This window comes from Candidatus Poriferisocius sp., from assembly GCF_965204145.1.
Classification (GTDB): Bacteria; Actinomycetota; Acidimicrobiia; order Acidimicrobiales; family Bin134; genus Poriferisocius.
In genome coordinates, this window is record NZ_OZ241977.1 from 2,109,847 (window position 1) to 2,166,087 (window position 56,241).

Genomic DNA, 56,241 nt, shown 5'->3' on the forward strand with positions numbered 1-56,241 from the left:
CAATGACTGGCCACCGGGCGAAGTTGCATCAGCCCTTGGAACTACAGCGAAGGCGCGCAAACTGCGTGATGTGACGGCAGCATCGCAGCACTACGGCTTCACGACAGGCACGAGCGATGCATCATCAATCTCTCTCACGGAACTTGGACGTGAGCTTGTTTATCCCGCAAGTGCTGATGCGGAACTTGCTGCATTCCACACAGCATTCCGAAATATAGAGTCCTTTGCGGGAGTCGTCGATCACTTCGCTGGCAGCGAATTACCCGAAGAACGCTATGTTGCCAACACGCTTGAAAGTCAGTTCAATATTGACCCTGATTGGCACGAAGAGTTCATTGAGATATTTGGTGCCAATTGCAAGCTCATTGGTATTGGAAGCAACTACAACCCAGGCACATACTCGCCAACTGCTCGTGGTCTTGGATCCCCGGACGATTCCCTACTCTCACCCACTCGTACCATCGTACAAGCCGAAGGCGCTCCAATATGTTTCGTGATTATGCCGTTCGTCGAAAGGGACGACCACCATGAATCTGGCTTCTTCGATGAAGTTCTGAAGAGCGTCCTTACGCCAGCCCTTGAGGCTGCTGGTTTCGAGGTTCGCACCTCGAAACGAACTGGATCAGATGTGATTCAAGCCACAATCCTCAAGGAACTCCTTGGTGCTGACCTCGTATTAGCCGACCTCACAGAACATAACCCCAATGTACTCTTCGAATTAGGCCTTCGCATCGCTGGGGAGAAGCCAATTGCTCTAGTGAAAGCGAAGGGAACAGGCCGAGTCTTTGACATCGACAACATGTTGCGGTGTGTAGAGTACAGTCCGAACCTCTGGCCCTCCACTATCGACAAGGATGTTCCTGCAATACAAGCGCACGTCATGGGTGCCTGGGAGAACCGGGATACTGACCCTAGCTTCTTCTCAATTCTGAGTTCGCAGTCCATCTAGCATTCTTAGCCACAAAGTAAGGCTCGGAGAGAATCAGCAATCCGACACATCGTAATCCTCTCTGCAACGGAACCGACTACACAGTATGCAGGTAGTCGCATTCATAGAAGCGATCGCAAAACCGTGAGGTGGGTGGCGGGGAATCACTCGGGGGCGGTCATGCGGGTAAGAACAGGACGGGCACGATCGGCAGCGTGGTTGAGGGAGGCGATTTTGTTGCAGACTTCGATTAGGTCACTTGTGAAGTCCCAGGTTATTGGCTGGATGTCGTCGAGGGGGGATGACTTGCGGCCGCCGGGGGTGGAGGATCGGGTTTTGATCCAGCGTGGGAGGGTTCGGTAACCGGATACCTGGTGTTTCCAGATATCGGAGGTCACGCCGGTAAACTCGCCGCCACCGAACCTGAGAGCGTTGTCATCTGAGTGATGGCAGCTGTCGGTGAAGTCGGGGAGCTTGGAGGGGTCCACAGCCACGGTGCATTGCACGCCCGATTTGTCCAGGTTGATGCCCTTGGCAATCTCCACTAAGCGCAGGCCGATGGCCACCAGAGCCTTGAAATCTTCGTGGGGGTCGGGAAAGGGGATGTGGGGCTTGAGAGTGTCGCCCATCGGGTCGGCCCACCGTTCTGGGTAGGCCTCGGTACCGAGCAGTCCCGCGCAGTAGTGCCAGACCTCTTCGCCCGAGACCCGCTGCCCGTGCTTCTCGGAAAGCCAGTTGACGGTGGCCTCGTCTGCATTGGCATCGGTAGCGTCTTTGTCTCGCCAGAGGGGAAAGACAGTGCCCGCACGCCCGTGGTGGCAATCCTTGTCTGGTATCTGCACGTAGAGAACCGCCGTTGGGCCATCGCCAGCGGCTTCAGTGAGCTTGGCCGTGACCAGGTACACCTGCCGTGAGCTGTGCCGTGCCCACAAGTCAGGACGCATCATGTCGTCTACACGATTGTCGGGTATCGCCCACCGGATGCTGAGGGGTCGGTGGGCGTACTCCACAGGTTGAGGACAAGGTGCGGTAGCCGACAGTTCCCTTATCGTGCGAGGACTGGGTCGAGGCGCCCATCCAAGTGTGGGCCGGAACCACCACACACGGCCGCTCCCCGGCCTCCAAGTCGTCGCCCAACACCGGACGCTCCACCAACCCGTCCGGCCCCAGCAGCAGCATCTGAACAGCCGCCCCCGCGTAGTGATGCCGCAGCTCCGGTCCGTCCAGGCGATGCATCGCCGAAAAGTCCCCCGGCCGAATCAAGAAATAGATCGCAGTGCTCTGCTCATCCCGCCAAACCTCCCGCCACATCCCCCCTTCCTCAGGCAACGGCACCAACCCCAACATCGCCACCACCTCAGCCCCAGACAACCCCGCCAAGTCCTCCCGCTGCCCCATCGCCACCGAACCCTAGCTTTCCCAAAACTCGAACAGGCCGCAGTTCTCCATGGGCGATAATGAGACTGTCCACTGGTGCTGTTCCAGTGGGAAGACGCAAGCCCCGGAGTGCCAGGCCGAGGATCTCGTCAGAGATCGACTAGGACGGGAGCCGGGGCTTCCGCATTCTTGGGAACGGTTGTTCAACCGCAGTCTGGATTCCTCAAAATTGTCACTGCCTAGAAGTAGGGTCGTGTCGTGGGTTCTAGACGCGACACAGAGGGCACTGAAGGTCGCCGGATGCCTCTTCCTGGGCATGAACCCGCTGCTACTTCGTCAATTCGACAACCAATTCCGCATACCCGACTAGATGTGGGGATTGATGCCCCGCTGAACGAACTGAATGGCCCCGTATTGGCGTGTGGCCCAGCGATCGAGGCCTTGGGATTACTCTCTGATGGGTGTGTGCAGACAGTGATCACGTCACCGCCGTATTGGTCGCTTCGGGATTACTCGGCCGAAGGTCAGATTGGCCGCGACGACGCACTGGGCGAATACGTCAAGAGCATTGTGATGGCGCTCGACCAAGTGCGACGGGTGCTGACTGATGACGGCACGGTGTGGCTGAACGTAGGTGACTCGTACACCTCTGGAAATCGTCGGTACCGGGCACCCGACCGCAAGAACCGAGATCGGGCTATGTCGGTGCGGCCTCCCACTCCCGAGGGTTTGAAGCCGAAGGACCTGATCGGCGTTCCGTGGCGGTTGGCGTTCGCTCTCCAGGATGCGGGGTGGTGGCTGCGTTCCGAAGTCATTTGGTACAAACCGAATGCCCACCCCGAGTCTGTCTCTGATCGCCCGACCAAGTCTCACGAGACGGTGTTCCTGCTGTCCAAAAACCAGGATTACTACTACGACACAGCCGCGGTGAAGGGCCCCAACGGCTGCCGGTTGCGAACCATGTGGGACATCATCAGGGACCACCCTCATCGCCGCCCAAGAACTCGGCCGCAACTGGGCAGGAATCGATCTCAACCCCATGTATGTCGACCCCATGGAGCGACGAGTCGCCTGAGAAGCCGGATGGCGGCCCAACCGGGTCTCACCCGCCCGACCCCTGCACAGGTATTAGAGCTAGGGCTCTAGGACGACTTTGATGGCGCCGGAGGCGCGGTTGGCGGCGGTGGCGAAGGCTTCGGCGGGGGCGTCTAGGGGGAAGCGGTGGGTGATTATGGCGTCGGGGAGCTTGGGGAGTTGGGCCAGCGCGGCGGCGGCGACATCCATGTCGCGGGTGGGGCCGTGGCGGCCGTACATGGAGGAGGGCACCAGGGTGATCTCCTTCATGCTGATTTCTATGCCGGGCAACTCCACAGGGTCCCAGTAGCTGCCCAGGATGACGATCTTGCCGCCGGGGCGGCACTTCTTGACCGCATCGGCCAGGGCTGAGGAGGTGCCGGCGGCCTCCACCACGATGTCGTAGGGCTGCTCGGTCAGCGGGGCGGCCCCCAAGCGCTCAGCGGCTTCCTTCTGGGCATCGTGGCGGGCCGAGATAGCGACCTCGCACCCGGCCAGGCCGGCCACGGCCAATGCGGTCTGGCCCACGGCCCCGCCGCCGATCACCGCCACCCGCATGTCGCCCCGCAGTCCGGCCAGGCGGAAGCCGTGTACCGCGATGCCCAGGGGCTCCACCAGGCAGGCGTCCCGGGGGTCGGCCCCGGAGGGTAGAGGCACAATGGCCTCGGGCCACATGAGCACCTCGTCGGCCATTCCTCCGTCGCGGGAGATGCCGGCAATGTCACCCAGGGTGGCCGGACAGCGGTTGTAGTCGCCGGCCAGGCACAGCTCGCAGGTGCCGCAGCCGTGGATAGGCTCGATGGCCACCGGTCGCCCGTCGTCCAGCCAGCCAGCAAATTCGTGGCCGATGGTGAACGTGTTGAGCATTCCCAAAGGGAGCATGTGCAGATCGGACCCGCACACCCCCGCCGATGCCATCTTGATGCGCACGCCCTCGCCCTCGGGAGGGGCCACCTCCACCGTGGCGGGCTGGCCATCGACGCATCGAACTGCTCTCATGGCTTCATTCTTTCACCGGACGGGCTCGCGCTTGGGCTCACAAGCCCTTCGGACGGGTGCCGATAACGCCGTCGGCTTCCAGTTGGGCAATCTCATTGGCTGACACGCCTAGCTCGGCCAATATCTCGTGGTTGTGCTGGCCCAGGGTGGGCGACGGTGAGGTGATCCAGCGGTCCACCGAGGCGAACCGATAGGGCATTCCCGGCATGGGGTTGGTGCCCACTGCCGGATGCTCCACCATCTCGAACAGCCCCCGATGGGCAAGCTGGGGGTTCTCGTGCTGGATCCGAGGATCCCAGGCTGGGGCGGCAGGCACGCCAGCGGCCACTAGCCGGGCCACAATGTCGTCGAGGTCTTGCTCAGCAGCCCAGGCATACAGCCCCTCGTCGATGGCGTCGTGGCCCGCCCGGCGACCGGCGTCGGTGGCATATTCGGGTCGGTCGGCCCACTCGGGAGACCCGAGCACCTCCACCAGCGCCCGCCATTGCTGATCTGTAGCCACGGCCAGCGCCAGCCATTGCTCGTAGCCCTGGCAGGGATACAGGCCCTGAGGTGCGGCGTAGGGACTCCGGTTGCCAGCCCGCTCCATCACGTTGCCGTAGGCGGTGTACTCCACGATCTGCTCGGCCGAGCAGTTGAGCGCGGCCTCCACCATGGTGGACTCCACGAACACCCCCCGCCCGGTGCGCTCCCGTACGGCCAAGCCCAAGATCGCGGCATAGGCGCCGTGCATCCCGGCGATGGGGTCGCACGGGCCTCGCATGATGCGGGGCTGGTCGTAGGGGTGGCCGGTGACCCAGGCCATGCCGGTGAGCTGCTCCATGGTCTGGGCGAACCCCACCCGCTCCCGCCACGGCCCGCTCAAACCGAACGCGGGCATCCGGGTGAACACCGCCTGGGGGTTGCGGGCCGAGACGGCCTCCCAGCTCAGGCCCCACTTCTCCACCACCCGGGGGGAGAAGTTCTCGATCACCACGTCGGCGCTCTCGATGAGCCGCCACAGGAGATCCATGCCCGCCTCGGTGTCCAAGTCGAGGGTCAAGTCCCGCTTGTTGTGGTTGATGGCCACGAACATCGAGCTCCACTCCCACCAGTCCTCGGTGCCGAACATGAACCCGGTCATCCGCATGCCGTCGGGATGGCCGGTGGACTCGATGTGGAGCACATCGGCCCCCAGCATGGCCAGCGTGCCAGTGGCCGACGGCCCGGCCCACCAGCTGGTGAGGTCCAACACCCTGACGCCAGCTAGCGGTAGATCAGGAGAGCTGTCGGAATCGGCCTCGAGAGACGACACCACGGGCCGCGGGCGGGCTTCCACCGTGCCGGTGTGCTCGCCCAGCGCGGGAGCGGGCGTCGCCGGCCGTCGCTCGCCGCCGTCGTCCATCAGGTAGGGCGGCCGGGGCTGAAGGAACCCGCCGGGGTTGCGCACGAACACCCCCCGGGCAGCGAACTGCTCGTTGTCGAGCACGCTGCGACCGTCGTTGACCTCGGCCACCGGCACCCGCAGATCAGACGCCGCCTTGATGATCTCGGCCACGGTGTGGCGAGAGGTCCACGGGTGGACCATGGCATTCCACTCGTCCAGGCGGCCGGCCCGCTCCCCGATCTGGCTCCACTCGGTGTCAATCAGGTCGGGGCGCTCGATCATCAGCACGAAGCCCTGGTATTGCAGAGCCGTGTTGGTGTTGAACCCCACCCAGCCGTCGAGGGCAGGCTCGATGGAGGGCGCCTCCACCGACCGCGCCACCCGGTCGAAGTCGTGGCCGCCGCCCCGCATGGAGTGGGCCAGGTCGCTGAACGTGGTGGCGGCGATGCCCATCACGTCGGCCACCGCCAAGTCGATGTGCTCGCCGCGCCCGGTTCGCCGGGCCCGCAGGAGCGCGGAGAGCACCGCAGGTCCGGCGTAGGCCCCGGCGGTCCACTCGGCAATGCCCCCTCCCGCGTGGATCGGGGGCTGGTCGGGTCGCCCCCGGCAGGCGATGGCCCCGCACTGGGCCTGCACGGTGTACTCGGTGGAAGGGTGGGACACCAGCGGACCGTCCTGTCCGTAGGGCGTCACCGACAGCACCACCAAGTGAGAGTGCTGGTCGGCCCAGGCCCGGCCCAATCCCGATCCAGCCGGGAATGACTCCACCACCACATCGGCCGTGGCCACCAGCTCCTCGATCTCGGAATCGCCCGGCTGGCCGACAACACCCCGCTTGGAGGCGTTGAGCAACTGGAACAGCGCGCTGTCGCCCTCGAACTCGGCCCGGGTGGCCGACCAGCGGCGCATCGGGTCGCCGTCGGGCCCCTCCACCTTGATCACGTCTGCCCCAGCGTCAGCCAACAGCTTGGTGACATAGGGGCCGGGCACCCCGGTGGAGAAGTCCAACACCCGGATGCCGGCCAGTATCGAGGCCTGCATGTGGACGCCTTCGCCCACGCTGGCCCCGTCGGCCCGCTGAGCGTCCTGGTTGGGCCCTGCCGTCATTGCAGTCTCACTGTTTCCCAGTCGGTTCGCACCCCGGTATCTTGTCGCATTGGGAAGTCCCGTACACTGGCCGACACTCGGCAAACGATCGCAGCAAAGGAAAGCACTGTGAAGCTCACCGAAGTCAACCTGCTCGACCCCGACCGATTTGTGCGCCTAGAGCACCACGAGATGTTCAAGGTGCTGCGGGAGCAGTGCCCCGTCTTCTTGCACCAAGACCCCAACGGACCGGCGTTCTGGAACATTGTCAAACACGATGATCTGGTGGAGGTGAACCGCGACACCGAGCGCTTCTCCTCTGAGATCGGCGGCACCTCCATCCCCGATCCCGGCACCCGGGACAACGGCGGACCGGACTCCCGGGGGGTGATGATGCTCACCACCGATCCTCCCAAGCACACCCGCTACCGGCGGCTGGTGAACAAGGGCTTCACCCCCCGCATGATCGGGTTGATCGAGCAATACCTGCGCCACCGGGCCATCTTGATCGTCGACAACGTGATCGAGAAGGGCGAGGCCGACTTCGTGGTCGACCTCGCCTCGGAGCTACCGCTCCAGGCCATTGCCGAGATCATGGGCGTGCCCCAAGAAGACCGCATGATGCTGTTCGACTGGTCCAACCGCTTGATCGGCGTCGACGACCCCGAGTATGCCGACGGTGCCGAAGACGGCGTCGTGGCCGGCGCGGAGCTGTACGCCTACACCAACCAGCTGGCCAAAGACCGGGCGGAAAACCCCCGCGACGACATCGTCACCAAGCTCATCAACGCCGAGATCGACGGTGACCGGCTGACCGAGCTGGAGTTCGACATGTTCATGCTGCTGCTCACTGTGGCCGGCAACGAGACCACCCGCAACGCCACCGCCCAAGGGATGCTGGCGCTGATGGACCACCCCGAGCAGTTCGAAATCATGAAGGGCTCCCCCGACGGGGTGACCGACACCCATATCGACGAGCTCCTGCGGTGGTCAACCCCGGTGCTGCACTTCCGCCGCACCGCCACCGAGGATACCGAGATCAGGGGCCAGCACATTGACGAGGGCGACAAGATCGTCATCTGGCACATCTCGGCCAACCGGGACGAAGATGTGTTCGAAGACCCGTTTACCTTCGATGTGAACCGCACCCCCAACGAGCAGATCGCCTTCGGCGGCGGCGGGGCCCACTACTGCCTGGGCGCCAACCTGGCCAAAATGGAGCTGCGCCTCATCTTCCAGGAGATCATCGAGCGCATGCCCGACATGCACCGAGTGGGCGAGCCCGAGTGGCTCCGCTCCAACTTCATCGGCGGCATCAAGCATCTCCCCGTCGCCTGGACCCCCGGCAAAAAAGTCAACCCCGGCCCCGCCCCCGACCAAAACCTCTCAACCCTGGTGTAGCTTGGTCGACTTCGCAGTCGCCTGTCACCAATCAGACAGCCTCGAAGGAACCGCTTCGTGAGGGTGTAGGTACCAGTCAGGTGGTTGTTGCGAGTGGCGTTGGCCGTTAAGGTTTAGCCAACCACTCGAGGACGTGGATCAGTCCTCCTCCAATTTCAATGGAAAGCTGAGGAGGCGAGCTATGCCCGCTAGTGGACCGATCAAAGAGGGCCAGCGCTTGGCGCTTTTGAACCGCCTGTGCGAGGTACTGGGAGAGGAGGAGGCAAACACCTTGATGGACAGCCTGCCTCCCATCTACTGGGAACAACTCGCCACCAAAGGCGACCTTGCGGCCAGCGAACAGCGGCTCGGCAACGAGATGCGCTCCGAGTTCGCCAAGGTCTACGGCGAGTTGCACAGGCTTCGCACGGAGACCGCAGCCGAGTTCAAGAGCCTTCGCACCGAGACCGCAGCGGAATTCAAGAGCGTGCGGAGTGAAATGGCCCTCCAGTTCGCGAGGCAGACCCGCACCATGGTGTTCACCATGTTGGGGTTGGCCGTACCGATCTTGGGCGCCATCCTGGCCGTGGGCCTATCGTGAATCCGCAGTTGCCCTAAGGCCGCACTGCCGAACCCTGACGGCCTCTAGGCGATTGTTCGCCAACGTGGACTCTGTCTCATGCAGCTCCTACAAGTGCAGCCTCAAGCACCATTTGCCGCCGGTCAATCCCCCGGCAGTCGACTCCACATCACGACATCGGGTTGGTCGTCTTTGACCGGCTCCCAAGCCCGCAGCACTCCCTCACGCTGAAAGCCGCAACGCTCGGCTACCCGTTGGGACGCGGGATTGTCGACATGGGTCACCAGATGAACCCGGGCCAGGCCGTGCTCGGAGAATGCCCAGTCGGTGATCAGATTGAGGGCTTCGGAGGCGATTCCTTGGCCCCGATGCTGCCTGTCGAGCCAATAGAACGCCTCCCCACGCCGGAATTGGGGCTCTAGCAGGATGCCCATCTGACCGATGCACCGATCCGACGGAGGCAAAGTGATCGCGAATGCGAAGAGACCCTGTTCCCTCCGTGCCAGCCGCTGCTCAATCCACTCTCGAGCCTGCGCTTCAGACATCGCCTCCGGCATCATCGTGAATCGGGGAATCTCCGGGTCCTGGCACGACTCAGCGATGTCGACCGCGTCCTCGACTCGAAACGATCGCAACAACACGCGCTCCCCGGCAATCGTCGTGAACGGAACAGCCACAACCCCCAGTCTCTCAGAGCCCCGAGCCTGCGAATCCCTCAATTTGCAAGGCGGTTTTGCCCACATCGGGACAGCCTTGGGGCGGTATCGGTTAGTTCGGGCGGTAGACGTGTCGGCGGTGCTGGACTCGGTGGATCACAACTGCCATTTCGTCCTCCAGGATCTCGTAGACGATGCGGTAGTCGCCGCGGCGAGCGGATCGCAGGCCCTCAAGTTCGTCCATCAGCGGTTTGCCGACCCTCTGTGGATTCTCAGCCATCGGGCCAAAGATGGTGGCGAGGGCGGCATCTCGAACTTTGCTGGGCAAGCGGTTGAGGTGCCGCAGGCCCGAGGGCGTGATCTTGACCTCGTACACGGGGCCGCTTCAGATGTGATCGCGCAATCGCAGTAGTTTTTCCTCAGCGGCTTCTTGAAGCGACTCGCGGAGTGACTCGACCAGTTCGGAGTCGCTCAAGATATCCAGAGTCTCCTCTATGGACTCAAGTTCGTCGGGACTCATAAGGACAAAAGAGGGCCGGCCGTTGCGGGTTACCAAGATGCGGTCGCGTTGAGTTTCCACCCGGTCGGCCAGTTCGGAGAGATGGGCTTTGACCTCTGAGAAAGGGATCGTGTCTGCCATTGGTGCGAGCATAGGTCAATATTTTGACCTGTCAACGCCACTTGCCCGCGGATTTCAGTGTGGAGATAGACATCCCACGAACTACCAACACCACAAGGCCAAATGGACATTTGAGTATCTGTCGCAACTATCGGGAGGCGTCGATGCAAGTCGCCGGGCCCTCCCACGACAGCATGTGCTGGTCCAAGGTGAGCAGGGGGCACTCCTGGACTAGCGCGGTGGCCAAAATGAATCGGTCTGCGGTATCCCCGGTGGACAGGCCCATCTCCCCCAATCGGGCGGCCTGTTCTGCTTCCATCGACCCGATGGGCAGATCCCTGACCCCGGCGGCAACCATTCGCATCCGAAGAAGGGCCACGTTGAGCTCCACCACCAAGCGCCGCTTGGCCTGCAACAGGGCCAGCTCCCAGTAGGTGATCGCGCTGACCGCCGCCTCACCCCGCCGGGTGGCTTGGTCTACCCGCCCGATGGCTTCGTTCCCGAGCTTGCCGTCAGCCACTCCCCAGCAGAACCGGAGCACGACATTGGTGTCCAGCAGCAGCATCAGCCGTCTTGGTCGGAAGAGCCGATGACGAGATGGGGTTCTTGCCTGTCCCAGCTCAAGAGAACCTCCTCGGCAATCTCCTCATGGCCTGCCCACACGGATTCCTTGTCGAAGTCGAATCCCTCGGGCAGTTCGATGATGTCCCGGCAAAAGCCAAAGAGCGACCCGGTGAACTCCTCGCGAGGAGAACGAGGAGGCCGGACCTCAGCTACTGGCCGACCGTTCTTGGTTATGACGATCTCCTGCCCATCGCACACCGCATCCAAAAGCGGCCCGCAATTGGCTCGGAACTCGCTCACCGAGACAGTCGCAGAAGGCGGGTGACCGCCGGGAAGTGCCATCCCGCCCAGGCTAACGGCCAGAGCTGGTTTTGTACAAGCATGTACAATATCTCGCCGACCCCACAAAACCCTCAGTTTCCTGGACTGTCGGGCTATACCATCCTCCTGCCTGAAGGAGAGCCTGTATGACCGCCAAGCCCGACCCACTCACTGTTCCGTTCGGGACGGTTTTCTGCGACTGGATGACGACGGCGCGGGCCGAGGGCGGGCCCCTTGCCTATGGCGGGGCTCCGGAGCCATTCGGCGATCTGCGCTTGAGCCCGGCGGCTCACGTGCTGCACTACGGGAGCTCGGTGTTCGAGGGATTGAAGGCGCATCGCCAGGTTGACGGGTCGGTGGCCATCTTCCGGCTGGACAGCCACGTGACCCGCATGGTCACCAGCGCCGCCTGCCTGCGGCTGCCCGAGATCGATCCCAGCCTGCTGCGGCAAATGACCATCGATGCAGTTGCGGCCAATGCCCACGAGGTCCCCCACCCGCCGGGATCGCTCTATATCCGCCCGACGCTGGTGGGCACCGGGGCCGACATCGGAGCCGCCGCCCATCCGGCCCCCTCCGCCCTGTTGTTCGTGGTCAACTCCCCGGTGGGCGACTACTTCAAAGGGGGCATCCGGCCCCTCACGCTTCAAGTGGAATCATCGACGCCGCGCACCGTTCCCCAGTTCGGCATGGTGAAGTGCGCCGCCAACTACGCCATGGCCCTGGGCGCCACGCTGGACGCGATGGCCGCCAACGAGGCGGTCGACCAAGTGCTGTTCGCCAGCGACGGCGACATCACCGAAACCGGCGCCTCCAACTTCTTCCTGGCCGACGACGAGCGCATCGTCACCCGGCACCTCGACGAATCGTTTCTGCACGGCGTGACCCGGGACTCGGTGATCCAGCTCGCCCGCCACCTCGGCTACGACGTGGAAGAACGCGCCATCGACCCCGAAGAACTCAGCGACTGGGTCGAGCGGGGCGAGGCCTTTTTGTCCGGCACAGCCGCCGGCGTCGCCCCCGTTGGCACCATCCTCTACTCGGGCAAGACCCTCACCATCGGCGACGGCCAGCCCGGCCCCAGCACCCTGCGCCTGCGCCAAGCGCTCACCGACATCCAAACCGGCGCCGCCCCCGACCCCTTCAACTGGCGCACCCCGGTGGCAGGCACCTAGAAGGCAACCGCCATCGTGAATACGACACCCGGCTAGCCACTACAGTCATTGTCGCATCACGCTATAGAGAGATGGCCGACCAGGGATTGCTGCTATGACCGCCGTGCCAACCGAATCGGAAGCCACAACCGGCGCCTTCACCAAGCCGCCCCCTGCCACTGAGGCGGACCCTCACAATCCGCTTCACAACGCCTTTTGGCGGCGGGATCGCCGGGTGTTGGACGAGGAACTGAAGCAGGTGTGCTCCCGGCCGCTCACGTTCTATCCCGGGTTCGAGTTCACGGGTGATCTGGAGAGCGTGGAGACGCCGGGGGCATGGTTTATCACCCGGCATTCGACCATCTTAGAGGTGTCGCGCAACCCCCAGATCTACTCCTCGTCGTCGGGCGTCACCATCAACGACTTCCCACCGGAGTTCAACGAGTACTTCAACTCGATCATCGCCATGGACGACCCCCGCCACGCCCGGCTGCGAAAGATCGTGTCGGCGGGCTTCACCCCGCGGATGCTGGCCCGGCTGGAAGACTCGGTGCAAGACCAGGCCCGGCTGATCGTGGACGAGGTGTGCGAGCGGGGCGAATGCGATTTCGTCACCGACGTCGCCGCCCGGCTGCCGCTTCGCATCGTGTGCGACCTGATGGGGATTCCCGCATCCGAACACGATTTCGTGTTCGACCAGACCAACGTGATCTTGGGGGCGGCCGACGACGAGTACGTCCCCGAGTTCGGCGATTTCCTCACCGCCATTCTCATGGCCGGCGAGGCCCTGTCGAAGCTGATGGACGAGGTGGCGGAATCGAAGGTTGGCGTGGACACCGGCGATCTGACCAGCGTGTTGGTCAACGCCGAGGTGGACGGCGAGCGGCTCACCCGCACCGAACTGGCCAGCTTCTTCATCTTGTTGGTGGTGGCCGGCAATGAGACCACCCGCAACGCCATCAGCTGGGGCCTGGTGTATCTCACCGACCACCCCGACCAGCGCAAGATCTGGACCGACGACTTCGAAGGCGTGGCCCACGGCGCGGTGGAGGAGATCGTTCGCCTGGCCAGCCCGGTCACCTACATGCGCCGAACGGCGCTGAGCGACACCGAACTGGAGGGCCAGAAGATCGACGAGGGCGACATGGTGGTCATGAACTACCTGTGCGCCAACCGGGACGAGTCGGTGTTCGACGACCCGCTGACCTTCAACGTGCTACGCGACCCGAACCCCCACATCGGTTACGGCGGACCCGGACCCCACTTCTGCTTGGGCGCGCATCTGGCCCGCCGGGAGATCAAAGTCATGTTCCGCGAGCTGTTCGACCGCATCGGCGACATCCGGGCCACCGGCGAGCCCGACCCGCTCTCGTCGGCGTTCATCCACGGCATCAAGCACCTGCCCGCTGAGTTCACCCCCGCTGGGCGAGCTGATTGAGGGTCTCGCGGTCGAGGTGGCGGAAGACGCCCTCGGCCACTGCGGTCACTTGGCCGTCTTGGAGCGCGTGGCCCTTGACCTCGGTGATGGTGCCGTCGAAGGTCTCCACCCACCCCTCGAAAATCGTCTCCACATCGAGCAGGGTGGGGCGCCGGTAGCGCACCGACAGCATCATGGTGGGGCCGCTGGCATTGCGAGTGGAGCAGGCGCTGGTGAACACCATGTCGAAGGCCGCGGCGATGGCCGCCCCGTGGACACAGCCGGGCGGACCCTCGTACACGGTGGTGAACACCGCCCGGCCCCGGGTCTTGGGCGGGTCGGAGTCCATGTGTACCACCATCTCCACCGGCACGGCGGCGGGATTGCATATGCCGGTCACGTAGTCGAACGGCGCTCGCAGGTGGGTGATGGGCGGGCCTTCCATCTCATGTCCCCCCGGGCCGAACCGGGGCGGGGGCTCGGCGGGCACATGGGCCTCGATGCGGTCGGCCAGGGCGTTGGCCTCGTCGGCCAGCGCAGCGGTATCGGCGGGCGAGGCGGTGTTGGTGACGGTGGCGGCCACCAGCCGGCGCACCGCGTCGGCCAGCGCCCGCAGCTCCCGCTCCCGGCCGGCCACCGCCGGATGATCGATGGCCTGGAACGGGCCGTCTGGCTGATTGATATGGGCCACGACGGCAACGGTATGTTTTGGGCACCATCACAGCGCAACCAGGCGCCAAAGAACCCCTATCCCACGAGGAGCCCCCATGCCCATCGACCCAACCGCTGTCGGCGCCGAGAGCGACCCGAGCACCTCGAGCTGGAAGTCGAAGGACGCCCTTTTGTATGCCCTGGGCGTGGGCGCAGGAATGAGCGATCCCACCGGGTTCGAGCTGGAGTTCACCACCGAGAACACCAAGGACGTGGAGCAGAAGGCCCTGCCCACCATGTGCGTGGTGCTGGGCGGCGGGGTGGGCGGCGCCAACAGCCCGATGGCCAAGATCGGCACCTACAACCCGGCCCTTCTGGTCCACGGCGAGCAGGGGTTCACCCTCCACAAGCCGCTTCCGGTGGCGGCCACGGTCAGCTCGGTCAGCCGAATCGCCGGTATCTACGACAAGGGCAAAGCCGCCCTGGTGGTGCTGGAGAGCGACGTCACCGACACCGCCGACGGCCAACCCCTGTTCACCAACGTCACCTCGCTATTTATCCGGGGCGAAGGCGGCTGGGACGGCGACCGGGGCCCGGCCAGCCCGCCCAAGGTGCCCGAGCGCGCCGCCGACCACGTGGTGACCTACCAGACCCGCACCGACCAGGCCCTGCTGTATCGGCTCAACGGCGACCGCAACCCGTTGCACTCCGACCCGTCGTTCGCCGCCGCCGGTGGGTTCGACACCCCCATCCTGCACGGCTTGTGTACCTACGGCTTCACCGGGCGAGCGCTGCTGCACTCGCTGTGCGCCAGCGATCCGGCCCGCTTCAAGAGCATGCACGGGCGGTTTTCCTCGCCGGTGCTGCCGGGAGAGACCCTCGACGTCCACATCTGGGATGAGGGCGGCGGATCGGCCCGCTTCCAGACCCGGGTGGGCGACCGGGTGGTGCTTGACGCCGGGACCGTTACCTTCGCCTAGGCGCTTGGGCTTGGCCCAGGCTCCGAAGCCGCGGCTCGGCTACTTGCCGAAGGCGGCGTCGATGTTCTGGTCGACCAGCGCGGTGATGGGCAAGTCGACGCCGAGCTCCTCGGCTAGCGCGAGCGCGCCCCCCAAGTCTTTGTGGGCGATTCGAGTGAAGCTGCCCCCCAAAGCCGGGGGCGGATAGGTGGGCGGCCGGTTGAACACTCCCACGTGCGCGCCGATGTTGCGGTCGGAGTAGCTCACGATCTCGGCAAATGCCTTCAGGTCCACATCGGCGGCCGCGGCTAGGGCAATGGCCTCGTAGGCCACGGCAAACTCGACATAGGTGATGAGATTGCGGGCCACCTTGGCCTTCTGCGCCGCGCCCAGCGGACCGACGTTCACCACCATCCCGCCGTAGCGCTCGAAGTGAGGCCGCCCCTGCTCAGTGTGGGCCGCGTCGCCTCCGCATAGAACCACCAAGTCGCGATTCCGAGCCGACGGGGTGCCACCGGTGACCGGGGCATCGATCAGCGCCACCCCGACCGCGGCGGCCTCTGCCGCCAGATCGATCACCGTGGCGGGCAGCACAGTGGAGTGGATGGCCACCAACGCCCCCGACTCGGCGGCTCCGGCGATGGCCCCGTCGTCGCCCTGACACACTTGGCGCACCTGGACGTCGTCGATCACCACCACTGCCACCAGATCTGCTTGTCGGGCCAGCTCCCCCACCGAGGCGGCCGGGGTGCCGCCCAGCTCGGTGAACCGCTCCATGGCCTCGGCGGAGACGTCGTAGCCGAACACGGTCACCTCGTCGTTCCACTGGCCGGTGAGCACGCCCTCGGCGATGGCACCGCCCATGTCGCCCAGTCCGATGATTCCCAGTCGGGTCATGGCATCCTTCTCTTTCTGCTCAGGGGCTTTCAGCGAAGCGGTCGGAAGAAGGCCCGCACCTCTTCCACCAGCTTGTTTGGATTCTCCAGGGCCGGGAAGTGGCCGCCGTCGTCCACCTCGGTCCACCGGGTGATGTTGTAGTAGGGCTCGGCCAGCTCGCGGGGCGGACGGTTCTTCTCGTTGAACACCGCCACCCCGGTGGGCACGGTAATTCTCGGCGGCTGGTTTAACGCCGAGCCGGCCCCGAAGCTCTCGTAGTACATGCGCATCGACGGGCCGATGGTGGCCGTGGCCCAGTAGATGGTGAGCAGGGTGCAGAGCTCGTCGAGGGTGTAGCGCCGGGTGAGATCCCGCCCGCCGGGGCCGTCGATGTCGCTCCACCGCCACCACTTCTCGATGATCCAGGCGGCCAGGCCGGCGGGCGAGTCGGTGAGTCCCACCGCCGCGGTCTGCGGCTTGGTGCGCTGGAGGTGTACGTAGCCCCACTCCCGGTCGCGGTACTGCTTCACGCCCTCCCACCACTGGCGCTGCTCTTCAGTGAGCGCGGCCTCATCGATGGGCGGGGCCACCATGTTGAGGTGGATGCCGATCATGCGGTCGGGGTGCATGGCGCCCAGCGCGGCGCTCACCGCGGAGCCCCAGTCGCCGCCTTGGGCGCCGAAGCGCCCATAGCCGAGGGCGGCCATCAACTCGGCCCATATATCGGCCACCTTGGCCGACGACGCCCCCGGTTGCGACGGCGGGGACGAGAACCCGTAGCCGGGCAGCGACGGGGCCACCACATGGAATGCATCGGCAGGGTCGCCGCCGTGGGCCCCGGGATCGCTCAGCGGGCCGACCACCTTGTGCATCTCCCAGAAGCAGCTGGGCCAGCCGTGGGTGATGACCAGCGGCAGCGGATCGGGGCCCCGGCCCTCGGCATGGACGAAGTGGATGTCGATGCCGTCGATGCGCTGGGTGAACTGGGGCAATTCGTTGAGCGCGGCCTCGTGGGCCCGCCAGTCATAGTCGTGGCGCCAATGGCGGCAGAGGTCGGCAATGAAGGCGGTGTCGGATCCGTAGTCCCACCCCACCCCGTCCAGAGTCTGGGGCCACCGGGTGGCGTCCAGGCGCCGATGAAGGTCATCGATCACCTCATCGGGCACAGCAATCCGAAACGGCTCAGCCACGGCGTCAGGGTAGTTGGCCGGTCAGCGGTCGCCGATGGCGTAGAAGCCGCCGCCTCGGGAGGCGACGTATACGACTCCCTCCCACACCGCGGGGGTGGCCTCCACACAGCCGTCCAGCTCAATCCGCCACAGCTCGGGCGGCTCGACCCAGGGCAGGGAGATGTCGAGCCCGTAGAGGACTCCGGCGCAGTCGCCTTGGATCAACACGTCGTCGATCACCACCGGCGATGACCACACCGGACCGGTCATCCGCTTCCTCCACACGATTTCGCCGGTGCCGCGGTCCAACCCGTACAAGAAACCGGCGTGGGTGGGCACGTAGACCATCTCTTCGGTGAGCGCCGGGGTGGCCCACACCCCGTCGGTGGCGGTGTTGCGGAGGTCCGTGCCCCATACCAGGGGATCCTCAGCAGAGGGGTCCAACTTGAGCATCTGGCCCAGCTCCTGGCTGCGGGCATTGCCCCGCTCGTACTCCACCCCGACGTACAAGAAGCCCTCGGCGTCGGCCACCACGGTGGCGTCCACGTCGTCGCCCGCCCAGTAGCGGAACACCCGCACGGGGTTGATGCCATGCTCCAGCCCGGCGATGTCCCAACCCTGCACCAGCCCCCCGGAGTTGGCGAAGTACAGGGTGTTGCCGATCATGGTCATCCCCCCCTCGATGGACACGTTGCCGTCGCCCACCGCATTGAGCAGTTCGTCGTCCCAGCCGGGGCTGGTGAACACGATCTCGGGATCGATGGCCACCAGGCCGTCGGGATCGAACGCGCGGTTCAGCTTGATGATGAAGAAATGGCTGTTCTCCCCGCCTTGGAACAGGTAGTCGTCCAGCACCAGGGCAGCGCCGTCCCAGTCGTCGTTCCACAGCACCGGGGACACCTCGGTGGCGTGCATCGACCACAACTCGACCGGTTCTTCCCGGTCGAAGGCGATGATCCTGAGGTAATCGTCCCGCGAGCCGAAGTACACCAGGGGATAGCCGTCGGGATCGACGGTCACCGACCCCTTGACGAGGTCGCCCACCACGAACTCGGGCAGGATCTGCTCGCCGGTGGCGGCGTCTAGGAAATGGACCCCGGGGGTATAGGTGCCCGCCACCACCCAGGTGCGCTCGTCCCACTCGATCACCGCCGGCTGGCCGGTCCAACCAGCCCCGCACCAAAGGGTGACACCGGCCTCCCAGCTGGTGAGCGAGCACAGATCCCGCTCGGCGGAGCCGGTGAACCGCCACAGCACCTCCGGCGAACGGGGGGCCGGACCGGTGCCGTAGAAGGTGCGCGTGGGGTTGCCTCGGAACGTGAGCAGCCCGGGCATTCCGCTGACCGGCTCAAAGGCGGTGGCCGGGTCCACCCAACCCGGATACGGCGTGGGAGTGGGGACAGGGGTGGGGGTGGCAGTCGAAGTCGGAGGAGCAGTGGGAGGCGGGGTGATAGGCGGCGGGAGGGTAGGTGTCGGCGCAGAGGTTGGCGGGTCGGCCGGGGGCAGCGGCCTGGAGGTCGCAATGGTGGTCAACTCGGGATCGTCGACGCCGAAGAACTGCCGATCCACCACCACCGCCACAACTCCGATGGCGGCGGCGATCACCGCAATCACAGCCCATGTCTTCCACATCCGCACTTGCACTACCGTAGAGGCATGGAGACCGAATATCTGGACCCCCAGGCTGATCCAGGCGAACCCGTGACCCCTTATGAACTGTCTGCGGGGGGCGGATCCCTCACCATCGGGCTGTTGGCCAACGGATTCCCCGATTCAGTCCCGTTCTTGGATGCAGTGGGCGAAAGCCTGCGCCGAGTGCGTCCCGACGTGGAGGTTCGGGCCTGGAACAAGGGCAACGCCTCGATGGTGGCCGACGACCAGCTCATGGGCGAGATCACCGACGCCTGCGACGCGGTAGTGGCGGCCTACGGGCATTGAGGAAGCTGCACAAGCGGCACCGTGCGTGACGCCATCAAAGCCGCCCGCCGCGACACCCCGGCCGTGGCCCTGGTGACCACCAAGTTCTCCCCCCAAGGTGACTTCGTGTCCCGGTCGGCGGGAATGCCCGACATTCCCCGGGTGATCCTCCCCCATCCCGTGGCCGGAACTGGGGAGAAGGCCATCAAGATGGTGGCCGACGACATCGCCGACGAGGTGCTCGAGGCGCTGGGCGCCGCCGGATGAGCCGTCGGCTCACTGCGGCCTCCGAGGAGGCCGCTCTCGAGCAGCTCCACGACTCGGGCTGCACTGACGGGCTGCCGGTGGTGATTCCCACCCCCGACCGGGTGGAGCGGATGGTGCTGGCCTCGGGCCTCGACAGCGATGTGTCGCTGGGCCAACTCGGTCCCAACCTGGGCGAGGCCACCGTGGAGAAGGCCGCCATCGCCGCGGTGATGGCCGGCTGTCTGCCCGACCACTTCCCGGTGGTGGTGGCCGCCGTGCGGGCAGTGAGCGACCCCCGCTTGGACATGACCGAGGTGCAGGCCACCACCCACAATCTGGGACCGCTGCTCATCGTGAACGGTCCTGCGGTGAGCGCCTGTGGCATCGCGTCGGGGTTCGGCGCGCTGGGCCCGGGCCACCGGGGCAACGCCAGCATCGGCCGGGCCGTGCGATTGGCCATGATCAACATCGGCGGCGGGCGCCCGGGCACCTCCGACATGGCCCTGCTGGGCCACCCCGGCAAGTTCACCTTCTGTCTGGGCGAAGACGAGGTGGCCAGCCCCTGGCCGCCACTGCACACTTCGCTGGGCTATGACATCGACCAGAGCACCGTCACCGTGGCCTGCACCGAAGGGCCTCACTCGGTGCTGTGCTTCCCCGACGACGACCCCGAGGTGTATGCCGACCACCTGCTCAACGTGCTGGCCGCCTCGCTGTCGGGGCTGGGCGCCAACAACACCCACTTCGGCCGGGGCACCCAGGTGTTGGTGCTCAACCCCGACCACGCTGTGGCCTTGGCCGACGTGGGCCACGACCGGGCCTCCATCGCCGAAGCACTCCACCAGCGGGCCAAGCGCACCTGGTCGGAGCTGTCCGCCGTGCGCTCTCGGGGTTCGGGCATCAATCGCCACCAGCGCAACCAGGGCGACGACCCCGACCTGGTGGTCCACGCTCTGAGCAGCCCCGAAGCCCTGCTCATCCTGGTAGCCGGAGGCACCGGCCTGTACTCCACCGTCATGCCCTCCTGGGGCGCCGGCCCCCACGGCAACACCCACCTCACCGTAGAGATCGACCTCGACCAAGCCTGTGACGTTCCGTTGCTAGGGTCCGAGTAATGGGCATCTTCAGCCAGCGGAGAGAGACCTGGAGGCAGACAAGAGCCTTAGCCTCTGTGCGAGCGGGGCAGCACCCAACCGTTCGGTCCGTGGGAGACACCTGGAGGCGGACAAGAATCCTGGCATCAGCCTCATATGAGGTGTTGAAGCGCGACAGGTTCCTCATGGCTTTTCCAGCCCTGAGCTTGACCGCAGCAGTAGTCATCAACGTTGTCATCTGGGTGGTGGTCTGGGTCACCACAACAGGCCTCAGTTCCGGCACGGTTGACGACCCCGACCAGTGGGTTGCTGAACCAATCGTATGGATCGGGCTCGTGGCGTCCGTACTGCTATGCACCTTTGCCTCGATCTATTTCACCGCCGCGCTGACCTATGGGGCTTGGGAGCGGTTCCAAGGCAGAACTCCGACCTTCGAAAGCTGCATATCGGCAGCCAATGCCCGTCTCCACATCATCGTGCCCTGGGCCATCCTCGCCGGCATCGTGGGAGTGATCATCGAACTCTTGTACCGGCTCCCCAGAATCTTCCGCTACATGGAACAGGCTGGTCGCAACATCCCCGTGGTCGGCCATTTCGCTGCCATCGGAACAATGATCGTGGCCGTTCTGCTTGAGTCCATTTGGTACTTCGTCACCTACCTCGTCGTGCCAATTCTGGTAGTGGAAGAGACCGGCCCGATTGCTTCGTGCAAACGCTCCTTCCAACTCTTCCGCAAGACCTGGGGAAAGAGCCTCATCGCCCAAGTGGCCTTCGACCTCATCGGCCTTCTCATCGCTTTGCCCGGACTGGCGCTGGCCGCTCTCATAGTGCTCGCCGGATTGGGGAATCCAGCGGCGCTTGTTATCGGAATCGGAATCGGCGTGGCCTGGCTGCTTGTGGTGATTGTGGCCATGTCGGCAATTGTTGGCATATTCAAGATGGCGCTGTACCTCTACGTGACCACGGGCGAAGTGCCTCGTGAGTACCAAGGTCCCGACCTCGAGAAAGCGTTCGCAGGTTACAGCTTCCTCAAAGTCGAACGAAGAACTCGCAAGCCACGAGGGAAGGCCCAAGACCCAGAGGCTTCCTGATCGGAGTTACCTCAAACACCAGGTTTCGCTGGTACCGTTTTGCCCATGGGTCGATTTCGACGGACTATGGACACTGCCAAGGCCTCATGGGCGGTGTTGCAACATGATCGGGAACTGGCCGTCCTGCCGATTCTGGGAGCGCTGGCCTCGTTGGCAGTGGTTGCCGCGATCGGCATCCCCATCTGGCTTTCTACCGACGGGATCGACGACGGCGGCAGCAGTGCGGGCAGCGACCCGATGCTGTGGATCGGCGGCATCATCATTTTGTTCGCCGTCACCGTCATCACCGTGTTCTTCAACGCCGCGGTGGTGTCGGGAGCCCGGGAGCGGTTCAGCGGCGGTGACCCCACCATCTCCAGCGCGATCAAGGGGGCCTTTTCCCGGCTGCACGTGATCGTGCCCTGGGCGATTCTGGCGCTGACCGTCGGGATGATCATTCGAGCCATTCAGAGCTCGGATAACATGGTTGCCCGAATCCTCGGCAGCCTTCTCAACATGGCCTGGGGGGTGCTCACTTTCTTGGTGGTGCCCATCCTGGTGGTGGAGCAAACCGGGCCGTTCCGGTCGCTGAGCCGCTCCGGCGAGCTGTTGCGCCACACTTGGGGCGAGAACCTGATCGCCCAAGTGGGGTTCGGCATCATCGGCCTAGTGGCCGCCATCCCGGGCATCATCATCATCGCCATCGGGGCTTCAGCGGGATCTGCTGGCGCATTGATCGGGATCACCATCGGATTTGCCTGGATCGCCCTGGTGTCGGTGGTGATCAGCACGCTCACCGCCATCTTCCAGATGGCCCTCTATCTCTACGCCACCACCGGCCAAGTGCCCATGGGGTTCGAGAACTCCGGCATCAGCGACACCTTCCACGAGCGGTCCCAAGGCCCCCTGATGCGAGGTTTCGGTGGCGGGGGCCTCGGCGGCGGCAGGTTCTAACCGCTAGTCGCCGACTGGCGCCAGAGCGGCCTTAGCTGCCTCCGGGTTGAGGTACTCCCGGGTGAAGCACACCTTGCCGTTGCGAAAGCGCCACAGGCCGATATAGCGATTGGAGTAGCGGCGCCCGGTGGGGATCACCTCGCCCTCGCTGGTGTACTCGGCGATCAGGAGGTCGGGATCAACGCAGGGGTAAACCTCGGTGATGTGCAGGCTGAAGCGGAACACCTTGAAGGCGCCCACCAGGCGCTGGCGCACCGCCTCTTTGCCCTCGGTCCGGTCGGGTTTGTCGGGATGGGCGTAGGGCAACTCCATCACGTAGTCGTCGGTGTAATGGGCCACCACCGCATCGGCATTGCCCATGGAATCGAACACCGACTGGAGAATTTCAAGGTTGGTCCGCTGGCTCATATCGCTAGTTGACCACGTTCTTCGAATCCGTGGGAAAGCTGGCAGTAGTGTCGCGGATCGTGTCTTCGAATGAACTGCCGCTGAGCGGCCTCCGGGTCATCGACATGGCCGACGTCAAGGGCGAGTTGGCCGGTCGGCTGCTGGCCGACTTCGGCGCCGACGTGATCCGGGTGGAGCCGCCCGGCGGGGCCGAATCCCGGCGCATGCCCCCGTTCGCTCCCGATGGCGACACCAGCCTGTATTTCGCCTTCCGCAACTTCAACAAGCGGGGCATCACCGTGGACGTGACCACCGCCGATGGCCAGGCCCAGTTGCGGGAGCTGCTGGCCAGCGCCGATGTGTGGATCGAATCCACCAAACCGGGGACGCTGGCCCCTCACGGGCTCGACCCCCGGGATGTGTCCGCAGAGTTCGAGCACCTGTTGGTGCTGTCAATCACCGACTTCGGTCAAGAGGGGCCGTACGCCCAGTTCGAGGCCACCGACGAGGTGATCCAGGCCATGAGCGGACACCTGGCCGCCTCGGGCATCCCGGAGAAGCCGCCGCTGCTCATACCTGGGGCAATCGCCTATGACACCGCCGGCGTGGTGGGTGCGCTGGCTGTGGCCATCGGGCTGGTGGCCAAGCAGCGCACTGGGCGGGGCCAGCACCTGGACTTCTCGGTGCTGGAGGCGGCCATCCACCTCAACACCTGGCAGCTGGCCAACATGCAGCCCACCCTCGACGCGGGAATGGACCCTCCCATCGTCCGGTCGGGAACCACCGTGGTGTATCCCCTGTTCGAAACGTCCGATGGCTTCATCACCATGGTGATCCTCAGCCCCCGCCAGTGGTTTGCACTGTGGGAGTGGATGGGCCGCCCCGAGGCGTTCGCCGACGAGATGTGGAGCCAGACCATTACCCGGATCATGAACGGCGACGTGTTGAACCCGGTGATCGCTGAGCACTTCGCCCCGATGATGATGGAGGAAGCCGCGGCCGAGGCCCAGCGCCGGGGCGTGGTGGTCACTCCGATGCTCAAGCCGTCCGACATCCTGGTGAACGAGCACTACGTCTCCCGGTCGACGTTCGTGCCGATGGAAGTGGCCCCCGGCATCGAAGCAGCAACCGCCTCGGGGTTCATGGAGATCAACCGACAGCGCCAGGGGTTCCGCTTCGGTGCGCCATCGGCGGGTGAGCACAACGCCGAAGTGACCGCCGAGGCCGTAGTCGCCGAACCCCGCGGGCCGGTCCCGGCCCCCGGCGAGACGGCCCAACCGCTGGCTGGGCTGCGGGTGCTGGACTTCGGCCACGGCGGCGTGGGCGTGGAGGGCGGCCGGATGCTGGCCGAATACGGGGCCGACGTCATCAAGATCGAAACCCGTACCTATCCCGATTTCATGCGGCTGGTCATCGGAACCGAGATGACGGCGTCGTTCGCCTCGTCGAGCCGCACCAAGCGCAGCTTCGGGGTCAACTCCAAGATCCCCGAGGGCCTGGCGGTGCTGAAGGAGTTGGTGAAGACGGCCGACATCGTGATCGAGAACAACTCCACCGGCACCATGGACGCCATGGGGGTGGGCTACGAGACGCTCAAAGAGCTCAATCCCGGCGTGTGCATGGCCAGCAGCCAGCTCATGGGCTCCACCGGGGCCTATGCCGACTGGATTGGCTACGGGCCCACCATCCAGACAGTGGGGGGCATCAAGTACCTGTGGAACTTCACCGACGGCGACCCGCCGCCGGGGTCCAACGCCATACACCCCGACCACCTGGCCGGACGGCTGTGCGCTCTGGGCGCGCTGGTCGGCCTGTTGAGCCGAGACCGCCGGGACGGCGATGGGGCGCAAGCCGAGATCAGCCAGGCCGAGGCATTGGTCAACACACTGGGCGATCTGTTCATGGCCGAGTCGCTCAGCCCCGGCTCGGTGCAGCCGGTGGGCAACGACTCCGACCAAGGCGCCCCCTGGGGAGTGTTCCAGTGCGACGGCGACCAGCAGTGGAGCGTGGTGTGTGTGCGCCACGACGCCGACTGGGCCGCGCTAAAGCAGGCCATGGGCAACCCGGCCTGGGCCGATCACCCGGCCTACGGAACCGCTGAAGGCCGTTTGGCCGCCCGGGAAGCAGTCAACGCCGGTGTAGCCGAGTGGACGGCCAACCTCTCACCGCTGGAGGTCCAGGAGGCGTGTCAGGCTGTCGGCGTCCCCGGCTCAGCCATGCTCACCGCCCTCGACCACATGACCGATCCCCAGCTCACCCAGAGAGGCTTCCCGTTGGAGGTCTTCCAACCCGGCGCCGGCGACCTGGTTCTGGAAGGCCCTTGCTTCTACGGCAGCGAGATGCCCACCCCCCCAGTCCACGCCGCCCCCCTACTCGGCGAGCACACCCGCCAAATCTGCACCGAAGAACTCAACATGGACCCCGCCGAAGTCGAACGCCTTGTCGAGATGGGCGCCCTAGAAGTCCCCCTACCCGAGGACTGATTGGCGCCCGCCAAATCAGGTTAGTGCTGCAGTCTATTCAAAGTGTATTCTTAATTCCGAAGACGAATATCCGAAACAGTCCAAGAATAACTGTGCTCTCTTGACACAGTGCTCAGCACTAAGGTGGACATCGATGTAGTACCCCGTGGAGCCGATCTCATAGTATGAGTTAGGCTTGGGAACCTTCAACATTTGTGGATTTCGAGCCACATATGGGTGCATTCTTCCCTTGAGGTCTAACATTTTTTGAAATTCGTGGGAATGCCTCTCATAGAGTACTTCTGCCACTATGCGAGTGATATCCTTCCATATTCGCACTGGATACCTATGTCCCCACAGCTCTATAGCCGTCGGAAGTTGTTTGATTGGCGACTTTTTCTTAGTATCTCTTGATGAAGAGCTAGTAGTGGCAGGGGCATTCATAGTTCGGTCGCTTGGAGTTGGCAATGAAGGTTGAGGAGAACGTTGCAATGCTTCCACAACCTGCCTTCTGGCGGGCCTTAAGTTGGTATTCTCATATACCCTCTTGCTCAAAAGCTCCACCAGTTCGTCGTCAGGCGCGCTCAGCATATGAGCCCAGATGCCCGGTATTTCCTTATTGAGTCTTGCAGTTTCTAGGCTTGCTTTGAGTACCAACTTCGCTCGTTGTAGTGCTTGGCCGCCGACCAGGTTCTCCTTGCTCAAAAAAGCGCTCAAGTCATCTGCCAATTGCTCAAGAGGATCCTCATTCAGCTTTAACACTGCAAATCTTCGTTTTGCTGGGTCACCGGACTCTCTTGGGAGATAAAGCCACCACTCCAACCCAGTCGTTAGTACGCAGATGTCCACCCCCTCATGAAATGCATAGCCGAGCACTTGAGAAACGTGACTGTCCAACTTCGAATTTGGAGCTTTCGCCTCAATCATGGCGACAATCCCAGTCGTCCCCCTAAGTGCAATATCGACCCGACCGCTGCCCCCGCCCCCGACGGAATACTCATATAGGACTTCAGGGCCATATGGGTCCCATCCCAAATCCTGGAGGATAGGTGCCAAGACCTTTAACTTGGCCGACTCCTCGTTTTGAGGTTCTGGCGACGAGCGAATCTTCTCCAGTCTCTCTTGTAGGGTCATCGGTCCTCGCTTTGAAACAGAATGTAGACGGCCCAACAGGGTAGCGCGCTACCGGTGCCTGGCCATTCTCAGCTGGCCAGAGCGGTCAGCGGGTATTGGTCCCAGGTCCGACCGTCCAAATGGCGACCACCGGCCTTGGGCGAGCGACCGCCCCACTGCTTGAAGAAGAAGGGGACTCCGGCGTCGACGCAGCGGTCGCGGAGATCGGTTACCCATTCGGTCGACATGGGCCTAGCGCCAACACCGCTCTCGCCGCCAGCGATCAGCCAGTCGATGCCGGTGAGGTCAAAGGCTCCCAGCGCCCCAAGAAGCGGTTCGGCGCTGACGAAACGGACATGAGCAGCTACCTCCTGCAAATGCCTCACTCGGAACAGGTAGCGAGCAGATTCCACACTGACTCCTACCCATGCGTTGGATGGCCATTCCAGAGCATTGCTGAGTTGCACAAGCCGGTGTGAACGCTTGGTCAGCACTTGGTAGATGTGGTCCGGAGTGTCTCTCATGACCTCAAGCACATCCCTGATGAACTCCACTGGTACACCCTCATGGAAGAGATCACTCATGGAGTTGACAAAGATCATGCGGGGCTTTGTCCAAGTCGTAGGCAAGACCAGCGTCTCCGGGTGGCAGGTCAGTCCAAAGCCAGGGCCGCTGGTCCTCGGATCGCCATCGGCCTGGTACTTTGCCTGGCCCATCAATTTGAGCCGACCGGCCATCTTCAGGGCGTAGCAGTTGTCGCAACCCGGCGAGACCCGGTCGCAGCCGGTGGTGGGATTCCAAGTGGCATCGGTCCACTCGATGGCCGACTCAGCCATGGGAAACACGCGGGTCTTTGCTTCGGCTCATGCGACATCCTCCCACTCCGGCAACTCGAACGGGAGTTCGTCTCGCCAGCCTGTGTGGAGATCTTCATACTGTTGTCGAGTCTCCTCGGCATCGAACAGAGTGCCCGCTTCGGGCTGAACACGATCCTTCTCCTGGGCCCAACTCATGATCGACTTGCCTGCGGGGCTGTCGGTCACGAAGATCATCGCATACAGCTCATTCCGCTTGTTGGGTACGATTGGCCGGACAAGCAGATGCTTGTAGCCCAAGCCTGCTAGGCGGTCCATGTAGAGATAAAGGTATGCCTTCTTGGCATGCCCAGGCTCGAGTTCACCTGACAGTCGGGCTTCCCAGATTCTCTCCCAAGGCCCCCAGGCCCCGTACAGTTCTGCGACTTTCTGTGGATACTCGCGCTTCACCGCTTCTTTGCGGTTCGAACCCAACATACGCACAATGCCCGATGTGCAAAAGAGGATCCACATTTCCACCTTTGTGCCGTTCGATCTTTCTGCGTATGCACGCTTGTGGTCGGATAGCGCTCGAATGGTCGACCAGTGCAACTCCATCCCATCAGGGTCGAGAAATGCAAATGTTGGAGCCTTCGCTGGAAGCTCTTGTAGTACGCGAGCCATCTCCTTGTTGCAGTCCCCTGCGATGACCTGCACATCTTGATTGCTGCGGCCAGAGGCCAACTTCTCTAGCCCTAGAACTCGATTCTGATTCATCTCAAAGAAACGGAGATGAGTGAACGGCGGCATCGCCTCGAGTGCCAATTCCGGTGACCCAGGGAATTCTCGATCCGTCCCTTTAATGAGATTTTTTGGATCACCGGCAAAGGCATCGATGTACACCCGATTGCGCGCTCTTTGGGTGGCCTGAGTAAATACCGGTAGATAGTCACCGAGGATTGAGATCTTCTCGTACGAATGCCCTTTCCACTCTCGCATGGAACCTCCTGTGCTGAGGACAGCACAAGGTACCCAGGGAGAGTGACAACATCGGCCAGCAGCCCGGTCAGCCGATGACTAGGCCTCCGTTGGGGGTGATGGTTTCGCCGGTTACGAAATCGCTCTCGTCGGAGGCCAGGTAGAGGGCCGCGTAGGCGATGTCTTCGGGCTGGCCGATACGGCCGGCGGGGGTGATCATCTTGAGGCCTTCGATCATGTCGGCGTCTACCCCCGCCACCATCGGGGTGTCGATCACGCCGGGGCACACTGCGTTGGCCCGGATGCCGTGGGGGGCGCAGAACCGGGCCATGGCCCGCATGAAACCCAGCAGACCGGCCTTGGCGGTGGCGTAGTGAATCGGCCCCCACCCGGCTAGTCCGGCGATGGACGACATGCAGACAACCGAGCCCTTGAGGTCGGTGTCGATGATCCGGGACAACATGGCCCGGGTGCAGTAGAAGGCGCCGTTGAGATGGATGTCGAGCATTCGCTGCCAGCCGTCGTCGCTCATGTCCACGATCTGGCGGTCGCCGCCGGTGTTGCCCTCCCCGGAGCCGTCACCGGGGGTGCTGTCGACGCCGGCGTTGTTCACCAGCACGGTGACCGGGCCGAAGCGGTCGTCGATGTCGGCGAACATGGCCTCGATGGCCTTGCTGTCGGACACGTCGCAGGCTGCGCTCATGGCCTCGCCACCGTTGGCGATCACCTGATCGACGGTGGCCGCGGCAGCCGCCTCGTTCAAGTCCTGCACCACTACCTTGGCGCCCTCGCTGGCGAACAACACGCTGATGGCCGTGCCTATCCCGCCCCCACCACCGGTTACCAGAGCAACTTTGCCGTCCAGTCTTCCCATGAGTGACCTCCCAGTCATTATCGACGGCGAGACTTTACCGGCTGTTTCTGTCGTTGGCAGATTGCGGTGTGATTGAGACTATTCGCCGATATTTTTCAATGTGGAATGACACCTCGATACCGAAACCCCCAGGCTGAGGCCGATGCCATCGTGGGCGAGGGTCTAACTACCAGAGTGCTGGAGCCGTCTCCGCCCGCCGACGTCACCGGTCCCTGGTATGCCGACGACCCTGCCGCGGTGGGCAACCGTGAACAGACGACCGCCAGGGTGGTGACCCCGACCAGCGCTGGCGACCTCCGCTGGGCCGATCTGGCCGCCGCCGACGAGACGGTGGCTGATTTCTGCCGGCCCCGATGGCTGGCCAACTACCAGCCGCTAGTGGGAGTGCCCGATCACTATCCGGTGCGGCGCGACGACCTTCACCGTCTGGCCTACGGCGTGGTGTCCAACACCCGCAAGGCGGCCAACGGGAAGTTCGGCCTGCGCTGGACTCTGGGCGGCTTCGGCACTCCGTTCTTCGGCGACGACATCCAGGTACGAGTGGAAGGGCGCCTCTTGGTGAGGCAGCACGGCGACAGGGTGGAGGCTGAGACGATTACCACGCTGGCCGCAGCCGCCGATTTCCTAGGCGTCGAAGCGACCAGCGACCAGGCCGAGCACGACACCGTGGCGCTGGGCGACTTGGATCGCCCGCTGACGGTAGACGAGGAGCTAGTGGCGTTCATCGGCGACTGGTTCGGGATGGCCACCGCGGCGCTGGAAGAGTTGCGCTGCACTCCCGGAGCCCCCGACCCCAGCCGGGTGCAGCTGTGGCCTGGCCACTTCGACTTGGCAGTGGAGATCGGCGAAGCCGAGTCCGAGCCTGTGACCCGGGCCACCTATGGGGCATCGCCCGGAGACGCCGCTCACCCCGAGCCCTACCTGTATGTGGGGCCGTGGGGGCCGATCGATCACGGCGACCCGTTCTGGAACGACACTGCGTTCACCGGGGCGTCGCTGCCCTACGCGGCCATTGAGGGTGACCCCAATCCCTGCGGCGTGGCCCTGGGCTTCTACCGCCAGGCACTCAGCCGGCTGACCGGCCTCTAGCCAGAATCCGAGAGCGCAGCCACCACCGGGGCAAAGCTGGTGATGGTCTCCGCCAGGCCCTCGGCGGCGGTCGAGCGGGCGGTGGCCGCCAGATTCAGGCTGGCGCTGGCGAACCCCATGTCGAGCACGCCGGCCAGCTGGTTGGCACACTCCTCGGGGGTGCCGACGATGGTGAAGGCTTCCACCAGACGGTCGTCGATCAGATCGTGCAGCGCAGGGTCGTCGAATCGGTTGTGGTCGAAGTACCAGCCTCGGCTGCGGGCCAGAGCGGCCTCGATGGCGGCCATGCGATCGGGGGATACATCCAGCTCAGGCGGGCGGATGATGGTGAGATAGTGGGCGGCGTAGCGCTTGACGCTGCGCCGGGCCAGATCGCCGTCGGCTGAGCAGCACAGCGTGAGGCGAGGGGCGGTTTCGAAGTCGTCCACTGTGCGCCCGGCCCGGGCTGCGCCCTCGGCCAGCCACGTCCGGTAGGTGTCAGCCAGATCGGCCGACAGAAAGCGACCGCCGACCAGGGCGATATCGGCCACCTCGCCAGCCAGGCGCATGACTTGAGGACTGCGGGTGCCGATCGAGATGGGAACGGGGTGCGCGGCCGGGTGGATCAGGCGCTCCCCGCCGACCTCTCCGCCAGCCAACAGTGTGCGGATGTCGGCCACCGCTTGACGAAGAGCAGCCACCGGTTTGGGGTAGTCGATGCCCAGCGGCTCCAGGCCGGCCCCCACCCCCAGTCCGCAGAATGCCCGGCCGGGGGCGATGTCGTCGAGGGTGGCCAGCGCCCCGGCCAGCACCACCGGATGCCGGGTGTAGGGGTTGGTGACCATGGCGCCCACGGAGATGCGACGGGTGGCCTGCGCGCACAAGGCCTGAAGCATGAAGCAGTCGGGCCAGAACACCACATCGGAGATGCCCAGTCGGGCGAAGCCAGCCTCTTCTGCCAATCGAGCCAGCCCCACCGCGTCTGCTGTGCTCATCCCGGGGCTGATCTCCGCTTCGAGGGTGACGCTCACCGCCGGGCACGGTAGCACGGAGGCGGATGAGGGCAGGCCGGCCACACCCAGACCGGCCTGCCCGAACCGGGTCAGCTCAAGAGCACGGGGTACGGGCCGAGGCCAAGAACCCGCAATACGCCTCTCGGCTGACTGTCCATGTTCCATCCACCCGCTGGATCTCTCCCGTCAGGTCGGTATAGGCGGGAGTGCCTCCGAACAAGACGTTGTAGGTGACGGTGGCTTGGTCGCCGTTGATCTCCACCGCGGTGGGCTCCAAGCTGACCCCGCCCAAGCCTTCGCCAGACGCGGCATAGGCGGCATTGCTCGACTCCAGGGCAGCGGCATCCTCCAGGTGAGGCGCCTTGTCGGCAAACTCGACAGTAGAGTCGAAAACCACCGCCCACGCATCCATGGCCGCCTGATCATCTGAGGCTGCACCCGATGGAGCCGCGGCCGTGGGAGTCATGGACGCGGTCGGCGTCGCGACGGGGGTGGCAGTGGGCGTTGCAGCAGCGGTCGGAGTATGCGTCGCCGTGGCCGTCGCATGGACGGTGGGCGTCGCCGACCCATAGGGCGTGGCCGACGCGTACGGGGTGGCCGAACCGTGCGGGGTGGCCGACGCACTGGGCGACGCCGATGCCCCCGGTGTGCCTGACGGGTTCAACACATCGGTGACCCTGGCCGGGTCCCCTCCGTCGTCACCACAGGCGGCGGCGACCAGCGCCACCGCCAAGAACACCACTGCCCACTTGGCCATGCCCCTTTTCCAGAACCGAGTTGTGCCGCGCTTGGCTGTCATTGACCCGCTCCCTCAGCAACAGACGGACCAGCAGCCAGCACCACGTCGAAACTCAGCAGTTCGGCCCCATGGGCTACCGGCTGCTGTCTAGCCTCGGTGTGGCCTCGGGCAAAAGCCGGCGACCGCACCCAGGCCAGAAATTCCTCTTCGCTGGCCCAGCGGGTGTACACGTACCAGGTATTTCCCTCGGCTGGCCGAAGGAGCTCAAACCCCTCGAAACCGGCCATGGTCTCCACTTCGCCGACTCGTTGCTCGAAACGGCGCAGCAGTTCGTCGCCTGCCCCTTCCGGGACAGTGATGGCGTTGATTCGCACGATGCTCATTGGTTGTTCTCCTTGGTGTTGGTTGGATGTGAAATGTCGAAGTTCCGGGTGGTCATGAATCCTCCTTTGGATCGGTGGGCGCCGTCACAATCACGGCGCCCAGGTCGTCGCGAAGCCGGGCGAGCATTTCGGCTGTCCGAGGACCGTTGCCCAACAGGAGCTGGTCGTCGTAGGCCAACACCTGTCGGTTGAGCCCGGCGGGGGTCTGGCCAAGCCCTCCAATCTCCAGAAGACCGTCCACGCCTCCCACTGATTCGAGTCCGGCTTCGGGCACCAGCAGCACATCGGGTGCTGCGGCCAAGATGGCTTCGGCGGATATGGGCGCGTTGTCGTCGATCCCCATTTCCTCGGAGACATCCACTCCCCCGGCCGAGTTGATGAGCCAGCGGGTGTTGGCCGATTCGCCCAGCACCAGCTGCGCCACCGTGCCCCGCACATAGAGAGCCACCACTCGGGGGCGGTCGCCGTCATAGTCGGGCGGCACGGTGGCCTCTGCTATGGCGGCGTCAAGAGCATCGGCCATCTCCTCACCCCGCTGGGGAATGCCCAGGGCCGCGGCCACCGCCCTGATCTTCAGTCCAGCGCCGGTCGGGGTGGCCTCGTTGGGCAGGATGACCAGGGGATAGCCGAGTCGGCGCATATCGTCCAGCGCCTCGGGCGGTCCAGCGATATCGGTGGCCAAGAGGACGGTGGGAGCGAACGAGGCCACCGTCTCGGCTGCCAGGGCTCGCTGGTAGCCGATCTCGGGAAGGGCATCGGCTTCGGGTGGGTAGGTAGCCGACAAGTCAGTGGCCACGACGTTGTCGCCCAGTCCGAGGGCGAAGACCACCTCAGCCACATCGCCATCGAGGGGGATGATCCGCTCGATGGACTCGACGGTGATCTCCGCTCCGGTCTCGTCCACCACCGTTACCGGCAGAGTTACCCCGTCGCTGGACTCGGGTGTCTCGACCGAAGCAGAGCTGTTCTCTACACACCCGGTCGAAGCGAGGACCAAGACTGCTCCCAACAACGCCCGACCCACTATTGAACCTCCGGCCATGCCCGGATGTTAGGTATGCCTAAATAGTTTTACAAACCGTAGCTAATAATTGTGCCGGTACGGAATGCACAGCGGGGTTCCGGTAACCGGACAGGAGATCACGCTCACCCTGAGTCCGAAGACCCTCTCGATCAGTTCGGTGGTCACCACCTCGGCCGGGGGGCCAGCGGCCTCGATTCGCCCATCGGCAAGGGCGATGATGTGGGACGCATAGCGGCACGCTTGGTTGAGATCGTGTAGCACCATCACCACCGTGCGGTTCTCTGCCTGGTTGAGCCGGGCTAGAAGATCCAGCATCTCCACCTGGTGGGCGATGTCCAAAAAGGTGGTGGGCTCGTCGAGCAGCATCATGGGAGCGTCCTGGGCCAATGCCATGGCAATCCACACCCGCTGGCGCTGACCTCCCGACAGTTCGTCGACCGGCCGGCTTCGCAACTCAACCAGTCCGGTCAGATTGAGTGCCCGCTCCACCGCTTGGTCATCGGTTTTGGACCATTGGCTGAAGAGGCGCTGATGGGGGTAGCGGCCCCGGCGAACCAGGTCTTCAACCACAACCCCGTCGGGCACTCGAGGGGACTGGGGAAGCAGGCCGAGGCGTGCCGCCACCGACCGGGTAGGCAGGCGGCAGATGTCGGCGCCATCGAGATAGACGGCGCCTTCAGTGGGCCGTAGTAAACGGGCCAGGGCCCGCAACAGCGTGGACTTGCCGGAGGCATTGGCTCCCACGATGGCCGTGATCTCGCCCGTGGGGATATCGGCGGTGAGATTCTTCACCACAGGCGGTCCCCCGTAGTCGGCAAATAGCCCTTCAGCATTCAGCGTAGGACTGGGTACCCATTCAGGTGGCACGGTTGAACCTCCTCAGCACGAACAGCAGATACGGCCCGCCCATCGCTGCGGTTACTACTCCGGCGGGCAACACGGTCGGGGCAAAGAGACGCTGGGCCACCAGGTCGGCCGACAGCAGCATGACCGCCCCCAACAAGGCAGTCAGCAGCAGCACTCCCCCCGAGAGGGTGCCGGTGCCAGCCAGCGCTCGAGCCGCATGGGGGACCAGCAGGGCGACGAAGCCAAGCGGCCCGACCATGGCGACCACTATGGCGGCCAGTCCGCAGCCGATGGCGATGACCGCAAGGCGGCTCGGCTCCAGGCCAACCCCCAAGGCAATGGCCATGTCGTCGCCCAATTGCATGACCCGCAGTCGTCGGATGAGCAAGAACGCCACTGGCAACAGCACCACCAGACCGATGGCCAGGGTGCGGGCGTCGCTCCAGGAGGAAGACGAGAGAGTCCCGGCTTGCCAGCGAGCTGCGGCGCTGACCCTCTCAATGGGGAACCGCACCAGCAGGTAGGTAATAACCGCGGTGAGCAGGGCGTTGATGCCGATACCGACCAGCACCAACCGACCGCCGCTGAACCCTCGCCGCCATGAGAGCACGAAGATGAGCGCAGCAGTTCCCGCCGCTCCGGCGAACGCGGCGTAGGGCAGCCACTGGGTATCCAGCCCTATGGCCAGAATGGCCACCGCGAAGGCCGCCGCCCCGGTGTCGATTCCGATGATGTCCGGCGACACCAGCGGGTTGTCGATCAGGGCCTGGAACAGCGCACCGGACACCGCCAGGCAAATCCCAGCCAGCACAGCCACCGTCACTCTGGGAAATCGCAAAGAGTTGATCACGAAGTCGAACTCGCTGCCCCGGTCCCAGATCGCGGTGGCGATGGCCTCTCGGGCGGGTACGGGGAAATCGCCGACAACCAATCCGACGACCGCCAGCGCGAAAATCGCGGCCGCGGATGCGGTACACAGGCTCGCGGTCCGGGTCACAACTGGGCCAACTTCGTGCCCCGCACCAGGTAGATCAAGAACGGCGCTCCCACCGCAGCGCAGACAATTCCAACCTGGAGTTCGCTTGGGGTGACGATCACCCGTCCGACGACATCGGCACCCAACAGCATGCACGGACCGAGAATGGCCGAGTACAGGATGATCCACCGGTAGTCGGGGCCGACCACTGAGCGGACGATATGGGGGACGGCCAACCCCACGAATGCCACTGGTCCGGCCATGGCCACCGCGGAACCGGCCAGCGCAACCACGCACAGCCCGGCGGTTGCCCTCACCAGCGCGGTGCGCTGGCCGAGGCCAGTGGCGACCTCCTCGCCCAGGCTCAGGGCATTCACCTGACGTCCCATGGACAGCGCCACGACCAGCGCCACTGCAATCACCGGCAATAGCAACTGGACCTCTTCGGTGCCTCGTCCGGCGATCGAACCGGCCAACCAGAACCGGGCCTGGTCCAGCGTCTCTAAGTCGAGCAGGAGCAAAGCGGCTGTCCATGATCCCAGCAAAGCGCTGATCACAGCGCCAGCCAGGGCCAGCTTCACCGGTGTGGGTCCGCTGGCCCCGGCAGAGGCCACCAGATACACCAGCACCGTGGCACCCAGGGCGCCAGCGAAGGCGAACCACACGTATCCGGCTGGCGTGGTGATGCCCGCGCTGTAGATGGCGGTCACTACGGCGAATGCCGCCCCCGCGTTGGTGCCGAGGATTCCCGGCGCCCCCAGTGGGTTGCGAGTCACTCCCTGAGTGAGAGCTCCGGCCACGGCGAAGCCTGCCCCGGCCAGTATGCCGATGATGGTTCGGGGAACTCGCAACTCCCGCACCACAACCTGCCCCTGATCGCTGCGGTCGTAGCTCCAGATGGATTCCCAGACGGTTGAGATATCGATGTCAAGGACGCCGTATCGCAGGCTGAGCAGCCCGACCAACAGCAGTAGCCCCCCGGCACAAGGAAGGCTCACAACATGACGCCGGAGCACCAAGCGACCTGTTCCCACACGCCAAGAGTAAGGCTTGCCTAACTCAGTATGAAAAGCGAACCGAGATTTAAGAGGAAGCTAGGGGGAATGCGAGCGGGAATCGCTCACTCTCACCAAGTCTGAGGAGTGGTCGGGGTCGGTGGACACTTCGATCAGCACTGGTCCGTCGGCGGACAGCGACGAGGTCAGGGCGTCGGCCAGCGCGGTGTCGTCATCCACCCGGTGGCCGCCTATGCCGAATGCCCGGGCCACCGCGGCGAAGTCGTGGTCGCCGATATCGACGGCGGTGCGGCGGTCCGGGCCTTGGAAGTCGTAGACGTTGCCCAGCATTCGGTTGTTGAGCACCAAGAACGTGACCGGCAGGCTGTACTCCACCGCGGTGGCCAGGTTGTGCAGCGACATCAGAAACCCGCCGTCACCGCTGATCGACAGCACCCGCTCGCCGGGATGGACCATGGCCGCGGCCAGCGCGGCGGGCGGACCCCAGCCCATGCCCAGGTGTCCACCGGGCAGGTGCAGCCGTCCGGGGGTGCGGGCCTGGAGATAGTGATAGGCGAAGATGCGGTTGTTGCCCGCGTCAAGGGTGATCCGGCCGTCGGCCGGCCACACCTCGTTGAGCACCTGCATCACCCGCTGGGGCGGCACCGGCTGGGCTGAATCGTGCAGTACCGGGGGCTCCTCGGCTCTCGACTTGATGTCGGCCAGCTCAGCCCACCGGTCGGCAGCCAGGTCTTCGTCCACGCCCACCGCGGGCACCAGCTCGGCCAATAGCGCTCCCAGATCGGCGTGTACGCCCAGCTCAACCGGGAAGCTCACCCCCAGGTTGGCGGCCTCGATGTCCACCTGCACGATGCGCTGGCGGTCGGCGTCGAGCCAGGTGGGCGACTCCACCAGGGTGTCGTGGGGGTTGAGGCGAGAGCCGAGCACCACCACGGCGTCGGCGCGGGCCAGCAGGTCGAACGCCCCCTGCCAGCCGAAGGGGCTGAGCGGCCCGCCCGCCCACGGGTGGTCGTCGGCGATCACCCCTCGGGCCTTGGCGGTGGTCACCACCGGGGTCGCCGCCCGCTGGGCCAGGGCATCCAACTGGTCGTAGGCCTGCGCCTGGTTGATGCCGTTGCCAGCCACAATCACCGGGCGCTTGGCCTCCGCCAGCAAGTCGGCCACGGCGGCCACCGCCGAGGCGTCGGGGTGGGGCGGGGCGGCCGACGCCACCCGGGTCCGCCCATAGAGGCGGGGATGGCGGGACTCGTCGGTGCGCCGGAAGATGGCGTCGAGGCGGAACACAACCGCGGCCGGGCCGGGCCGGCCCGAGGTGGCGTGGTGGATGGCTAGCTCAACCGCATGCACCGCCTCGTTGGGGGTGGTGGCCACGCTCATGAACTTGGTCATCCCCGACAAGATGCGGGGCAGATCCACTGATCCGTGGTCGCCGGTGGTGCCCTGGGTGGGGGCATGCTGGGGGATGCCGTGGTCGGTCATCTCGGTGAGGACCAGCATGGGAGTGCCCGACAGGAAACCCTCTATGAGCCCGAATCCCCCGGAGGAGGCGGCGAACGGCCCCTGGCCGGTGAACACGCCGGGACGCCCGGTGAGCCTCCCGTACATGTCGGCCATGACCGACGCCTGGTGCTCATGGGCCGCTCTCACGCTCTGTACCCGGTCGGCCACTGTCCTCAGGCCGTCGAACACCTTGATGGAGTAGCCCCCTGGTACCCCGAAGACGTGGGTAATACCGGCGTCGGCCAGCACCTCGGCAATGGCGATTCCCGCAGGGGTTCCGTCGCTCATCAGACCAGGAGGAGGAGCTTGGCGGTCATGCCCCGCCAATCCAGTGCCCGGCGTTCACGTCCAGCGAGGCCCCGGTGATGGGCAGCGACAGGTCGGAGGCGAAAAAGAGAGCCGCCCCGGCAATCTCCGCGGCATCGGGAAGGTACTTGAGGGCGGTCTCCCCCGCGGTCTCGTCGTAGACCACCTGATAGTCCACTCCCCGAGCATCGGCTTGGCCTTGGAGGAAGTTGCGGACCGCGTCAGCAAAGATGTATCCCGGCAGCACGCTGTTCACCCGGATGCCGTCGGCCCCCAGCTCTTTAGCCAGGATCTTGGTGATGTTCTCCAACGCGGCCTTGGAGCTGCTGTAGGCCCCCCAACCCGCCTGCCGGATGCGGATGGACATGGTGTTGATGAAGATGACCCGCCCGGCCCCCGAGTCCCGCAGGGCGGGAATGCAGGCCCGGGTCATGTTCAACGACCCGAAGAAATTCACGTCGAACACGTTCCGCCAGCGGTCCAAATCGGCGTCCTCCACGTTGATGACGGGGAAGCCGTCGTTGAAGGCGTTGTTCACGCAGACGTCCAGCCGCCCCAGCCTCTCCACTGCGGCATCAGCCAGCGACTGGCACTGGGCGGGATCGGTGATGTCGGTGGACTGCCACACCGTGCGGCGGCCCATCGCCTCGATCTCGGCGGCCAGCGGCTCCATCACCTCGGTGCGGCGGGCGCCCATCACGATGTCGGCCCCCTCCCGGGCGTACAGCCGGGCGATCTCGATGCCCAGGCCAGGACCGATGCCCGATACCAGCGCTACCCGTCCCGCCAGCATGTCGCCCATCGCTCTCCTCCGTTCCCAGCAGTGCGGTGCCGGGCTCAACCCGGCCTCGCGGTGTGGGCCCTAGCTTCGCGCACCCCGCGCCCGACTCACCTGCTGAGGAGGGCCGCTGGTACCTTCATCGGGCGGGAAACCGGTGACGGCTATGAGCGCAGCATTCGGGATCGACATAGGGGGCAGCGGAATGAAGGCCGCGCCGGTGGATGTGGACACCGGCGAGCTGCTCGACAAGCGACTTCGGATTCCCACCCCGAAACCGGGCGTTCCCGACGAGGTAGCAGACGTGGTCTACGAACTGGTGACGTCGTTCGGGTGGACCGGGCCAGTGGGCTGCGCCTTTCCTGCCCCCATCGTCGGCGGCACCGTCAAGTGGGTGGCACATTTGGACGACTCGTGGGCCGGAGTCGACATCGCTGAGACGATGAGCAATCGGATCGGCGCTCCTGTGACGATCATCAACGATGCCGACGCCGCCGGGATCGCCGAGATGACCCACGGGGCCGGGGTAGGCCGGAAGGGGACGGTGTGCTTCACCGCCTTCGGCACCGGGATCGGCAGCTCGGTGTTTGTGAACGGGAATCTGGTGCCCAACACCGAGTTCGGCCATCTCTACCTGGCCGGACACGAAAACGATGTTGAGGTGTGGACCGCGGCCAAGGTTCGCAAACGGGAGAATCTGGACTGGCCGACCTGGGTGGGCCGGGTGAAGCAGTATTTGGAGCATCTCGAGAAAATCATCTCGCCTGGCCTGTTCATCCTGGGTGGCGGGATCAGCAAGGACTTCGACACTTGGGGCCCGCTGCTGGACATTGACACCGAAGTCACTGTCGCCCAGATGCGCAACAACGCCGGGATTGTCGGTGCCGCCATGGCATCGGTCGGTGGAGGCGCAGTGCATTCCGACACCGGCTGACCCCCAGGGTCTCGCCGTACTGCCGCTTCGCAGGCCCGCCACTAGTGTCCAGGCATGTCGTTTTCCGTTGAAGGCTCAGTGGCCGTGGTCACCGGGGCCACCCGGGGCATCGGCCGCCAGATCGCCTTCCGGCTGGGCTGGGCCGGATCCCGCCTGGTGGTGGTGGGACGCACCGGAACCGACGACCCCGACGCCGTGCTGCCCGGATCGCTACCCGAGGTGGTGGCCGCGCTGGGCGAAGAGGGGATCGAGGCCCGCAGCGTGCAGGCCAATCTGACCTCGCCCGACGACACCGCCCGCATCGTGGACCGCACGCTGGAGTGGTACGGGGGCTGCGACATTCTGGTGAACAACGCGGGCTACACCTCCAACGGGCCGATCATCGATGTGCCCTGGTCGCGTTGGGAGCGGGCCTTCCGGGTGCAAGTGGTGGGACCGATGCAGCTCTGCCAGGGGCTGGTGCCGGGGATGCTGGAGCGGGGCTCGGGCCGAGTGCTCAGCGTGAGCTCGGGGTCGGCCACCGCCATCAGCCCCAACCTGGCCCTCTACTCTACGTCCAAGCAGGCCATGGAGCGGTGGAACGCCTCCATGCACCTGGAGTTGGGCGGCCAAGGAGTGGCGTTCAACGTGCTACGGGTAGACCACATCGTGTCCACCGAAGGGTGGTGGCACGTCTACAACACCCAGGGCGCCGAGATCGCCACCGGCGGCGCCGGGCTGGAAACCCTGAAGACCCCCGAATACACCGCGGAGTGCGCCGACTGGATGATCCGCCAATCCGACGATTGGAGCGGCCACGTGGTCGGCTTCGACGACATCGCCGCCCTCGGGGGCCCAGAGGCAGGTCCTCCCCCGGTTCAGTAGTTGCCGCGAGTCTCGACGAATAGCGAGGCCGAGCCGAGGGCGCATAGGCCGGTCTCGTCGTAGAGCCGGGCTCGGGATTGGCCGATGCCGTCGGCGTCGACCCAGGTCTCGGCGTCAATGCCGATGTGCTCGCTGGTGGGATAGCGCAGCACGTGGATCGTCAGGTCGGGGTTGATCGACACGTACCGGTCGAAGGGCAGGAACGAGCCCAAGCCGCTGGTGAAATCGGAGAGGGCCATCAGCCGCACCAGCGGGGTGGTCTCCTCGTCCCGCACGAAGGGAACCGCAAGCCGAACCCAGGTCTTGCTGGGAGTACCGCCGCTGAGCCCTCCAACCACCCGGTCGAACTCCACCACGTGGGGAAACCCCTCGGGCATCTGCGCCCGGGGCGCGAGCCCGACGGGTCTTCCGGTGCTGCCGGGCGGTGGAGGCAGTGGGGCATCAGGCTGCCGATAAGGGCTGACGTCTATTCCCGCCCCGGTTCGCACCAGTACTGAGACTGCCGACGCCACCAACTGGTCGCCGTCGCAAAGCTCGGCTCGGACGGCTTGGATCCGCTTGCCGGTGCGCAGAACCTCGGTGGTGATGGCCAGCGGCTTCACCGGCACCCGGCGCAACATGTCGAGGGTGAAGCGGGCCACCCGCATGGGAACTGGAGTGGGCACTTGCTCTACTGCTCGAGCCAGCAGCCCTGCTACTGCGCCGCCGTGCTGGACGCCGGGGTCCCAGGGCCCTTGGGCATTGAGCGTGGGGACGACGGTGTCACCGTCCAAGTAGAAAATGGCATCGTCACCCACGAAGACTGCAAGGTAGTACCACCCCGCCGGGGGGCACGAGACGAACAGAGGAGACACCGATGAGGCTTTGGAACGACACGATCGACGGATACCGCCCTGAAGCCCTTGCCCTTCTGGAGCACCTGCACTACACCGGCGACGACGACGCCGACCTGCCCGACGACCCGGTGGCCCGGACCCAGATAATGCGGCAGAACTTGCTGTCCTTTGAGCCCGAACCGTCGTCGATGGCCGTCGAGTCGACCATTCCGGGACCGGCCGGTGAGATCCCGGTGAGGATGTTTGTGCCTGACGAGCCCAAGGCCATGTTCTTGCACATCCACGGCGGCGGTTGGATTCTGGGTCGGCCTAACATGTCCGACCCGGGCAACGAGGACATGGCCAAGCGCCACGGGCTGGCCGTTTTGTCGGTGGACTACCGGCTGGCCCCCGAGCACCCCTACCCCGCCGGACCGGACGACTGCGAGGCGGCCGCGGCCTGGCTGCTGGAGCACGGCCCCGAGCGCTGGGGCACCGACAAGATGTTCATCGGAGGCGAGTCGGCCGGCGGACATCTGGCCGCAGCCACGCTGCTGCGGATGCGGGACCGCCTCGGCGCCATCGACCAGGTGCTGGGGACCAACCTCGTGTTCGGCTGGTACGACTTGCGGGGCACCCCGTCGATCTTCGGCAACGGCGGCAACCCCGACATGCTGAGCCCGCCGGGGTTGCAGTTCATGATCGAGTCGTTCACACCGGGGATGTCCGACGCCGAGCGCCGTGACCCCGACGTGTCACCCCTGTTCGCCGACCTATCAGGCCTGCCCTCCTGCCTGGTGTCGGTGGGCACCTACGATCACCTCCTGGACGACTCTCTGTTCCTCGCCACCCGCCTAGCCGCCGCCGAATCCCCAGTGGAGCTGGCCGTCTACCCCGACTCCCCCCACGGCTTCATGGCCCTCCCCTCCGAAATGACCAAGACCCACGCCGCCCGCCTCAACACCTGGATCGCCTCGCTGATGCCCTGAGGCCGATCAGTCATCAAAATCCTCCCGGTCCAGCACCATGTCCCAGCGATCGCCGCAGTCCGAACAGCGGTAGGCCACAGAGTCGCCGGGCTCGGGCGGATCATCCTCCGGCCAGTACGTGATCCGGTGGCACCACCCCCCACAGTCCACACACACGATCCGATCGGCAATCACCGTCTTCAGTGTGCCACCCCGGCCTGGCGACCCCATCGACTCCATCAAGAAGCTCTGAGAAACACCTCGAAGCGCTCGGCCAGCAAGTCTCGGTCTGGCTTGGCGGCCCGCCGCCGTGGCACGTGGAGAGGCGAGTCGTGCAAGCCTTGAATTGCGTGCCTCAAAGTCGGCCCATCCGAGTCATCCAATACATCAGGGCGAATTTTGACTTGGTAGTCAGAGTTGATGCCGAGAAGGTGGCTGTCATATGCAGCATGGTGGATCTTGCACATTGAGATGCCGTTCGTGACTACTGGCTTACCTCCTTCAGAATCAGCCCTGATATGAGCAGCATCCAATAGCTCCGGGTATCGGAGACTGCATATTCCGCATTGCGACCCGTACGCGGTCAGTACCCGAGCCCGGAACAACGGCTGGTGCAGCCGCCTCTTCGCAACGTCCTCGGCATATTCCCGCAGCAAGGGGATGTCAGCCGCATCAGCTCCCGACCAGCGCTCTTGCTGCGCCTCATCTAATGCCACAACAAATTGGTGAAGCCCCGGCTCTTCGTCGACCAAAAAGACTGGGAAAATTGGCTTGTAGAGACCCACGGCAATTCCTACGAACCAAATCAGCGGGACTCCTTCCTCGAGAGCTACCCGCAAGGCTTGGTTGGTCCAGAGCAGAGGATCGGTTTTCTCCCACTTGTAACGCATGTATCCGTCGGCTCCGGAGTGATCGTCATAGGGGAGACTGGCCGAGTCTGCTCGATACGTCGTAGTGATAGACAAAGCAGCATCGAGGACTTTGGGCTTGTAGATGCCCCTTTGCCGATTCTTGAACAGGATCCGGCTTCCCTCGAAAGAAAACCCATCCTCAATATCACTCCACGTGACAACGCCACCGGAGGCATCGGACAGCAAGCGAAGCTTCGCGAAAGCTGCTGACCGTACACGTTCGTCCCACGCGGCATCAAAGGCCACGTTGCCACCCTAGGACAAGAAGCGATCTTACGCTGGCGACGTCATGTTTCAGAGGCGCTCCGGAGGCTCTCCCATTCGTCGAGGAGGCTGGAGTCGGTGGTGCGGAGGTGATTGACGAATGCTTCGACCGGCGCGGTATGCATCAGAGCGGCCATGGCAATGCCGGGCTACGAGGGGCCACCACAAATGTGAGCCAGCAGGAACAAATCACTATGTTCCGCTTCGTGGCTGTGTCTGAGTATGTGGTTTTCGACTTGGAAGCCAATGCCGACCAAGCCCATCCGCCGCAGCACGAGATTATCGAGATCGGCGCAGTTCTGATCCGCGACGGCGAGGAAACGGACCGGTTGCAGACCCTGGCTCGACCGGCGAGGCAGCTACGCCCTCAAACACAGGAAGTCACCGGGATCACCCAGGAGATGGTGAGTGATGCACCCCCTCTGGCCGAAGCCCTGCACTCCTTCCGCCGCTTCGCTGGCAACCGACCGCTGATTGCTCACAACGGGTTTGGATACGATTTCACGCTTCTTGACGCCTCGAATCTGCCGATCCCCGACGGCCAGCGCCTCGACAGCTTAGAACTGGCCCATGTCGTTTTTCCGCGAGCCGGCAAAGGCATCAGCAGCAATGTAGATAATGGAATACCACCCAAGGGACGAAGCCTGGACGAGCTGGCTAGGCACTTCTTCGGCGATCAGCCCCGCGGCCACCACCGGGCCTTGGACGATGCGCTGCTGCTGCATCGAGTCCTAAAGCGGCTGCTGGATGCCATGGAAGACGATACGCCCATGCGCTGTCTTCAACGGTGGATCTTGAACGCTGGTGACCACCCGTGGGCTTCATTCCTGTCGCCCCAATCTGCACGCACTCCCCTAGCAGACGTCGTGCCGCTTCCCGAACCCCCGCAGCCGCGACCATCAGCAACACAATTCAGGCCTGATGCCGTTACTGAGATGTTCCAAGCAGGCGGCACGTTGATGGGTCAAGCCCGTGAGCCCCGCAAACAGCAAACCGAGATGGCTGAGCTCATTGCCCATACGCTCGATCAGGGAGGTCGCCGCCTGATCGAGGCCCCCACCGGAACGGGCAAGACCCTGGCCTACCTCACTCCCGCCATTGCATACGGACAAGCCGCCCAAAAGCCCGTGGTCGTGGCCCCCCATTCGAAGGTGCTCCAAGACCAGGTGATGACCACTTTGGAAGAACTCCAGAAAGACATCGGTCCGTTTACCCACGTCCTGCTCAAGGGAATGGCCAACTACATCAGCCTGGACTCACTCGACGGAGAATTGGACACCTTGGCCTCGGCTAACACCGCTCCCGACGAAAGGGACGGCATCTCCCCCTCTGCCCCCTTCAGCTATTCCGAGATATTGGTCCTCGCCATTCTCTGCGGCTGGGTGGCGCAAACCAGAACGGGCGACTGGGACGACCTTCGCACCGGCGCCATTGAGAAGAGGATTCCCGAACTGCGCCGCATCCGCCGCCTACTCAGCGTGGCCGAAGCGCCGGGCGGACCGGCCGGGTCGCCGCTCGAAAAGCGGGATTTCTTTCGCCGAGCCCGCGATCTTTTGCCTCGCGCCGATGTGGCTGTGCTCAACCATGCCCTGCTGGTGACGTGGGACGACTGGCTGCACCATTCCAAGCACCTGATTCTGGATGAGGCCCACAACCTGGAAGACGCCGCCACCGACGCTCTCTCCGACGAGGTGTCTCAAGACGACATCGCTGATTTATGCAATTCCGTCTGGGATCCTTCGAGCCGCAGTGGGATGGCGGCCAGCCTCGCCCGAGCAGCCAGGTGGCCAATCGGCGCTGAGCCTCTGAGCGCCATTTTGCGGGCAACCGAGGAGATCCAGTCGGCATCAGCCCAATTCGGCCCAGCCCTGGTTCACTACCTGAGAATCCGAACCGGGGCCGGACAAGAAGACGCATACCCGGTGTCATACCGAATCAAGCGGGGTGCCGACACCCGACACCCCGACTACGAGGGGCCGGTGCTGGGTACCGGCGGCCGCCTTCAAGACGCCTTGATCAAACTGGCCGACGCATTCAACGACGTGAACCTGCCCGATGAGTTAACGCCCGGCTATAGGCGCCACCGCTTGGAGGCCCGGATCGGCCGGTTGGGAACACAGGTTAGGGACACGGCGAGAAGCATCGGCCATGTGCTGTGGGCTACTGACAACGAAGAATGGATCGCCATCGGCGGAACCCATCACACCGAGCACGGCTGGAGATGGGAGTTGAAACGCGCCCCTATCTCCGTGGCCGACTATCTGCGTTCGCTGTGGGACTCACTAGACACCGCCGTACTCACCTCGGCCACGCTGAGAGTGGGAAACAGCTTCGGCTACATCCTCGACACCCTGGGTTTGCGCCGCGGCGCCGAAACCAGCGCTCTCGACAGCCCCTTTGCCTGGTTGTCCGACAACCACATGGTGCTGCGAACCGACTACCTGCCCGCTCCCCGCTCAAGACTGATGGAGGAGTTCAAGACATCGGCGGCCTCGGAGATCCCCCGGCTGCTGACCCTTACCGGCGGGCGGGGGCTTGTCCTCATGGCTGCTCGGTCCCGAATGGAGTTCGTGCGGGATCATGCCCGTCCGGTGCTCGACAGCGAGCAGCTTCCGCTGCTGGCCCAAGGCGATGACACTGCACCCGCTCTGGTAGAGCGAATGCGGGCCGAGTTGGCCTCAAGCTTGATCGCGCTGCGCTCCTTCTGGGAGGGGGTCGACATTCCCGGTGAAGCCCTGAGCCTTTTGGTGATCGAAAAAGTCCCCTTCGACTCACCCGCCGATCCTGTGGTTGGGGCGCGAACAGAGCTGATGGAACGTCGCGGCAAGGATCCGTTTGCCGACTACATCGTGCCCAAAGCGGCCATTCGCTTCGCCCAAGGCGCTGGCCGCCTGATCCGCACCGAGCACGACCGTGGGGTCACAGTGATTTTGGATAACCGACTGTGTCGAGCCGTCCCCTATCGAGACCAGATCCTCGGCACCCTCCCCGGCCCCCCTCGACTGGAGCGGGCCAACCACGCTGAAGACGCCTATCAGCTCATCGCCGACCATCTCGGAGATGTGGTTTTCGATGAGGCGATGCGCCAGCGGCTCCAGGCACTGCCCAGTGCCGACCCGTGGTCAGAGTTGGACGACCTGGAACTCTCCGAGGCTGACCTCGCCGACGAGGATGTGATCGACCAGCGCCTCGAACAAGTTCGAGAGCGCTTCGGGTTCGCGCAGTGGCGGCCTGGCCAGCGAGACACCATGCTCCGCTTTATGCGGGGCGACGATGTGCTGGCGGTGCTTCCCACCGGGTCGGGCAAGTCGGTCACCTTTCAAATCCCGGCCCTGCTATCTCCTGGCGTGACCCTGGTGATCTCCCCCTTGGTCGCGCTGATGAACGACCAAGCCGAGAACCTCCGGGCCAGGGGCGTGGTCAAGGTAGCCGCCATTCACAGCGGCATCCCCCAAGGGGAGTGGCGAGAAATACTGCGAGGGGCCGGTCAGGGCCACTACAAGCTGCTCTATGTCAGCCCCGAGCGGCTCTGGTCCCAAGAGTTCGTGGCCGAGCTGTCCAAAATCGGGGTGGCCCGGATCGCGGTCGATGAAGCCCACTGCATTTCCCAATGGGGCCATTCCTTCCGACCGGAGTATGCCGCCATCCCCGAGGCCATCAAGCGGATCGCCGAGCATCCCCGACCTCCGATCTTGGCCGTCACCGCCACCGCCACTCCAAGGGTGCAAGAGGAGATCGCCGATCTTCTCGAATTAGACCTGCAAGGCAAACCCATTGTCCTTTCGCCTGATCGACCGGAGATCCGCTACTACACCGAGCACTGCGACAATGGCCGCGACCGCGACCTGCGGGTAGTTCAGATCGTGGAGGCGTTCCGCCTCCAACCCGCAATCGTCTATGTGCCCACCCGTAGACAGGCCGCTGCCATCACCAATCTGCTCCGTTCAGCTGGCCACAACGCCTTCGCCTACCACGGAGGCATGGATCACCCGCAGCGACAGCACATCGAGGACGCTTTCCGCCACGGCGAGATCGACGTTGTGGTAGCCACCAAAGCATTCGGCATGGGGATCGACAAGCCCGACATCTCCCTGATCGTCCACCTGGAGATGCCCGCCTCCATCGAGGAATACGTGCAGGAAACCGGTCGGGCGGCTCGGGGCGCCGCTACAGGAACGGGACCGGACACCGGCACCGCGGTCCTGTTGACCATGCCACGGGATTGCTCAGTCCACCGGATATTCATCAAAAGCTCGGCACCCCGCATCGAGCAAGTGAAGCGGATCTGGTCGCAACTGACGATGGGCACCCACGCCTACGACCCGGAGGAACTGGCCGAAAGGGGCTATGACGGCGACCCTGAGTCGGTCAGCACTGCTCTGGCTGTCCACTATCTCCAAGAAGCTGGCGCGGTCCAACGGCACCCAGACACCATCTGGAAAGGTCGGATCGCAGTTGTGGGAGACACCGAGCGCCTGGTCGAAGAGCTGGAAAGAGAGGATCTGGAATTGGCTCAGCGGGCTCGGCGCATCCTGGCTCTGGTCGAACAGCAGGAGGGCGATGAGTACTACGCACCAACCTGGGCTCAGAATCTGACCCAAAAGCCCTGGGACATTGCTGCCGACCTTTTGGAGCTGAACAAACGGGACATCTTGGGCTTCACCGCCTGGAAATACGCTTGGGTGTTGGAGTTGCTCGACACCGATCCCCCGTGGGCGGATATCGAGCGGTCAGCCGAAGACCGCAGGCGCTTGACAGAAGAAAAGTCCAACGATGCGAAGGACCTGGCCCATTCCTCCAACGGATGCCGGCGAAAGAAGATGCTCGAGTATTTGGGGACAGAGGCACCCGAGTCCTGCGAACAGTGCGATCTATGCGTTGAACTTCCCAGGCCATGGGCCGATAGCCACCTGACTCGAGAGGGCCTCCTCGAATCACTGCCGGTCAACGCCATCATCACAGAGCTGGTACAAAGCACCGCCGGAGCGCGCTACTCGCGCCAGCGCATCGTCAACACTCTGGCCGGACAGAGCGGCGGCCAATACGAACTCCCCGAGCGCTTGGCTAAACATCCTGCCTTTGGGAGGTTGGCCTTCCTCAACCGAGAAGGAGTCGAGAAGGCCGTCAACAAGCTGATTGAAGACAAGATCCTCAACAAGCGGCAGGGAAAATTGGAAGGAACCCGATACCAGTATCTGGAGATCGCCGAACAAGACTGAAATTTGCTTGAAGTGTAGGTTGGCACGCTGTGGCCAGCCTGATTCCCGAGAATATTCCCAGCCGAAACGACATACCCGAAAGGCTCAAGACCGCCGCCCGCCTGCTGCGCGACGCGACACCCCACGATGTGGTGGTATCACTTGAGCGTACTGGCGACGACACCGCCTCAGCGCAGCGGCGCGATCTTGGGTACGAAGCTTCTGACACCAGCAGCGAGTCAGTCCCCTATTTGGTCGTGTTCGACCCGGCCGCGGGCATATTGGTGCTGGAATCCCCCACGCTCCGACCTCTTGGCGCCAACAAGCGGAGCCGCTTTCGCCGCCAGCCGCGCGTTGACCTCGACCAGGCTCAACAGGCCATCATCGCCAGGGTCATCGGATTGCAACACAGGATCAGGTCGCTGTTCGTCGCTCGGGCGCTGGCATTGCCTGATGTTCGCCGCGACCAGCCCCTGTCTTTGGCCGACGACAATGTGCCCCGGCTTCATTCAGAAGATTTCCATGAAGACACCCTGCTGGCAGCCATCCGGCAGATACTCGGCGGGCAACGGCCTCCGCTCAACAACCAGGGCCAAGCACGGGTACGAGCCGAGATCAATCCCAAGATCGTGATCGGTCGGCAGGGTCAGATGTTCGACACCGGTCCCCAGACATCTGAAGAGATGATTCGGGTTTTGGATCTGACCCAAGAGCGCCTAGCAGAGCACCTCGGACCCGGCTACCGCCTCATCCGAGGAGTGGCCGGAAGCGGCAAGACCCTGGTCCTCACCCACCGAGCCCGCTATATCGGCGAGAACATGCCCCGCTGGCGCATCCTACTGGTGTGTTACAACATCGCTCTCGCACAGGCCCTCGAAGCAGAGCTTGAAAATGTGGAGAACGTGACGGTGTCCACCGTCGATTCCCTGGCCAGCAGGGTCATCCGCCAAGCTGGACGCACGCCTGCACAAGGCCGCGACGATGATGCGTTCCAAGCCCGGCGCAAACAAGCGATCGCCGCGGCCAGCATCCTCCCACCGGCTAAGAGGTATGACATGGTGCTTGTGGATGAGGCCCAAGATCTGGGCAATTCTGGACTCGACCTCTCGTGGGCCATGGGCAGACACGAACTCGCGGTGGAGCTGCGGCACTTCATCATCGCCTTGGACAGCGCGCAGAACGTCTACCGACGCAAGATGAACTGGAATCCACCGGGTGTGACCGCCCGGGGCCGGTCGACCATTCTCCGAGAGAACTACCGCAACACGAAGGAAACGCTCGACTTTGCGTTGGGAGCGATTGCGGGAATCGGCCAGCCCAGCGCGAACCAGGCATCTCCAGATGATCTAGACACCTTGGTCATGCCCGAGGCCGCACTGCGCCATGGTAAGCCCCCGGTTCTTTTGGAGTGCCCCGATTTGAGAACCGAGGCTGAGACGCTGACAGAGAAAACAGCCGAATTTCTCCGCAACGGGGCCACACCTGACGACATCGTCATCATGTCGGGGTCGAAAGAGTTGCGGATCACCTTGCAGCGAACACTGAGAGCAGAGCGAATTCCAGCACTCGACGCACAGCAGGAGCGGGACCAAGTGGTGTCGATGCGCGGCAGCGTACGGGTGGCCACCCTCCAGCTACTGAAGGGACTCGAATACCCTCATGTTCTCATCGGCGGTGTCAACGACATTTGGACAAGAAACGACGACGATGACGAGACCCGTCAACGACTTCTTTACGTTGCCATGACCAGGGCGACCGAAACGCTGACCGTCACCTATTCCGGCGATGGCCCGATGGGTCGTTTGCTCCAGGCGGCCCGCCGCTGAAGAGCGCAAGATGAAGTTCGGGGTGTATTTCTCGTTTCGGAGGCTGCCGGGGGATTCGAAGCCGTGGGCGGAGGTGTATGACGAGAGCTTCGCCCAGATGCGGTTGGCGGAGGATCTGGGCTTCGACTCGGTGTGGCTGACCGAGCACCATTTCAGCGACGATGGCTACTCCCCGTCGGTGCTGCCCATCGCCGCGGCGGCGGCCGCCCACACGTCGGTCATCGACATCGGCGTTTTTATTGCCCTGTTGCCGCTGTACAACCCAGTGAGGCTGGCTGAGGACGCGGCCACTGTGGACGTCATCTCCCGAGGGCGGCTCATTCTGGGGCTGTCCGCGGGGTATGTGACCTCCGAGTTCGCTGCTTTGGATGTGGACTTCGACAGGCGGTCAGAAATCGCCGACGAAGCGCTGGAGATCCTCTACGGGTGCTGGAGCGGCGACCACTACTCCTTCATCGGGGAACACTTCTCCGTGTCGGACGTGTCGGTGTATCCCAAGCCCCACACCCGGCCCCATCCCCGCATCTTCTACGGCGGCGGCTCCCCCGCTGGCCGCCGTCGCCATCGGTTCGTGGTGGAGACCATGAACTGGTCCCGGGAGCCTGAACTGCTGTGGCTCTACATCAGTGACGATGCCGATGCCGCTTGGGAGGAGTGGGGTGCGGGAGCGACCCATGTCCACACCCGCTACATGCGATGGACCAAGGAATCCGGAGGCGACTGGTGGGACGCCGATCCCCGCGCCCACTTCATCGCCGGCGATGTGAACACCGCCATCAAGGCCATCGAGAACAAGCTCGGCGGCTTCCGCACCGAGCGGGAGGGCGAGGCCGAGACACTGGTGCTGGGGATGAACATGCCCGGAGTCGACGACAGCAACATCCGCCGTTCGATGGAGTTGTTCGCGGCCCACGTCATGCCTCGGTTCCAATGAAGCCGGGCGTGGATTGATGGAGGATACTTGACCATGGTTGTCGTCTATGGTTGGAATCGTTAGCCTGGTAGCTGTGACACCAAACAACGTTGCCCGGGTTGTTCCTGCAGGAGAGTTCAAAACCAAGTGCCTCCAACTCATGGATGAAGTGGATCAGACAGGTGAGTCGATTCTCATCACCAAGCGAGGCAGGCCCGTGTCGATTTTGATGCCGGTCACATCGGAAGCTCCCGGCATCTGCGGCCGTTACAAAGACAGGGTGCGGATACCCGAAGAGGGCCTTCCCAAAGCATTCACCGCCACAGAGTGGGCCGACATCATAGACAGCGCCGGGGCAGACGACACCGAATGATTCTCGACACCAATGTCCTGCTGTGGAGCGTTGTTGGCGACACGTCCAAAATCAGCCTTGAAGTGCAAGCGGAGATCGATGCTCGGGTCTCCGTCGGCAATGCCGCAGTTTCGGCGATCACGTTCTGGGAGATGAGACATGCGCGTCGCAAGAACAACCCGGCGGTCAAGCTGCCTCCGATTGCCGGGCTTCGACAGGATCTTCTGCGCAGCGGACTGCGTGAGATTCCGCTCACGGGCGATGTCCTCATCGACGGCATCGAACTCGCTGACAGCGGCTTCCACGACGATCCGATGGACCAGATGATCGTGGCCACTGCACTGAGCGAGAATCTTCCGCTCGCCACCGCCGACCGCCGAATACAAGCGTGGGCCAATCAAACTGGCCGCTTGGAGATCGTGCCGCTGCGGTAGCCGCGTGCTATCGGTAGGTGACCCGCCCTCCGGTAACCGGGCGGCGAGTCACCCCTCGCGGAGGCTCTCCCATTCGTCGAGGAGGCTGGAGTCGGTGGAGCGGAGGAGGGTGTGGAGCTCGGCGGTGAGACTGGCCAGGGGGTCGTTGACGGCGGCGGCGGGGATGGTTTGGACCAGGGCCTTGTAGCAATCGGACAGGTAGCGCAATAGCGCTCCTTCGGAGCGCTTGATGCCGTAGCGGGAGACGTACTGGTTGAAGGTGTCTCCGACCTCCATGAGGTCGCGGGCCACCGATTTGGGCTGGGGCGATCGTGGCCCACCCAGGGGTGGTCGCGGGCAAACACCGCGAAGGCCGGGTCGATGAACTCGGCTTCGGGGCGGGGCCAGGTGACCTCCGACAGCCGCTCCAAGCGCTCCTCGTAGGGCACCCTCTCGGCCTTGAGCTGGACCATGAGGTCGTCGCGGGCCTTGTCGCGTTGGGCCAGCAGCACCACCGTGGGGTCTTCCAGCACCGACTCCACCACGCTGAGCGCCTGCCAGTGGTAGTCGGGCGCCTCGATGTCCAACGCTTCCAGTGCCTCCACCGCGAACAGCCCCAGCGGCTGGTTCAGCCGGAACTCGTCTTGGAGGTCGAGGTTCACCCGCACGGGACGGCCCAAGTCGTCGGGCTCGTCGAGCACTTCGACGATTTCAGCGTCGATCAGCGATCGGAACACCCCCACCGCTCGGCGGATGTGGGCCCGCTGGCGGGAGCGGGGCTCGTGGTTGTCAACCAGCAGGCGCTTCATGGCCGCGCAGCCGTCGCCGGGCCGGTCCAAGACGTTGAGCATCATGGAGTGGCTCACCGCGAAGCTCGACTCCAGGGTCTCGGGGCGACCCTGCCATAACCGGGCCAGCGTGTCGCCGTCGTAGTGGGCGTAGTTGTGCTCGGGCGGCTTCTTCTTGACCAGCTTGCGCCGCTTGACCGGGTCGGACGCGGCTTTGGCCTCGGCCCGGCGGTTCTCCACCACGTGCTCAGGGGCCTGCACCCACACGCTGCCCTCCTCGTCGAAGCCCTTGCGGCCGGCCCGGCCCGCTATCTGCTGGAAGTCCCGCACCGACAGCACCCGGGTGCGGCGGCCGTCGTACTTGTACAGGCGGGTGAACAGCACGGTGCGGATGGGCACGTTCACCCCCACCCCCAGCGTGTCGGTACCGCAGATCAGCTTGAGATGGCCCTCTTGCGCCAGCTTCTCCACCAGCAGCCGGTATTTGGGCAACAACCCCGCGTGGTGTACCCCCACCCCGGCCAGCACGAAGCGGCGAAGGTCCTTGCCGAACGGGGTGTCGAAACGGAAGCCGCCAATTGCCTCTTTGACCGCAGCCTTGGCTCCGGCATCCAGCACGTCGAGGCTGGTCAGGCTCTGAGCCTGGGCGGTGGCCTCCCGCTGGGTGAAGTGAACGATGTACACCGGCGCCTTGTCGGCCCTCAGCAACTCGGCAATGGACACGTGCAGCGGCGTCTCCCGATACTCCACGTCGAGGGGCACCGGCCGCTGGGCCGAGGCCACCAGTGCGGTGGGCCGCCCGCTGCGCTGGCTCAGGTCCCGGCGCAGGGCGGTGGTATCGCCCAGGGTGGCCGACATCAGCAGGAACTGGGGTTGGCTCAGCTCCAGCAGCGGCACCTGCCAGGCCCAGCCCCGGTCCCGGTCGCCGTAGTAGTGGAATTCGTCCATCACCACCAGGTCAGCGTCGGCCTCGCTGCCGGAGTGCAGAGCCCGCAGGGCCAGGATCTCGGCGGTGCAGGCGATCACCGGGGCGTTGGCATTGACGGCAGCGTCCCCGGTGACCATCCCCACCTGCTCGGCCCCGAACGCGGCCACCAGCTCGAAGAACTTCTCGCTGACCAGCGCCTTGATCGGCGCGGTGTACACCGCCCGCCGTCCCTGGGCCAGCGCGGCGAACGCCCCGGCCAGCGCCACCAGCGACTTGCCCGAGCCGGTGGGGGTGGCCAACACCACGTTGTCGCCCCCCAGCAGCCGCAGCACCGCTTCCTCCTGATGGGGGTACAGCTCCAAACCCGCCGCCTCGGCCCAATCGCAGAACGCCCCCAACAGCTCATCGGGATCGCCCACATCGGGCATGAACTCGGCGAGAGCAGGCGGCACGGCCATAGCGAGAGTGAGGCTAGAGGCAGATCGGGCGTGGGAGGCTACGGGAATGAAGTTCGGGCTCTATCTCATCGGCAGCGCAACCGGAGTGACGGGACCACCGGCGGCGCCGATCGCCGATCCTGAGTTCTTGGTCGGCTTTGCCCGCCACGCCGAGGCGGTGGGATGCGATTCGCTGTTCTTCGCCGACCACATCGTGTTCCCCGCGGCCAAGGAGGCGCCCTATCCCTACGCCGAATCGGGGGCCTATCCGTGGGACAACGAGCACACCCAACTGCCCGAGCCGCTGGCATTGATGGCATTCCTGGCCGGGGTCACCGAGTCGCTTCGATTCGGCACCGCGGTGCTGGTCCTGCCCCAGCGCCACCCGATGCTGCTGGCCAAGCAGCTCGCCACCATCGACGTGCTAGCAGGAGGGCGGGCCGAACTCGGAATCGGCGCGGGGTGGTTGGCCGACGAGTTCCACGCGCTGGGCTATTCGTTCGACGATCGAGGCGCCCGCACCGACGAGTACATCGACGTCATGCGAGAGCTATGGGCCAGCCCGGTGGCCAGCTTCGCCGGGCCGACCGTCGCCTTCGACCGCGTCCAGCTCACCACGCACCCCCGCCAGCCCGATGGCATCCCCATCATCGTGGGGGGCCACTCCCCGCCCGCACTGCGCCGAGCCGGCCAGCGGGGCGACGCCTTTCTGCCCGCCTTCTCGGCGTCGCAGAACCGGGACCGCTGGCCCGAAATGTGGAACGAGGTCCAGCGCTGGGCAGCCGAGGCGGGACGGGCCGAAGCCTGTGAGCTCCAGGGATTCGGCGCCACCCTCGACGACGCCCGATTCCTGGCCGACTTGGGGGCAACCCGCATGATCTACAGCACCCACGACCCCGATTTGGCCTCGGCTCGGGACACCCTGAATCGCTTCGCCGACGAGGTAATCACCCGATTTTGACCGCGGGCCGCGACACCTCCTGTGCCAAATCTGCTGATTTCACGTTGATTTCGTGATTTTTTGAGAAATTTCTTTTACACAGGCTACGTCTCACCCCCACCCATCAAGTCCCAACCAAAAACCCAGGTCAAACGGTTGCTTTCGGTCGTCAGCTAAGAGATTTCCACAGGCCAATCTGATGCAACCCCACTTATCCCCTCCCCAAGACCACTCAAGTGGGAATTATTTGGGAATTTCAATTGCGACAATGCCCGCTCAATTTCAATCAGCGCCCAGACCCAGGGCGCGGTCAGAACAGAGAAATGGAGCAAACTCATGGCCCAAGCAGTGGAAAATCTCATCGGACCGGCGGTTGCATGCCAGATGCTGGGCGTTGACCAGCAAAGCCTGCTGCGAGGCATCAACGACGGCATCGTGCCCGCCTACAGAATCGGCGACTCGGTGAGATTCAGGCCGTCTGAGCTACGCCATCCCGCGCTGTCGGGCCTGGCGGAGCACTATCGCTCCAAAGACGAGCACTTCGCCGCCTAACCCCACCCCCAAGCCTCTGCCCCCGACTGCGTCCCACCCCCGCGCGGTCGGGGGCGGACGGGGTCTTGGCCGCTAGGGAAGCACGGTCTCGGTGTCGCGGCCGGAGCGCAGAACGGTTCCCGGAGTGGCCCCGGTCACCTGGCCGTCAACCACGATGTCGGTTCCGCCCACCAGCACCCGGTGGACGCCCTGGGCGCCGGCGAACAGGCGCATGCAGTCGCCGGGCAGATCGGTGCGGGCCTCGATGGGGTCGGAGGCCACCGTGGCCGGATCGAACACCACCAGATCGGCGTGCCAGCCCTCGGCCACCCGGCCCCGGTCCTTGAGCCCGAACAGGCGGGCAGGCACATCGGTCATCAGCCGCACCGCCTCCTCCAGCGGCAGCAGCCCCCGGTTTCGCACGATGTCGCCCAGGATGATGGTG

54 protein-coding genes and 1 pseudogene (2 of these 55 cut by a window edge) are annotated in these 56,241 nt (G+C 64.4%); 23 read left to right on the plus strand and 32 right to left on the minus strand.

Annotated features, from left to right (window positions below; all coding sequences use genetic code 11):
- A protein-coding gene (locus tag ACOGI7_RS09805) for a hypothetical protein (RefSeq protein WP_419848577.1) crosses the window boundary here: on the plus strand, positions 1–949 show its 3' portion. It extends 86 nt beyond the left edge of the window; 949 of the gene's 1,035 nt are visible here — the last part of the coding sequence; its start codon lies beyond the left edge, outside the window; it ends in the stop codon at positions 947–949.
- A gap of 143 nt (positions 950–1,092) precedes the next feature.
- Here the strand turns inward: ACOGI7_RS09805 and ACOGI7_RS09810 are convergent, their stop codons facing one another.
- The gene (locus ACOGI7_RS09810; protein WP_419848578.1) at positions 1,093–1,938 is read right to left on the minus strand and encodes a type ISP restriction/modification enzyme; all 846 of its coding nucleotides are present in this window, start codon (positions 1,936–1,938) and stop codon (positions 1,093–1,095) included.
- Entirely contained in the window at positions 1,862–2,326 is a 465-nt protein-coding gene (locus ACOGI7_RS09815) for a cupin domain-containing protein (protein ID WP_419851494.1), read from the minus strand. The genes ACOGI7_RS09810 and ACOGI7_RS09815 overlap by 77 nt, the downstream gene beginning before the upstream one ends.
- A 444-nt stretch (positions 2,327–2,770) precedes the next feature.
- Between ACOGI7_RS09815 and ACOGI7_RS09820 the strand changes: the two genes are divergently transcribed.
- Complete coding sequence (locus tag ACOGI7_RS09820; protein WP_419848579.1) at positions 2,771–3,451, plus strand: DNA-methyltransferase; 681 nt, start codon at positions 2,771–2,773, stop codon at positions 3,449–3,451.
- Here ACOGI7_RS09820 and ACOGI7_RS09825 read toward each other — a convergent pair.
- Together ACOGI7_RS09825 and ACOGI7_RS09830 are read right to left on the minus strand one after the other, a co-directional pair.
- Positions 3,440–4,378, minus strand: a complete 939-nt coding sequence (locus tag ACOGI7_RS09825; protein WP_419848580.1) for a zinc-dependent alcohol dehydrogenase — start codon at positions 4,376–4,378, stop codon at positions 3,440–3,442. The genes ACOGI7_RS09820 and ACOGI7_RS09825 overlap by 12 nt on opposite strands.
- A 37-nt stretch (positions 4,379–4,415) precedes the next feature.
- Positions 4,416–6,851, minus strand: coding sequence for a CaiB/BaiF CoA transferase family protein (locus ACOGI7_RS09830; protein WP_419848581.1), 2,436 nt, complete (start codon positions 6,849–6,851; stop codon positions 4,416–4,418).
- A 108-nt stretch (positions 6,852–6,959) separates the two neighbouring features.
- Here ACOGI7_RS09830 and ACOGI7_RS09835 point away from each other — a divergent pair, with 108 nt between their 5' ends.
- Positions 6,960–8,231, plus strand: coding sequence for a cytochrome P450 (locus ACOGI7_RS09835; protein WP_419848582.1), 1,272 nt, complete (start codon positions 6,960–6,962; stop codon positions 8,229–8,231).
- A 181-nt stretch (positions 8,232–8,412) separates the two neighbouring features.
- Positions 8,413–8,811 (plus strand): hypothetical protein, encoded by a 399-nt coding sequence (locus ACOGI7_RS09840; protein ID WP_419848583.1) that lies wholly within the window; start codon positions 8,413–8,415, stop codon positions 8,809–8,811.
- Positions 8,812–8,933: 122 nt separating this feature from the next.
- On the opposite strand, the gene ACOGI7_RS09845 is transcribed toward ACOGI7_RS09840, so the two are convergent.
- From ACOGI7_RS09845 to ACOGI7_RS09865, 5 genes are all read right to left on the minus strand, one after another.
- Entirely contained in the window at positions 8,934–9,467 is a 534-nt protein-coding gene (locus ACOGI7_RS09845; protein WP_419848584.1) for a GNAT family N-acetyltransferase, read from the minus strand.
- A 91-nt stretch (positions 9,468–9,558) separates the two neighbouring features.
- A complete protein-coding gene (locus tag ACOGI7_RS09850) occupies positions 9,559–9,822 on the minus strand; it encodes a type II toxin-antitoxin system RelE family toxin (RefSeq protein WP_419848585.1) in 264 nt (87 codons plus the stop codon).
- 9 nt (positions 9,823–9,831) lie between these two features.
- Positions 9,832–10,086 (minus strand): type II toxin-antitoxin system Phd/YefM family antitoxin, encoded by a 255-nt coding sequence (locus ACOGI7_RS09855; protein ID WP_419848586.1) that lies wholly within the window; start codon positions 10,084–10,086, stop codon positions 9,832–9,834.
- 127 nt (positions 10,087–10,213) lie between these two features.
- The gene (locus ACOGI7_RS09860) at positions 10,214–10,630 is read right to left on the minus strand and encodes a PIN domain-containing protein (protein WP_419848587.1); all 417 of its coding nucleotides are present in this window, start codon (positions 10,628–10,630) and stop codon (positions 10,214–10,216) included.
- A complete protein-coding gene (locus ACOGI7_RS09865) occupies positions 10,630–10,971 on the minus strand; it encodes a type II toxin-antitoxin system Phd/YefM family antitoxin (RefSeq protein WP_419848588.1) in 342 nt (113 codons plus the stop codon). The genes ACOGI7_RS09860 and ACOGI7_RS09865 overlap by 1 nt, the downstream gene beginning before the upstream one ends.
- Before the next feature lie 125 nt (positions 10,972–11,096).
- Here ACOGI7_RS09865 and ilvE point away from each other — a divergent pair, with 125 nt between their 5' ends.
- Both ilvE and ACOGI7_RS09875 read left to right on the plus strand, forming a co-directional pair.
- Positions 11,097–12,125 carry a branched-chain-amino-acid transaminase gene (gene ilvE / locus ACOGI7_RS09870; protein WP_419848589.1) on the plus strand — a complete coding sequence of 343 codons (1,029 nt, stop codon included), beginning with the start codon at positions 11,097–11,099 and terminating at the stop codon, positions 12,123–12,125.
- A 94-nt stretch (positions 12,126–12,219) separates the two neighbouring features.
- On the plus strand, positions 12,220–13,542 hold the full coding sequence (locus ACOGI7_RS09875; RefSeq protein WP_419848590.1) for a cytochrome P450: 1,323 nt from the start codon (positions 12,220–12,222) through the stop codon (positions 13,540–13,542).
- On the opposite strand, the gene ACOGI7_RS09880 is transcribed toward ACOGI7_RS09875, so the two are convergent.
- Complete coding sequence (locus ACOGI7_RS09880) at positions 13,517–14,212, minus strand: hotdog domain-containing protein (protein ID WP_419848591.1); 696 nt, start codon at positions 14,210–14,212, stop codon at positions 13,517–13,519. The genes ACOGI7_RS09875 and ACOGI7_RS09880 overlap by 26 nt on opposite strands.
- Before the next feature lie 76 nt (positions 14,213–14,288).
- On the opposite strand from ACOGI7_RS09880, the gene ACOGI7_RS09885 reads away from it, so the two are divergent.
- A complete protein-coding gene (locus ACOGI7_RS09885; RefSeq protein ID WP_419848592.1) occupies positions 14,289–15,152 on the plus strand; it encodes a MaoC/PaaZ C-terminal domain-containing protein in 864 nt (287 codons plus the stop codon).
- Positions 15,153–15,191: 39 nt separating this feature from the next.
- On the opposite strand, the gene ACOGI7_RS09890 is transcribed toward ACOGI7_RS09885, so the two are convergent.
- The 3 genes from ACOGI7_RS09890 to ACOGI7_RS09900 are packed head-to-tail and all read right to left on the minus strand — an operon-like array spanning position 15,192 to position 18,808.
- A complete protein-coding gene (locus tag ACOGI7_RS09890; RefSeq protein ID WP_419848593.1) occupies positions 15,192–16,028 on the minus strand; it encodes an NAD(P)-dependent oxidoreductase in 837 nt (278 codons plus the stop codon).
- Positions 16,029–16,057: 29 nt separating this feature from the next.
- The gene (locus ACOGI7_RS09895) at positions 16,058–17,197 is read right to left on the minus strand and encodes an epoxide hydrolase family protein (protein ID WP_419848594.1); all 1,140 of its coding nucleotides are present in this window, start codon (positions 17,195–17,197) and stop codon (positions 16,058–16,060) included.
- A gap of 21 nt (positions 17,198–17,218) precedes the next feature.
- Positions 17,219–18,808: a PQQ-binding-like beta-propeller repeat protein gene (locus ACOGI7_RS09900; RefSeq protein ID WP_419851495.1), complete on the minus strand. Its 1,590-nt coding sequence runs from the start codon at positions 18,806–18,808 to the stop codon at positions 17,219–17,221.
- A 24-nt stretch (positions 18,809–18,832) separates the two neighbouring features.
- Here ACOGI7_RS09900 and ACOGI7_RS09905 point away from each other — a divergent pair, with 24 nt between their 5' ends.
- From ACOGI7_RS09905 to ACOGI7_RS09920, 4 genes are all read left to right on the plus strand, one after another.
- On the plus strand, positions 18,833–19,360 hold the full coding sequence (locus ACOGI7_RS09905) for a UGSC family (seleno)protein (RefSeq protein ID WP_419848595.1): 528 nt from the start codon (positions 18,833–18,835) through the stop codon (positions 19,358–19,360).
- Positions 19,357–20,454 carry a hypothetical protein gene (locus ACOGI7_RS09910; protein ID WP_419848596.1) on the plus strand — a complete coding sequence of 366 codons (1,098 nt, stop codon included), beginning with the start codon at positions 19,357–19,359 and terminating at the stop codon, positions 20,452–20,454. The genes ACOGI7_RS09905 and ACOGI7_RS09910 overlap by 4 nt, the downstream gene beginning before the upstream one ends.
- A 164-nt stretch (positions 20,455–20,618) precedes the next feature.
- Positions 20,619–21,524, plus strand: coding sequence for a DUF6159 family protein (locus ACOGI7_RS09915; protein ID WP_419848597.1), 906 nt, complete (start codon positions 20,619–20,621; stop codon positions 21,522–21,524).
- A 45-nt stretch (positions 21,525–21,569) separates the two neighbouring features.
- Positions 21,570–22,457: a DUF6159 family protein gene (locus ACOGI7_RS09920; RefSeq protein WP_419848598.1), complete on the plus strand. Its 888-nt coding sequence runs from the start codon at positions 21,570–21,572 to the stop codon at positions 22,455–22,457.
- 3 nt (positions 22,458–22,460) lie between these two features.
- Here the strand turns inward: ACOGI7_RS09920 and ACOGI7_RS09925 are convergent, their stop codons facing one another.
- Positions 22,461–22,865, minus strand: coding sequence for a nuclear transport factor 2 family protein (locus ACOGI7_RS09925; RefSeq protein ID WP_419848599.1), 405 nt, complete (start codon positions 22,863–22,865; stop codon positions 22,461–22,463).
- A gap of 59 nt (positions 22,866–22,924) precedes the next feature.
- Between ACOGI7_RS09925 and ACOGI7_RS09930 the strand changes: the two genes are divergently transcribed.
- Positions 22,925–25,327, plus strand: a complete 2,403-nt coding sequence (locus ACOGI7_RS09930) for a CaiB/BaiF CoA transferase family protein (protein ID WP_419848600.1) — start codon at positions 22,925–22,927, stop codon at positions 25,325–25,327.
- A 33-nt stretch (positions 25,328–25,360) separates the two neighbouring features.
- Here ACOGI7_RS09930 and ACOGI7_RS09935 read toward each other — a convergent pair whose 3' ends face one another.
- The 4 genes from ACOGI7_RS09935 to ACOGI7_RS09950 form a co-directional block, all read right to left on the minus strand.
- On the minus strand, positions 25,361–26,440 hold the full coding sequence (locus ACOGI7_RS09935; RefSeq protein WP_419848601.1) for a hypothetical protein: 1,080 nt from the start codon (positions 26,438–26,440) through the stop codon (positions 25,361–25,363).
- A 68-nt stretch (positions 26,441–26,508) separates the two neighbouring features.
- Positions 26,509–27,255 carry a DUF5131 family protein gene (locus ACOGI7_RS09940; RefSeq protein ID WP_419848602.1) on the minus strand — a complete coding sequence of 249 codons (747 nt, stop codon included), beginning with the start codon at positions 27,253–27,255 and terminating at the stop codon, positions 26,509–26,511.
- A gap of 27 nt (positions 27,256–27,282) precedes the next feature.
- Entirely contained in the window at positions 27,283–28,212 is a 930-nt protein-coding gene (gene tcmP / locus ACOGI7_RS09945) for a three-Cys-motif partner protein TcmP (RefSeq protein ID WP_419848603.1), read from the minus strand.
- A gap of 67 nt (positions 28,213–28,279) precedes the next feature.
- Positions 28,280–29,065, minus strand: a complete 786-nt coding sequence (locus ACOGI7_RS09950; RefSeq protein WP_419848604.1) for an SDR family NAD(P)-dependent oxidoreductase — start codon at positions 29,063–29,065, stop codon at positions 28,280–28,282.
- Positions 29,066–29,170: 105 nt separating this feature from the next.
- On the opposite strand from ACOGI7_RS09950, the gene ACOGI7_RS09955 reads away from it, so the two are divergent.
- Positions 29,171–30,154 carry a hypothetical protein gene (locus tag ACOGI7_RS09955; RefSeq protein WP_419848605.1) on the plus strand — a complete coding sequence of 328 codons (984 nt, stop codon included), beginning with the start codon at positions 29,171–29,173 and terminating at the stop codon, positions 30,152–30,154.
- Here the strand turns inward: ACOGI7_RS09955 and ACOGI7_RS09960 are convergent.
- The 9 genes from ACOGI7_RS09960 to ACOGI7_RS10000 form a co-directional block, all read right to left on the minus strand.
- The gene (locus ACOGI7_RS09960) at positions 30,151–31,164 is read right to left on the minus strand and encodes an LLM class flavin-dependent oxidoreductase (protein ID WP_419848606.1); all 1,014 of its coding nucleotides are present in this window, start codon (positions 31,162–31,164) and stop codon (positions 30,151–30,153) included. The genes ACOGI7_RS09955 and ACOGI7_RS09960 overlap by 4 nt on opposite strands.
- A 76-nt stretch (positions 31,165–31,240) precedes the next feature.
- On the minus strand, positions 31,241–31,945 hold the full coding sequence (locus ACOGI7_RS09965) for a hypothetical protein (protein ID WP_419848607.1): 705 nt from the start codon (positions 31,943–31,945) through the stop codon (positions 31,241–31,243).
- Positions 31,942–32,268 carry an antibiotic biosynthesis monooxygenase family protein gene (locus ACOGI7_RS09970; RefSeq protein ID WP_419848608.1) on the minus strand — a complete coding sequence of 109 codons (327 nt, stop codon included), beginning with the start codon at positions 32,266–32,268 and terminating at the stop codon, positions 31,942–31,944. The genes ACOGI7_RS09965 and ACOGI7_RS09970 overlap by 4 nt, the downstream gene beginning before the upstream one ends.
- A gap of 52 nt (positions 32,269–32,320) precedes the next feature.
- Positions 32,321–33,310, minus strand: coding sequence for a heme/hemin ABC transporter substrate-binding protein (locus ACOGI7_RS09975; RefSeq protein WP_419848609.1), 990 nt, complete (start codon positions 33,308–33,310; stop codon positions 32,321–32,323).
- A 42-nt stretch (positions 33,311–33,352) separates the two neighbouring features.
- On the minus strand, positions 33,353–34,159 hold the full coding sequence (locus ACOGI7_RS09980; RefSeq protein ID WP_419848610.1) for an ABC transporter ATP-binding protein: 807 nt from the start codon (positions 34,157–34,159) through the stop codon (positions 33,353–33,355).
- Positions 34,149–35,135 (minus strand): FecCD family ABC transporter permease, encoded by a 987-nt coding sequence (locus ACOGI7_RS09985; RefSeq protein WP_419848611.1) that lies wholly within the window; start codon positions 35,133–35,135, stop codon positions 34,149–34,151. Before ACOGI7_RS09985 ends, ACOGI7_RS09980 begins: the two co-directional genes overlap by 11 nt.
- Complete coding sequence (locus tag ACOGI7_RS09990; protein ID WP_419848612.1) at positions 35,132–36,148, minus strand: FecCD family ABC transporter permease; 1,017 nt, start codon at positions 36,146–36,148, stop codon at positions 35,132–35,134. Before ACOGI7_RS09990 ends, ACOGI7_RS09985 begins: the two co-directional genes overlap by 4 nt.
- 60 nt (positions 36,149–36,208) lie before the next feature.
- Complete coding sequence (locus tag ACOGI7_RS09995) at positions 36,209–37,918, minus strand: thiamine pyrophosphate-binding protein (protein WP_419848613.1); 1,710 nt, start codon at positions 37,916–37,918, stop codon at positions 36,209–36,211.
- 25 nt (positions 37,919–37,943) lie between these two features.
- Entirely contained in the window at positions 37,944–38,738 is a 795-nt protein-coding gene (locus tag ACOGI7_RS10000) for an SDR family NAD(P)-dependent oxidoreductase (RefSeq protein ID WP_419848614.1), read from the minus strand.
- A 142-nt stretch (positions 38,739–38,880) separates the two neighbouring features.
- Here ACOGI7_RS10000 and ppgK point away from each other — a divergent pair, with 142 nt between their 5' ends.
- Positions 38,881–39,648, plus strand: a complete 768-nt coding sequence (ppgK, locus tag ACOGI7_RS10005) for a polyphosphate--glucose phosphotransferase (protein ID WP_419848615.1) — start codon at positions 38,881–38,883, stop codon at positions 39,646–39,648.
- Positions 39,649–39,702: 54 nt separating this feature from the next.
- Entirely contained in the window at positions 39,703–40,512 is an 810-nt protein-coding gene (locus tag ACOGI7_RS10010) for an SDR family NAD(P)-dependent oxidoreductase (protein ID WP_419848616.1), read from the plus strand.
- Here the strand turns inward: ACOGI7_RS10010 and ACOGI7_RS10015 are convergent.
- Positions 40,506–41,309, minus strand: coding sequence for a thioesterase family protein (locus ACOGI7_RS10015; RefSeq protein WP_419848617.1), 804 nt, complete (start codon positions 41,307–41,309; stop codon positions 40,506–40,508). The genes ACOGI7_RS10010 and ACOGI7_RS10015 overlap by 7 nt on opposite strands.
- Positions 41,310–41,368: 59 nt before the next feature.
- Between ACOGI7_RS10015 and ACOGI7_RS10020 the strand changes: the two genes are divergently transcribed.
- A complete protein-coding gene (locus tag ACOGI7_RS10020) occupies positions 41,369–42,316 on the plus strand; it encodes an alpha/beta hydrolase (RefSeq protein WP_419848618.1) in 948 nt (315 codons plus the stop codon).
- Positions 42,317–42,322: 6 nt separating this feature from the next.
- On the opposite strand, the gene ACOGI7_RS10025 is transcribed toward ACOGI7_RS10020, so the two are convergent.
- The gene (locus ACOGI7_RS10025; RefSeq protein WP_419848619.1) at positions 42,323–42,490 is read right to left on the minus strand and encodes a hypothetical protein; all 168 of its coding nucleotides are present in this window, start codon (positions 42,488–42,490) and stop codon (positions 42,323–42,325) included.
- Between the two features lie 44 nt (positions 42,491–42,534).
- Positions 42,535–43,452: an HNH endonuclease gene (locus tag ACOGI7_RS10030; RefSeq protein ID WP_419848620.1), complete on the minus strand. Its 918-nt coding sequence runs from the start codon at positions 43,450–43,452 to the stop codon at positions 42,535–42,537.
- A 224-nt stretch (positions 43,453–43,676) separates the two neighbouring features.
- Between ACOGI7_RS10030 and ACOGI7_RS10035 the strand changes: the two genes are divergently transcribed.
- The 5 genes from ACOGI7_RS10035 (at position 43,677) to ACOGI7_RS10055 (ending at position 52,193) form a co-directional block, all read left to right on the plus strand.
- Entirely contained in the window at positions 43,677–48,689 is a 5,013-nt protein-coding gene (locus ACOGI7_RS10035; RefSeq protein ID WP_419848621.1) for a RecQ family ATP-dependent DNA helicase, read from the plus strand.
- Between the two features lie 29 nt (positions 48,690–48,718).
- A complete protein-coding gene (locus ACOGI7_RS10040; RefSeq protein ID WP_419848622.1) occupies positions 48,719–50,494 on the plus strand; it encodes a DEAD/DEAH box helicase in 1,776 nt (591 codons plus the stop codon).
- Positions 50,495–50,504: 10 nt separating this feature from the next.
- Positions 50,505–51,428 carry an LLM class flavin-dependent oxidoreductase gene (locus tag ACOGI7_RS10045; protein WP_419848623.1) on the plus strand — a complete coding sequence of 308 codons (924 nt, stop codon included), beginning with the start codon at positions 50,505–50,507 and terminating at the stop codon, positions 51,426–51,428.
- A gap of 73 nt (positions 51,429–51,501) precedes the next feature.
- Positions 51,502–51,780: a type II toxin-antitoxin system Phd/YefM family antitoxin gene (locus tag ACOGI7_RS10050; protein WP_419848624.1), complete on the plus strand. Its 279-nt coding sequence runs from the start codon at positions 51,502–51,504 to the stop codon at positions 51,778–51,780.
- The gene (locus ACOGI7_RS10055) at positions 51,777–52,193 is read left to right on the plus strand and encodes a type II toxin-antitoxin system VapC family toxin (protein ID WP_419848625.1); all 417 of its coding nucleotides are present in this window, start codon (positions 51,777–51,779) and stop codon (positions 52,191–52,193) included. The genes ACOGI7_RS10050 and ACOGI7_RS10055 overlap by 4 nt, the downstream gene beginning before the upstream one ends.
- Before the next feature lie 48 nt (positions 52,194–52,241).
- Here ACOGI7_RS10055 and ACOGI7_RS10060 read toward each other — a convergent pair.
- Positions 52,242–54,346, minus strand: a pseudogene (locus ACOGI7_RS10060) (DEAD/DEAH box helicase).
- A gap of 46 nt (positions 54,347–54,392) precedes the next feature.
- Here ACOGI7_RS10060 and ACOGI7_RS10065 point away from each other — a divergent pair.
- Positions 54,393–55,286 (plus strand): LLM class F420-dependent oxidoreductase, encoded by an 894-nt coding sequence (locus ACOGI7_RS10065; RefSeq protein WP_419848626.1) that lies wholly within the window; start codon positions 54,393–54,395, stop codon positions 55,284–55,286.
- A 315-nt stretch (positions 55,287–55,601) separates the two neighbouring features.
- A complete protein-coding gene (locus tag ACOGI7_RS10070) occupies positions 55,602–55,817 on the plus strand; it encodes a helix-turn-helix domain-containing protein (protein ID WP_419848627.1) in 216 nt (71 codons plus the stop codon).
- Between the two features lie 72 nt (positions 55,818–55,889).
- Here ACOGI7_RS10070 and ACOGI7_RS10075 read toward each other — a convergent pair whose 3' ends face one another.
- Positions 55,890–56,241: the 3' portion of an N-acyl-D-amino-acid deacylase family protein gene (locus ACOGI7_RS10075; RefSeq protein ID WP_419848628.1), read on the minus strand. 1,361 nt of this gene lie beyond the right edge of the window; only the last 352 of its 1,713 coding nucleotides appear in the window; its start codon lies off the right edge, out of view — the gene reads right to left on this strand; it ends in the stop codon at positions 55,890–55,892.

What these genes read in the sequence shown, in the direction of transcription:
- ACOGI7_RS09915 (WP_419848597.1), top strand. Translation starts at nt 20,619, where the DNA reads ATGGCTTTTCCAGCCCTGAGCTTGACCGCAGCAGTAGTCATCAACGTT.
- ACOGI7_RS10020 (WP_419848618.1), top strand. Translation starts at nt 41,369, where the DNA reads ATGAGGCTTTGGAACGACACGATCGACGGATACCGCCCTGAAGCCCTT.
- ACOGI7_RS09910 (WP_419848596.1), top strand. Translation starts at nt 19,357, where the DNA reads ATGAGCCGTCGGCTCACTGCGGCCTCCGAGGAGGCCGCTCTCGAGCAG.
- ACOGI7_RS09995 (WP_419848613.1), bottom strand. Translation starts at nt 37,918, where the DNA reads ATGAGCGACGGAACCCCTGCGGGAATCGCCATTGCCGAGGTGCTGGCC.
- ACOGI7_RS09935 (WP_419848601.1), bottom strand. Translation starts at nt 26,440, where the DNA reads ATGACCCTACAAGAGAGACTGGAGAAGATTCGCTCGTCGCCAGAACCT.
- ACOGI7_RS09890 (WP_419848593.1), bottom strand. Translation starts at nt 16,028, where the DNA reads ATGACCCGACTGGGAATCATCGGACTGGGCGACATGGGCGGTGCCATC.
- ACOGI7_RS10065 (WP_419848626.1), top strand. Translation starts at nt 54,393, where the DNA reads ATGAAGTTCGGGCTCTATCTCATCGGCAGCGCAACCGGAGTGACGGGA.
- ACOGI7_RS10010 (WP_419848616.1), top strand. Translation starts at nt 39,703, where the DNA reads ATGTCGTTTTCCGTTGAAGGCTCAGTGGCCGTGGTCACCGGGGCCACC.
- ACOGI7_RS09840 (WP_419848583.1), top strand. Translation starts at nt 8,413, where the DNA reads ATGCCCGCTAGTGGACCGATCAAAGAGGGCCAGCGCTTGGCGCTTTTG.
- ACOGI7_RS10045 (WP_419848623.1), top strand. Translation starts at nt 50,505, where the DNA reads ATGAAGTTCGGGGTGTATTTCTCGTTTCGGAGGCTGCCGGGGGATTCG.
- ACOGI7_RS09860 (WP_419848587.1), bottom strand. Translation starts at nt 10,630, where the DNA reads ATGCTGCTGCTGGACACCAATGTCGTGCTCCGGTTCTGCTGGGGAGTG.
- ACOGI7_RS09925 (WP_419848599.1), bottom strand. Translation starts at nt 22,865, where the DNA reads ATGAGCCAGCGGACCAACCTTGAAATTCTCCAGTCGGTGTTCGATTCC.
- ACOGI7_RS10070 (WP_419848627.1), top strand. Translation starts at nt 55,602, where the DNA reads ATGGCCCAAGCAGTGGAAAATCTCATCGGACCGGCGGTTGCATGCCAG.
- ACOGI7_RS09900 (WP_419851495.1), bottom strand. Translation starts at nt 18,808, where the DNA reads ATGTGGAAGACATGGGCTGTGATTGCGGTGATCGCCGCCGCCATCGGA.
- tcmP (WP_419848603.1), bottom strand. Translation starts at nt 28,212, where the DNA reads ATGCGAGAGTGGAAAGGGCATTCGTACGAGAAGATCTCAATCCTCGGT.
- ACOGI7_RS09940 (WP_419848602.1), bottom strand. Translation starts at nt 27,255, where the DNA reads ATGGCTGAGTCGGCCATCGAGTGGACCGATGCCACTTGGAATCCCACC.
- ACOGI7_RS09920 (WP_419848598.1), top strand. Translation starts at nt 21,570, where the DNA reads ATGGGTCGATTTCGACGGACTATGGACACTGCCAAGGCCTCATGGGCG.
- ACOGI7_RS09865 (WP_419848588.1), bottom strand. Translation starts at nt 10,971, where the DNA reads ATGGCACTTCCCGGCGGTCACCCGCCTTCTGCGACTGTCTCGGTGAGC.
- ACOGI7_RS09885 (WP_419848592.1), top strand. Translation starts at nt 14,289, where the DNA reads ATGCCCATCGACCCAACCGCTGTCGGCGCCGAGAGCGACCCGAGCACC.
- ACOGI7_RS09825 (WP_419848580.1), bottom strand. Translation starts at nt 4,378, where the DNA reads ATGAGAGCAGTTCGATGCGTCGATGGCCAGCCCGCCACGGTGGAGGTG.
- ACOGI7_RS09950 (WP_419848604.1), bottom strand. Translation starts at nt 29,065, where the DNA reads ATGGGAAGACTGGACGGCAAAGTTGCTCTGGTAACCGGTGGTGGGGGC.
- ACOGI7_RS09875 (WP_419848590.1), top strand. Translation starts at nt 12,220, where the DNA reads ATGACCGCCGTGCCAACCGAATCGGAAGCCACAACCGGCGCCTTCACC.
- ACOGI7_RS09815 (WP_419851494.1), bottom strand. Translation starts at nt 2,326, where the DNA reads ATGGGGCAGCGGGAGGACTTGGCGGGGTTGTCTGGGGCTGAGGTGGTG.
- ACOGI7_RS09955 (WP_419848605.1), top strand. Translation starts at nt 29,171, where the DNA reads ATGACACCTCGATACCGAAACCCCCAGGCTGAGGCCGATGCCATCGTG.
- ppgK (WP_419848615.1), top strand. Translation starts at nt 38,881, where the DNA reads ATGAGCGCAGCATTCGGGATCGACATAGGGGGCAGCGGAATGAAGGCC.
- ACOGI7_RS09970 (WP_419848608.1), bottom strand. Translation starts at nt 32,268, where the DNA reads ATGAGCATCGTGCGAATCAACGCCATCACTGTCCCGGAAGGGGCAGGC.
- ACOGI7_RS10000 (WP_419848614.1), bottom strand. Translation starts at nt 38,738, where the DNA reads ATGGGCGACATGCTGGCGGGACGGGTAGCGCTGGTATCGGGCATCGGT.
- ilvE (WP_419848589.1), top strand. Translation starts at nt 11,097, where the DNA reads ATGACCGCCAAGCCCGACCCACTCACTGTTCCGTTCGGGACGGTTTTC.
- ACOGI7_RS09830 (WP_419848581.1), bottom strand. Translation starts at nt 6,851, where the DNA reads ATGACGGCAGGGCCCAACCAGGACGCTCAGCGGGCCGACGGGGCCAGC.
- ACOGI7_RS10055 (WP_419848625.1), top strand. Translation starts at nt 51,777, where the DNA reads ATGATTCTCGACACCAATGTCCTGCTGTGGAGCGTTGTTGGCGACACG.
- ACOGI7_RS09975 (WP_419848609.1), bottom strand. Translation starts at nt 33,310, where the DNA reads ATGGCCGGAGGTTCAATAGTGGGTCGGGCGTTGTTGGGAGCAGTCTTG.
- ACOGI7_RS09855 (WP_419848586.1), bottom strand. Translation starts at nt 10,086, where the DNA reads ATGGCAGACACGATCCCTTTCTCAGAGGTCAAAGCCCATCTCTCCGAA.
- ACOGI7_RS09965 (WP_419848607.1), bottom strand. Translation starts at nt 31,945, where the DNA reads ATGACAGCCAAGCGCGGCACAACTCGGTTCTGGAAAAGGGGCATGGCC.